This window comes from Isoptericola sp. BMS4 (genome assembly GCF_011634835.1).
Taxonomy (GTDB): Bacteria; Actinomycetota; Actinomycetes; order Actinomycetales; family Cellulomonadaceae; genus Isoptericola.
The window spans coordinates 2,392,786-2,448,515 of record NZ_SIRP01000001.1 but is presented as its reverse complement, the minus strand read 5'-3'; the positions used below and the strand labels follow the sequence as shown (position 1 = coordinate 2,448,515).

Annotated in this window: 55 protein-coding genes (2 of these 55 only partly in view); 23 read left to right on the top strand and 32 right to left on the bottom strand. The window is 75.1% G+C overall.

From position 1 onward, the window contains the following. The 5 genes from EYB28_RS10945 to EYB28_RS10925 all read right to left on the bottom strand — a co-directional run. Positions 1-1,698 carry the 5' portion of an excinuclease ABC subunit UvrA gene (locus EYB28_RS10945; RefSeq protein WP_166847698.1) on the bottom strand. 699 nt of this gene lie to the left of the window's left edge, so only the first 1,698 of its 2,397 coding nucleotides appear in the window; its start codon is at positions 1,696-1,698; its stop codon lies beyond the left edge, outside the window. Between the two features lie 48 nt (positions 1,699-1,746). After that, on the bottom strand, positions 1,747-2,181 hold the full coding sequence (locus tag EYB28_RS10940) for a YdeI/OmpD-associated family protein (protein WP_166847695.1): 435 nt from the start codon (positions 2,179-2,181) through the stop codon (positions 1,747-1,749). A gap of 62 nt (positions 2,182-2,243) precedes the next feature. Beyond that, positions 2,244-2,717, bottom strand: coding sequence for a nitroreductase/quinone reductase family protein (locus EYB28_RS10935; protein WP_166847692.1), 474 nt, complete (start codon positions 2,715-2,717; stop codon positions 2,244-2,246). A 5-nt stretch (positions 2,718-2,722) separates the two neighbouring features. Then, on the bottom strand, positions 2,723-3,133 hold the full coding sequence (locus EYB28_RS10930) for a VOC family protein (RefSeq protein ID WP_166847691.1): 411 nt from the start codon (positions 3,131-3,133) through the stop codon (positions 2,723-2,725). Positions 3,134-3,138: 5 nt separating this feature from the next. Beyond that, the gene (locus tag EYB28_RS10925; protein WP_166847689.1) at positions 3,139-3,594 is read right to left on the bottom strand and encodes a helix-turn-helix transcriptional regulator; all 456 of its coding nucleotides are present in this window, start codon (positions 3,592-3,594) and stop codon (positions 3,139-3,141) included. Between the two features lie 194 nt (positions 3,595-3,788). Between EYB28_RS10925 and EYB28_RS10920 the strand changes: the two genes are divergently transcribed. The 3 genes from EYB28_RS10920 (at position 3,789) to EYB28_RS10910 (ending at position 7,546) form a co-directional block, all read left to right on the top strand. Further along, positions 3,789-5,609, top strand: coding sequence for a glycoside hydrolase family 3 protein (locus EYB28_RS10920; RefSeq protein WP_240930505.1), 1,821 nt, complete (start codon positions 3,789-3,791; stop codon positions 5,607-5,609). Between the two features lie 124 nt (positions 5,610-5,733). Next, complete coding sequence (locus EYB28_RS10915; protein WP_166847687.1) at positions 5,734-6,513, top strand: SRPBCC domain-containing protein; 780 nt, start codon at positions 5,734-5,736, stop codon at positions 6,511-6,513. Between the two features lie 280 nt (positions 6,514-6,793). Then, positions 6,794-7,546 carry a metallophosphoesterase gene (locus EYB28_RS10910; protein WP_166847685.1) on the top strand — a complete coding sequence of 251 codons (753 nt, stop codon included), beginning with the start codon at positions 6,794-6,796 and terminating at the stop codon, positions 7,544-7,546. Positions 7,547-7,557: 11 nt separating this feature from the next. On the opposite strand, the gene EYB28_RS10905 is transcribed toward EYB28_RS10910, so the two are convergent. After that, the gene (locus EYB28_RS10905) at positions 7,558-8,877 is read right to left on the bottom strand and encodes an MFS transporter (RefSeq protein WP_166847683.1); all 1,320 of its coding nucleotides are present in this window, start codon (positions 8,875-8,877) and stop codon (positions 7,558-7,560) included. 91 nt (positions 8,878-8,968) lie between these two features. On the opposite strand from EYB28_RS10905, the gene EYB28_RS10900 reads away from it, so the two are divergent. Together EYB28_RS10900 and EYB28_RS10895 are read left to right on the top strand one after the other, a co-directional pair. Further along, positions 8,969-9,997 carry a GlxA family transcriptional regulator gene (locus EYB28_RS10900; RefSeq protein WP_166847682.1) on the top strand — a complete coding sequence of 343 codons (1,029 nt, stop codon included), beginning with the start codon at positions 8,969-8,971 and terminating at the stop codon, positions 9,995-9,997. A 117-nt stretch (positions 9,998-10,114) separates the two neighbouring features. Beyond that, positions 10,115-10,915: a class I SAM-dependent methyltransferase gene (locus tag EYB28_RS10895; protein WP_166847680.1), complete on the top strand. Its 801-nt coding sequence runs from the start codon at positions 10,115-10,117 to the stop codon at positions 10,913-10,915. 42 nt (positions 10,916-10,957) lie between these two features. On the opposite strand, the gene ppdK is transcribed toward EYB28_RS10895, so the two are convergent. The 3 genes from ppdK to EYB28_RS10880 form a co-directional block, all read right to left on the bottom strand. Continuing rightward, a complete protein-coding gene (gene ppdK, locus EYB28_RS10890) occupies positions 10,958-13,672 on the bottom strand; it encodes a pyruvate, phosphate dikinase (protein ID WP_166847679.1) in 2,715 nt (904 codons plus the stop codon). Between the two features lie 113 nt (positions 13,673-13,785). Beyond that, the gene (locus EYB28_RS10885) at positions 13,786-14,811 is read right to left on the bottom strand and encodes an LLM class flavin-dependent oxidoreductase (protein ID WP_166847677.1); all 1,026 of its coding nucleotides are present in this window, start codon (positions 14,809-14,811) and stop codon (positions 13,786-13,788) included. 38 nt (positions 14,812-14,849) lie between these two features. After that, positions 14,850-15,350 carry a DinB family protein gene (locus EYB28_RS10880; protein WP_166852185.1) on the bottom strand — a complete coding sequence of 167 codons (501 nt, stop codon included), beginning with the start codon at positions 15,348-15,350 and terminating at the stop codon, positions 14,850-14,852. Positions 15,351-15,477: 127 nt separating this feature from the next. Between EYB28_RS10880 and EYB28_RS10875 the strand changes: the two genes are divergently transcribed. The 3 genes from EYB28_RS10875 to EYB28_RS10865 are packed head-to-tail and all read left to right on the top strand — an operon-like array spanning position 15,478 to position 17,782. Next, a complete protein-coding gene (locus EYB28_RS10875; RefSeq protein ID WP_166847674.1) occupies positions 15,478-16,293 on the top strand; it encodes an alpha/beta fold hydrolase in 816 nt (271 codons plus the stop codon). A gap of 51 nt (positions 16,294-16,344) precedes the next feature. Beyond that, on the top strand, positions 16,345-16,833 hold the full coding sequence (locus EYB28_RS10870; RefSeq protein WP_166847671.1) for a GNAT family N-acetyltransferase: 489 nt from the start codon (positions 16,345-16,347) through the stop codon (positions 16,831-16,833). Between the two features lie 58 nt (positions 16,834-16,891). Then, positions 16,892-17,782 (top strand): alpha/beta fold hydrolase, encoded by an 891-nt coding sequence (locus EYB28_RS10865; RefSeq protein WP_166847668.1) that lies wholly within the window; start codon positions 16,892-16,894, stop codon positions 17,780-17,782. 62 nt (positions 17,783-17,844) lie between these two features. Here EYB28_RS10865 and EYB28_RS10860 read toward each other — a convergent pair whose 3' ends face one another. Further along, positions 17,845-18,396, bottom strand: a complete 552-nt coding sequence (locus tag EYB28_RS10860) for an Lrp/AsnC family transcriptional regulator (RefSeq protein ID WP_166847665.1) — start codon at positions 18,394-18,396, stop codon at positions 17,845-17,847. Between the two features lie 155 nt (positions 18,397-18,551). Here EYB28_RS10860 and ald point away from each other — a divergent pair, with 155 nt between their 5' ends. Then, a complete protein-coding gene (gene ald / locus EYB28_RS10855) occupies positions 18,552-19,664 on the top strand; it encodes an alanine dehydrogenase (protein ID WP_166847662.1) in 1,113 nt (370 codons plus the stop codon). Between the two features lie 61 nt (positions 19,665-19,725). On the opposite strand, the gene EYB28_RS10850 is transcribed toward ald, so the two are convergent. The 4 genes from EYB28_RS10850 to EYB28_RS10835 form a co-directional block, all read right to left on the bottom strand. Beyond that, entirely contained in the window at positions 19,726-20,142 is a 417-nt protein-coding gene (locus EYB28_RS10850; protein WP_166847659.1) for a nuclear transport factor 2 family protein, read from the bottom strand. Continuing rightward, positions 20,139-20,621: an Rrf2 family transcriptional regulator gene (locus EYB28_RS10845; protein WP_166847656.1), complete on the bottom strand. Its 483-nt coding sequence runs from the start codon at positions 20,619-20,621 to the stop codon at positions 20,139-20,141. The genes EYB28_RS10850 and EYB28_RS10845 overlap by 4 nt, the downstream gene beginning before the upstream one ends. Positions 20,622-20,772: 151 nt before the next feature. Further along, positions 20,773-21,762 (bottom strand): ribonuclease Z, encoded by a 990-nt coding sequence (locus EYB28_RS10840; protein WP_240930504.1) that lies wholly within the window; start codon positions 21,760-21,762, stop codon positions 20,773-20,775. Next, positions 21,749-22,135 carry a MerR family transcriptional regulator gene (locus tag EYB28_RS10835; protein ID WP_166847653.1) on the bottom strand — a complete coding sequence of 129 codons (387 nt, stop codon included), beginning with the start codon at positions 22,133-22,135 and terminating at the stop codon, positions 21,749-21,751. The genes EYB28_RS10840 and EYB28_RS10835 overlap by 14 nt, the downstream gene beginning before the upstream one ends. A 69-nt stretch (positions 22,136-22,204) precedes the next feature. Here EYB28_RS10835 and EYB28_RS10830 point away from each other — a divergent pair, with 69 nt between their 5' ends. Continuing rightward, entirely contained in the window at positions 22,205-23,143 is a 939-nt protein-coding gene (locus EYB28_RS10830) for a chlorophyllase/cutinase-like alpha/beta fold protein (protein ID WP_166847650.1), read from the top strand. Between the two features lie 6 nt (positions 23,144-23,149). Here EYB28_RS10830 and galE read toward each other — a convergent pair whose 3' ends face one another. The 3 genes from galE to EYB28_RS10815 all read right to left on the bottom strand — a co-directional run bounded on the left by galE (position 23,150) and on the right by EYB28_RS10815 (position 26,086). Next, a complete protein-coding gene (gene galE / locus EYB28_RS10825) occupies positions 23,150-24,172 on the bottom strand; it encodes a UDP-glucose 4-epimerase GalE (RefSeq protein WP_166847647.1) in 1,023 nt (340 codons plus the stop codon). Positions 24,173-24,245: 73 nt separating this feature from the next. Further along, entirely contained in the window at positions 24,246-24,890 is a 645-nt protein-coding gene (locus EYB28_RS10820) for an FMN reductase (RefSeq protein WP_166847644.1), read from the bottom strand. Then, on the bottom strand, positions 24,887-26,086 hold the full coding sequence (locus EYB28_RS10815; RefSeq protein ID WP_166847640.1) for an LLM class flavin-dependent oxidoreductase: 1,200 nt from the start codon (positions 26,084-26,086) through the stop codon (positions 24,887-24,889). Before EYB28_RS10815 ends, EYB28_RS10820 begins: the two co-directional genes overlap by 4 nt. A gap of 361 nt (positions 26,087-26,447) precedes the next feature. Between EYB28_RS10815 and EYB28_RS10810 the strand changes: the two genes are divergently transcribed. Beyond that, positions 26,448-26,792 (top strand): RNA polymerase-binding protein RbpA, encoded by a 345-nt coding sequence (locus EYB28_RS10810; protein WP_166847637.1) that lies wholly within the window; start codon positions 26,448-26,450, stop codon positions 26,790-26,792. 69 nt (positions 26,793-26,861) lie between these two features. Here the strand turns inward: EYB28_RS10810 and EYB28_RS10805 are convergent, their stop codons facing one another. Continuing rightward, positions 26,862-27,476, bottom strand: coding sequence for a TetR/AcrR family transcriptional regulator (locus tag EYB28_RS10805; protein ID WP_205710891.1), 615 nt, complete (start codon positions 27,474-27,476; stop codon positions 26,862-26,864). Between the two features lie 117 nt (positions 27,477-27,593). On the opposite strand from EYB28_RS10805, the gene EYB28_RS10800 reads away from it, so the two are divergent. Continuing rightward, the gene (locus EYB28_RS10800) at positions 27,594-28,544 is read left to right on the top strand and encodes an NADP-dependent oxidoreductase (RefSeq protein ID WP_205710890.1); all 951 of its coding nucleotides are present in this window, start codon (positions 27,594-27,596) and stop codon (positions 28,542-28,544) included. Between the two features lie 152 nt (positions 28,545-28,696). Here EYB28_RS10800 and lnt read toward each other — a convergent pair whose 3' ends face one another. From lnt to EYB28_RS10755, 9 genes are all read right to left on the bottom strand, one after another. After that, positions 28,697-30,508 carry an apolipoprotein N-acyltransferase gene (gene lnt, locus EYB28_RS10795; protein WP_166847632.1) on the bottom strand — a complete coding sequence of 604 codons (1,812 nt, stop codon included), beginning with the start codon at positions 30,506-30,508 and terminating at the stop codon, positions 28,697-28,699. A gap of 29 nt (positions 30,509-30,537) precedes the next feature. Further along, positions 30,538-32,202 (bottom strand): amidohydrolase, encoded by a 1,665-nt coding sequence (locus EYB28_RS10790; protein ID WP_166847630.1) that lies wholly within the window; start codon positions 32,200-32,202, stop codon positions 30,538-30,540. A 194-nt stretch (positions 32,203-32,396) separates the two neighbouring features. Then, entirely contained in the window at positions 32,397-35,324 is a 2,928-nt protein-coding gene (locus tag EYB28_RS10785; protein WP_166847628.1) for an RNA helicase, read from the bottom strand. 76 nt (positions 35,325-35,400) lie between these two features. After that, complete coding sequence (locus tag EYB28_RS10780) at positions 35,401-36,504, bottom strand: diacylglycerol kinase family protein (RefSeq protein WP_166847626.1); 1,104 nt, start codon at positions 36,502-36,504, stop codon at positions 35,401-35,403. Next, positions 36,501-37,241, bottom strand: a complete 741-nt coding sequence (gene tatC / locus EYB28_RS10775; protein ID WP_166852176.1) for a twin-arginine translocase subunit TatC — start codon at positions 37,239-37,241, stop codon at positions 36,501-36,503. The genes EYB28_RS10780 and tatC overlap by 4 nt, the downstream gene beginning before the upstream one ends. Positions 37,242-37,313: 72 nt before the next feature. Continuing rightward, the gene (gene tatA, locus EYB28_RS10770; protein WP_166847622.1) at positions 37,314-37,610 is read right to left on the bottom strand and encodes a Sec-independent protein translocase subunit TatA; all 297 of its coding nucleotides are present in this window, start codon (positions 37,608-37,610) and stop codon (positions 37,314-37,316) included. A 178-nt stretch (positions 37,611-37,788) separates the two neighbouring features. After that, complete coding sequence (locus EYB28_RS10765) at positions 37,789-38,157, bottom strand: hypothetical protein (protein ID WP_166847619.1); 369 nt, start codon at positions 38,155-38,157, stop codon at positions 37,789-37,791. Positions 38,158-38,167: 10 nt separating this feature from the next. Beyond that, positions 38,168-39,217 (bottom strand): YafY family protein, encoded by a 1,050-nt coding sequence (locus EYB28_RS10760; protein ID WP_166847616.1) that lies wholly within the window; start codon positions 39,215-39,217, stop codon positions 38,168-38,170. Then, positions 39,210-40,301: a YafY family protein gene (locus EYB28_RS10755; protein ID WP_166847613.1), complete on the bottom strand. Its 1,092-nt coding sequence runs from the start codon at positions 40,299-40,301 to the stop codon at positions 39,210-39,212. Before EYB28_RS10755 ends, EYB28_RS10760 begins: the two co-directional genes overlap by 8 nt. Positions 40,302-40,425: 124 nt before the next feature. On the opposite strand from EYB28_RS10755, the gene EYB28_RS10750 reads away from it, so the two are divergent. From EYB28_RS10750 to EYB28_RS10715, 8 genes are read left to right on the top strand one after another with little or no spacing between them, the layout of a single operon-like run. Then, a complete protein-coding gene (locus EYB28_RS10750; protein ID WP_240930727.1) occupies positions 40,426-41,604 on the top strand; it encodes a DUF3866 family protein in 1,179 nt (392 codons plus the stop codon). 9 nt (positions 41,605-41,613) lie between these two features. Beyond that, positions 41,614-42,348, top strand: coding sequence for a DUF4129 domain-containing protein (locus EYB28_RS20490; protein WP_166847607.1), 735 nt, complete (start codon positions 41,614-41,616; stop codon positions 42,346-42,348). Beyond that, positions 42,345-42,893, top strand: coding sequence for a hypothetical protein (locus tag EYB28_RS10740; protein ID WP_166847604.1), 549 nt, complete (start codon positions 42,345-42,347; stop codon positions 42,891-42,893). Before EYB28_RS20490 ends, EYB28_RS10740 begins: the two co-directional genes overlap by 4 nt. Further along, complete coding sequence (locus tag EYB28_RS10735; protein WP_166847602.1) at positions 42,890-43,906, top strand: MoxR family ATPase; 1,017 nt, start codon at positions 42,890-42,892, stop codon at positions 43,904-43,906. The genes EYB28_RS10740 and EYB28_RS10735 overlap by 4 nt, the downstream gene beginning before the upstream one ends. Next, a complete protein-coding gene (locus EYB28_RS10730) occupies positions 43,903-45,234 on the top strand; it encodes a DUF58 domain-containing protein (RefSeq protein ID WP_166847599.1) in 1,332 nt (443 codons plus the stop codon). Before EYB28_RS10735 ends, EYB28_RS10730 begins: the two co-directional genes overlap by 4 nt. Then, positions 45,231-45,824, top strand: coding sequence for a hypothetical protein (locus EYB28_RS10725; RefSeq protein ID WP_166847596.1), 594 nt, complete (start codon positions 45,231-45,233; stop codon positions 45,822-45,824). Before EYB28_RS10730 ends, EYB28_RS10725 begins: the two co-directional genes overlap by 4 nt. 30 nt (positions 45,825-45,854) lie before the next feature. Further along, the gene (locus EYB28_RS10720) at positions 45,855-46,424 is read left to right on the top strand and encodes a Dps family protein (protein ID WP_166847595.1); all 570 of its coding nucleotides are present in this window, start codon (positions 45,855-45,857) and stop codon (positions 46,422-46,424) included. A 22-nt stretch (positions 46,425-46,446) separates the two neighbouring features. Then, the gene (locus EYB28_RS10715) at positions 46,447-47,121 is read left to right on the top strand and encodes a GNAT family N-acetyltransferase (protein ID WP_166847592.1); all 675 of its coding nucleotides are present in this window, start codon (positions 46,447-46,449) and stop codon (positions 47,119-47,121) included. A 175-nt stretch (positions 47,122-47,296) separates the two neighbouring features. Here EYB28_RS10715 and EYB28_RS10710 read toward each other — a convergent pair whose 3' ends face one another. Continuing rightward, positions 47,297-47,974: a hypothetical protein gene (locus EYB28_RS10710; RefSeq protein ID WP_166847589.1), complete on the bottom strand. Its 678-nt coding sequence runs from the start codon at positions 47,972-47,974 to the stop codon at positions 47,297-47,299. 67 nt (positions 47,975-48,041) lie between these two features. Here EYB28_RS10710 and EYB28_RS10705 point away from each other — a divergent pair, with 67 nt between their 5' ends. After that, entirely contained in the window at positions 48,042-48,758 is a 717-nt protein-coding gene (locus EYB28_RS10705) for a YigZ family protein (RefSeq protein ID WP_166847586.1), read from the top strand. 82 nt (positions 48,759-48,840) lie between these two features. On the opposite strand, the gene EYB28_RS10700 is transcribed toward EYB28_RS10705, so the two are convergent. The 3 genes from EYB28_RS10700 to EYB28_RS10690 all read right to left on the bottom strand — a co-directional run bounded on the left by EYB28_RS10700 (position 48,841) and on the right by EYB28_RS10690 (position 52,004). Continuing rightward, positions 48,841-50,247, bottom strand: a complete 1,407-nt coding sequence (locus tag EYB28_RS10700; RefSeq protein WP_166847583.1) for a UTP--glucose-1-phosphate uridylyltransferase — start codon at positions 50,245-50,247, stop codon at positions 48,841-48,843. A gap of 95 nt (positions 50,248-50,342) precedes the next feature. Then, the gene (locus EYB28_RS10695) at positions 50,343-50,963 is read right to left on the bottom strand and encodes an L-threonylcarbamoyladenylate synthase (protein ID WP_166847580.1); all 621 of its coding nucleotides are present in this window, start codon (positions 50,961-50,963) and stop codon (positions 50,343-50,345) included. Positions 50,964-50,999: 36 nt separating this feature from the next. Further along, positions 51,000-52,004 (bottom strand): threonine/serine dehydratase, encoded by a 1,005-nt coding sequence (locus tag EYB28_RS10690; protein ID WP_166847577.1) that lies wholly within the window; start codon positions 52,002-52,004, stop codon positions 51,000-51,002. A gap of 94 nt (positions 52,005-52,098) precedes the next feature. On the opposite strand from EYB28_RS10690, the gene EYB28_RS10685 reads away from it, so the two are divergent. Together EYB28_RS10685 and EYB28_RS10680 are read left to right on the top strand one after the other, a co-directional pair. Then, complete coding sequence (locus EYB28_RS10685; protein ID WP_166847574.1) at positions 52,099-53,064, top strand: LysR family transcriptional regulator; 966 nt, start codon at positions 52,099-52,101, stop codon at positions 53,062-53,064. Positions 53,065-53,073: 9 nt separating this feature from the next. Next, positions 53,074-54,543 carry a lipase maturation factor family protein gene (locus EYB28_RS10680; protein ID WP_166847571.1) on the top strand — a complete coding sequence of 490 codons (1,470 nt, stop codon included), beginning with the start codon at positions 53,074-53,076 and terminating at the stop codon, positions 54,541-54,543. 69 nt (positions 54,544-54,612) lie between these two features. Here EYB28_RS10680 and EYB28_RS10675 read toward each other — a convergent pair whose 3' ends face one another. Then, on the bottom strand, positions 54,613-55,730 hold the 3' portion of the coding sequence (locus tag EYB28_RS10675; RefSeq protein ID WP_166847568.1) for an ABC transporter ATP-binding protein. The gene runs 721 nt beyond the window's last position; only the last 1,118 of its 1,839 coding nucleotides appear in the window; the start codon falls outside the window, past its right edge; it ends in the stop codon at positions 54,613-54,615.

The window sequence follows — 55,730 nt, the reverse complement described above, 5'->3', positions numbered from 1 at the left end:
GGTGTAGGTGGCGGGGTTGGAGCGGCGGGATCCCTTGATGGCGCTCTGGTCGACGACGACCACCCCGTCGCGGCCGGCGAGGTTGCCGTGGATCAGGGAGCTCTTGCCGGAGCCCGCCACGCCCGCGACGACCGTGAGGACGCCGGTGGGCACGTCGACGTCGACGGACCGCAGGTTGTTCTGCATGGCGCCGCGGATCTCCAGGGCGCCGTCGGGAGTGCGGACGGTGTCCTTGAGCCGGGCCCGGTCGTCGAGGTGGCGACCGGTGAGCGTGTCGGCGCCGCGCAGGCCGTCGACGGTGCCCTCGAAGCAGATGGTGCCGCCGTCGGAGCCGGCGCCGGGCCCGAGGTCGACGACGTGGTCGGCGACGGCGATCGCCTCGGGCTTGTGCTCGACCACGAGCACGGTGTTGCCCTTGTCGCGCAGGTCGAGCAGGAGCTTGTTCATGCGCTCGATGTCGTGCGGGTGCAGGCCGATGGTGGGCTCGTCGAAGACGTACGTGACGTCGGTGAGCGCGGAGCCGAGGTGGCGGATCATCTTGACGCGCTGGGCCTCTCCCCCGGACAGCGTTCCGGCGGGCCGGTCGAGGGAGAGGTATCCCAGACCGATCTCCACGAACGAGTCGAACAGGTGCAGGAGGCTGCCGATCAGCGGCGCGACGCCCGGGTCGTCGACGCCGCGAGCCCAGGTGGCGGCGTCGGAGATCTGCATGCGGCACACGTCGGCGATGCTCGCTCCGCCCACCTTCGCGGACCGGGCGGACTCGTTCAGGCGCGTGCCGTCGCAGGCGGGGCAGGGCACGAACACGGCGGCGCGCTCGACGAACGCGCGGACGTGGGGCTGGAGCGACTCGGGCGCCTTGGAGAACATGGACTCGCGCAGCTTCGGGATGAGGCCCTGATAGGTCATGTTCATGCCCAGGGCCTTGATCTTGCCCTTCTCCCGGTACAGGAAGTCGTGGCGCTCGGTGTCCGTGTAGTCGCGGACCGGCTTGTCGCCGTCGAGCATGCCGGACTCGGAGAAGCCCTTGACCATCCAGCCGTCGGCCTTGTACCCGGGCACGAGGATGGCGCCCTCGCGCAGAGATCTCGACTCGTCGACGATGACGGACAGGTCGAGGTCGGACACGGTGCCGCGGCCCTCGCACTCGGGGCACATGCCGCCGAGGTACACCTGGTTGCGCACGACCTTCTTCTCCACCTCGCCGCCGGCCCTGCCGGTGCTGAAGACGCCGCTGGCGGTCGACGTGGGGACGTTGAAGGAGAACGCGGTGGGCGGGCCGACGTACGGCTCGCCGACGCGGCTGAACAGGTGGCGCAGCATGGCGTTCGCGTCGGTGACGGTGCCGACGGTCGAGCGCACGTTCGCGCCCAGGCGTTCCTGGTCGACGATGATCGCGGTGGTGATGCCCTCGAGGTGGTCGACGTCGGGGCGCGGCAGAGAGGGCATGAAGCCTTGGACGAACGTGGAGTAGGTCTCGTCGATGAGCCGGCGCGACTCGGCGGCGATCGTCGCGAACACCAGGGAGCTTTTCCCGGAGCCGGAGACCCCGGTGAACGCGGTCAGGCGCCGCTTGGGGATCTCGACGTCGACGTCGCGCAGGTTGTTCTCCCGCGCCCCCCGCACGCGGATGACGTCGTGCGTGTCGGCGGCGTGGGCGGGTCCGGCGGTGGTGCGCGGGGTCTCCGTGGCGGTCACCTGGGTGCTCCTTCGACGGGCGGGCTCGGGCGGGGCGGGGCGGAGGCGTCAGCCGCGCAGCGCGGCGAGGGTCTTCTCGATGCGCCGCGCCCGGGTCGCAGGCTGCTTGGCGCCCTCGACGTCGAGCACGTGCCGGCGCTTCCGTCCCGGTGGGAGTGCATCGTAGGCGGCGCGTGCGACAGGGTCGGCGTCCAGGGCGTGAGCGAGGTCGTCGGGCTCGACGACGATGCGGGGCTCGGTGTCGAGCGCGAGCTCGACCTCGACCTCCGCGCCGACGTCGAGCCCCGCGGCCTCGCGGTTCGCCCGGCTGAGGCCGAGCAGGTGCCGGCCGCGCATGATCGCGACCCGGCTGCGCCACGTGTGCCCGTTGACGGTGATGACCACCGGGGGGCGGGCGCCACCGCCGAGGGCCTCGACGACCTCGGGCGGGACCTCGAGGCCCTTCATCTTCTCGGGCGGCTCCACCGTGGACCGGAATCGCATGGCTGCTCCTTCGTCGGTGCTCCGCCGCGTGATACGGGGCAGGCCGGGGACGCACACGGCGGTCACTCCCCCGCCGGTGCGGGGACGAGCCGGACCACCGGGTAGGTCCGGTCGGCCTTGCGCTGGTGCTTGTCGATGGTCGGCGCGGCGGCGGCGATGCGCGGCCACACCCGGGCGCGTGCGGCGTCGTCGAGCACGTGCGGTGTCACCGGGACGGGCTCCGACCCGTGGTGCTCGACGGCGGCCCGGTCGGGGTGCGCGGCGAGGTTGGCGTACCAGCCGGGGTTGCGGCTGCCGCCGCCGGAGGCGACGACGAGCCAGCCGCCGTCGCCGTCGTCGAACCACGCGAGCGGGTTCTCGCGGGCCTCGCCGGTGCGGCGCCCGACGGTGTGCAGGACCAGCAGGTCCATGCCCATCATGCGGCCGCCCTTGCGGCGGATCTTCGCGGCGGTGGAGGCGTTGGCCCGGCGCTGGAGCCACAGGGACAGGCGCCCGGGGGTGCCCTTGGCGCGCGGGGCGCGCTGGTCGGTGGTCATGGCCGTCACCGGACCTCGTCGATGCGGACCATGTTGCCCGCCGGGTCGCGGAAGGCGCAGTCGCGCACGCCCCACGGCTGCTCGGTGGGCTCGGAGACGACCTCGGCGTCGGCGGCCTGGAGCCGGGCGAAGGCGCCGTCGAGGTCCTTCGTGCCGAGGATGATCGACTGGTAGCTGCCCTTGGCCATGAGCTCGGTGATGGTGCGGCGCTCGTCGTCGGTGACGCCGGGGTCGGCGGCGGGCGGCGTGAGCACCAGGCGGACGTCGGGCTGGGAGGGTGCGACGAACGTGAGCCAGCGCATCGCGCCCTGGCCGACGTCCTGGACGAGCTCGAAGCCGAGCAGGTCGCGGTAGAAGCCGAGGGAGGCCTCCGGGTCGGTGTGCGGGAGGAACGTGGTGTGAATCGTGATGTCCATGTCGTTCACGCTAGGTGGGCGTGCGTGGCCGGCGCTTCTCGATTCCTGACCGGGTTCCGCAGGGGCCGGGTGACCTGCTTCGTGACGCACGACGGGAGCTCGCCCGCGCCGGAGGTGCGAGCCCGGCGCCGGTACTCGCTGGGCGACATCCCCACGAGCTCGGTGAACCGGGTGCTGAACGTGCCCAGCGACGACGACCCCACCTCGAAGCACACCTCGGTCACGGTGCGGTCGCCGCGGCGCAGCAGCGCCATCGCCCGCTCGATGCGGCGCGTCATGAGGTAGGAGTACGGCGACTCGCCGAACGTCGCCTTGAACAGCCGGCTCAGGTGACCCGCCGACATGTGCACCCCGGCCGCGAGCGCCTCGACATCGAGGGGCTGGGCGTACTCGCGGTCGATGCGGTCGCGGACGCGGCGCAGGAGGACGAGGTCGCGCAGGTGGGGGTCGTCGCCGGTCATGTGGACGATGCTGCCACCAGGTGCTGTCGCCGGCTTGTGCAATCACGTTTCGCGGATTGCGTTGCTCGTGGAAACTCTTGACAGGCCCTGGTGGCGCTTCTAGCGTCCAGCACAGGCGCAACCGGGCAACGAGGCCCGTCGGCTGCCGCAGCGACGCGGGGCCGTCGCGCCGCCCCACGAACAGGGAGGGCATCGTGAAGGATCCAGGCACGAAGCGGCTCGCGAGGCAGGTGGCGGTGGGGGCGACGGCCGGCCTGCTGCTCGCGGGTGCGGTACCGGCCCAGGCGGCTCCGGCGGGGTCGGGCTCCGAGGCCACGGCGCAGGCGGGTGTCGCGGCGATGGTGGACGCGATGACGCTGGACGAGAAGATCGGCCAGATGACGTGGACGCACGTGTACGGGTCGTCCGCGCACGACACGTCGATGGCCGCGAGCAACCAGGCCCGGTACGGGGTGGACACTCCGGCGCAGGTGGTGGAGAAGTACGACCTGGGTGGGGTGCTCTACTTCGCGTGGTCGGGCAACACGCAGGACCCGCAGCAGATCGTGGGGCTGTCCAACGGGCTGCAGGACGCGGCGCTGGGGGCGGACGGTCCCGGGATCCCGCTCGCCGTGACGATCGACCAGGAGGGCGGCCTGGTGGCGCGGGTCGGTGCGCCGGCGACGCAGCTGCCGGGCAACATGGCGTTGGGTGCCACGTTCGACGCGGGTCTGGCCCGGGCGCAGGGTGACATCCTCGGCTCCGAGCTCGCAGCGATGGGCGTCAACGTCGACTTCGCCCCCGTCGTCGACGTGAACTCCAACCCGGACAACCCGGTCATCGGGATCCGTTCGATGGGTTCGGACCCGGAGGCCGTCAGCGCGCTGGGGGCCGCGCAGGTGGAGGGCATCCAGCAGCACATCGGCGCCACGGCCAAGCACTTCCCGGGTCACGGCGACACCGAGACCGACTCGCACTACGGGCTGCCCGTCGTCACCTATGACCGGGCGACGCTGGACGAGCACCTGGAGCCGTTCCGGGCGGCGATCGATGCCGGGGTGGACATGATCATGACGGCCCACATCATCGTGGAGGCGATCGACCCGGACCTGCCGGGCACCCTGTCCCCCGCGGTCCTGACGGGGCTGTTGCGTGAGGAGCTGGGCTTCGACGGGATCATCACGACGGATGCCCTGGACATGGGGGCGATGACGGACAACTGGTCGCAGGCGGAGTTGTCGGTGATGGCGATCCAGGCCGGCTCGGACATCCTGCTGAACTCCCCGGATGTGGACGCGTCGATCGCGGCGGTGAAGCAGGCGGTGGCGGACGGGACGATCAGTGAGGATCGGCTCGACGAGTCGGTCACGCGGATCCTGGAGTGGAAGGCGGAGCGGGGTGTGCTGGACGACCCGTTCGCGGACGCTGCCGCCGTGGACGACGTCGTCGGGACCGACGAGCACCTCGCGACGGCCGCCGAGATCGCGGACCGGTCGGTGACGATGCTGCGCAACGAGGACCGGGCGTTGCCCCTGGACGCGGACTCCGACACGGTGCTCGCGGTGGGCTCCGGGTCCGCATGGCCCGAGCGGTTGGGCCCGATCATGGCGGACCGTGGGTTCGACGTGATCGAGGAGTACGAGAACGGCAGGTCGCCGTCGCCGGCGTACCGGGCCCGCGCTGTCGCCGCGGCCGCGGACGCCGACGCGATCGTGTTCACGTCGTACAACGCGAGCGGGAACGCCGCGCAGCAGCAGATGGTCGCCGACCTCGCCGCCACGGGCAAGCCGGTGATCGTCGTCGCGGGCCGCAACCCGTACGACATCAACGTGCTGCCCGGTGCCGACGCGGTGCTGAACAGCTACGGCTACGGCGTCGTGAACTACACGGCGGTGGCGCGGGTCGTCGCGGGTGACGTGGCACCGTCGGGCCGGCTGCCGGTGGCGGTGCCGACGGCAGACGGCAGCGAGACCCTGCTGCCGCTCGGGTACGGGCGCCGTTTCCCGGGGCCGCCGCCGCACGCCGGGCGGGACTGACGGGTTCGTGAGGGGTGCCGCCCTGCCGGTTCGCCGGTGGGGCGGCACCCGTGCGTGCGCGGCCCGGCTCGATACGCTGGCACGGGGACCCGCACCCAGCCCGCACACCCGGGAGGACACCGTCATGCCGCTCGCTCCCGTACGCCGTCAGGTGCTCGTGCCGTGCGACGCCGCGGCAGCGTTCCGGTCGTTCGTCGACGACGTCGGGCTCTGGTGGCCGCTCGCCACGCACGGGGTCCTCGGCGCGGCGGGGACGGTCGCGTTCACCGGCGGGCTGCTCGTGGAGACGGGCGAGTCGGGCGAGACGGCCACCTGGGGCACCGTCACGGAGTCCCGGGCGGGCGAGTCGCTGGCGTTCACGTGGCATCCGGGACGGTCGCCGGAGCAGGCGACCCGGGTGGGCGTGACGTTCGTGGCCGCGGGCGACCCGCGGGCGACGCTGGTGACGCTGCGCCACGACGGGTGGGAGGCGTACCCCGACCCGGCCGGTGCGCGCGCCCGGTACGCCGGGGGCTGGGTGGGGGTGCTGGACCGGTTCGCCGCGCACGCGGAGTCGTCGGTGCCGTCGGGCGCGGGTGGCGACGCGTCGGCGCCGGGTGAGATCTGGCTGGTGCTCGAGCACACGGCCGGCCCGGCAGCACCGAGCGGCGGAGTGTTCTCCTCCCCCGACTTCGCGCAGCACGTCGAGTTCCTGGCGTCCCTGCGCGACGACGGCGTGCTCGTGGCGGCGGGCCCGCTGCCTGACCGGGCCGGGGCCGGCATGACGATGGTGCGGGTGACGGGCGCCGACACCGTGTCCCGCGCCGCATGGGTCGTGGCGGTGGCCCAGCACGAGGACGCCAGCGTCACCGGCGGGCTGCTCGAGGTGCTCGTCCGCCCGTGGCACGTCGTCATGCGCGGCTGACACTCCGTGCCCGGGAGCGGCACGACGCAGGCCTGGCATGATCGTCCGGCGCGCGTGAGACTGCTCGCCGCCCACGGCCTGCCCACGACGATCGTGACGGACCCCCGGGCGGGACACCGCGTCCCGCTGCCCGGGGACCCGCCCGCGAGCGTCGGGGTGGTGACGCGCCCCCGGCTCCGTGGGAGGGAGGTCGGACGTCGCCTCGACGACTGCCGCGCCGCGGTTCTGCTGTGCGCGCACCGCCCTCGCGCGGGTCGGTGGGTGGTGGGAGCGTCGGGGCATGGTCGGTTCGGTCGCGGTGTTGTCGGACGTGCACGGTGTGCTGCCGGTGCTGGAGGCGGTCCTCGAGGAGCCGGACGTGGCCGGCGCGGACCTGGTGGTGGTCACCGGGGATCACGCGGCGGGCCCGCAGCCGGTGGCGGTGCTGGACCGGCTGGCAGGGCTGGGCGAGCGCGCGGTGCTGGTGCGGGGGAACGCGGACCGGGAGCTGGTGGCGCTGGCCCGGGGCGCGGACGTGGAGGTGCCTGACGAGGTGTCGCGGTGGGCGGCGGCGCAGCTGGCCCCGTGGCACGTGGAGCTGCTGGCGGGGCTGCCGCACCCGGTGACGGTGCCGGTGGACGGCTTCGGTGACGTGGTGTTCTGCCACGGCAGCCCGCGGGACGACGACGAGGTGGTGCTGGTGGACACCCGGCCTGCCCGGTGGGCGGAGGCGTTCGCGGGCCTGCCGGCGTCGGTGGGGGCGGTGGTCTGCGGGCACACGCACATGCCGTTCGTGCGGCTGGTGGACCGGCGGCTCGTGGTGAACCCGGGCAGCGTGGGGATGCCGTACGGGCGGGCGGGCGGATCGTGGGCGCTGCTCACGGACGGGCAGGTGAGCCTGCGGCACACGCCGGTCGACGTGGACGCCGCCGTCGCGGCGGTCGTCGCGGGGTCCACGTACCCGGACGCCGCGGCGTGGGCGGGCGACTACGTGCGGTCCGCGGCGAGCGACCTGGACGCCCTGGCGGTGTTCTCGCCCCGTGACGGGCGCTGAGGCAGACCGGTTCACCGCACGCGGTCCGGCGCGACGCGGCCGCGCAGGCGTGCGGCGCACAGCAGACCCGCGAGCACGCACAGCACGGCGGCGCCCCACCACGCCGGGTCGTAGGTCCCGGTCGCCGCACGCACGGTCCCGGCGGCGAGCGCCGCGAGGCCTGCCCCGATCTGGTGGGCTGCGCTGGTCCAGGCGAACACGATGGTGCCGTCGGCGCCGAAGTGCTCCCGGCACAGGGCGATCGTGGGCGGGACGGTGGCGAGGTCGAGCAGCCCGAAGGACACCGTGAAGACCACGAGCCCGGGGGTGACGCCGGGCCCGAGGAGGGCGGGCAGCGCGGCCAGGCTGGTGGCGCGCAGCAGGTAGGTGCCGGCGAGGATGCGGTACGGCTCGACGCGGTCGGTGAGCCACCCGGCGGCGACGGTGCCGAGAACGTTGACGACGCCCATGACGGCCAGCAGAGCCGAGGCTGTCGTGGCGGGCAGGCCGGCGTCGCCGGCGGCGGGCACGAAGTGGGTCATCATGACGCCGCTGGTCGACGCGCCGCACACGGCGAACGTGCCGGCGACGACCCAGAAGGGTCCGGGGCGGGCGGCGGCGCGCAGCACCGTCAGGGTGCGGTGCACGGTCCCCGGCGCGGTGCGCGGCACGACGTCGGTCGGCGTGGTGCGGCGAGCACCGGCGGGCCGGTCGCGCAGCAGCAGGCCGGCGACCAGGGCGACGGCGACGACTCCCCCGGCGACGGTCAGGGTGGCGGTGCGCCAGCCCGTGCGGTCCAGGACGGTGGCGAGCAGCGGCAGCAGGACCATCCCGCCGAACATGGTGGCCGAGCCGAGGAAGCCGGTGACGAGGCCACGGTGGGTGGTGAACCAGCGTTCGGCGACGAGGGCTCCGAACGCGGTGGCGATCGCACCGGTGCCGAGGCCGACGAGCACGCCCCAGGCAAGCACGAGCTGCCACGGGGTGGTCACGACGGTCGTCAGGGCGGCGCCGATCGCGACCGAGCCCAGGGCGGCGACGGCGACGCGGCGCATGCCGGCGCGGTCCATGAGCGCGGCGGCGAAGGGTGCGGTGAGCCCGTACAGGAGGGTCGCGACCGCGACGGCGACGCTGAGGGTGGCGTGCGACCAGCCGAACGTGGCCCGCCACGGGTCGATCAGCAGGTTCGGCATGCCCGTCAGGACGCCGGCGCACGTGATGACGGCGAACGCGGTCGCGGCCACGACCCGGGCGCGGCCGGGGGGACGTGCGTGCGAGGCAGCGCCCCGCGGGTCGTCGTCGTGCGGGGTGCTGTCGTGCGCAGTGCGCGGCGGTGGCGGGGTCGGGTGCATGGTTCTCACCCTGCGGCGGCGGGGTCGACGCGACGAGTGTCCGGATGGACGGGTAGTGCAAGATTCTGGCCACGCGGCGTAGCGTGGAGCCATGGACGAGGTCGACGCGACGCCGGCGTCATCGGCGTCACAGGCGGGGGCCGCGCCGGCGCACCGGGTGGCCGTGCTGGTGCGCCACGGGGTGATGCCGCTCGAGCTGGGGGCGGTGCACCAGATCTTCCGGCAGGCGCGCTCGGCCGACGGCCGGCCGCTGTACGAGGTGATCACGTGTGCGCCCGTGGCGGGGCCGGTGCGCACGGACGCCGACTTCGCCGTCGACGTGGCAGCCGGGCCCGAGGCGCTCGCGGCCGCGGACACCGTCGTGGTGCCGGCCTCGCACGACCCGCACGCGACGGACTTCACCGGAGTGCTGGCGCCGGACCTGGCCGCGGCCCTGGCCCAGGTACCGGCCGGCGCCAGGGTGGCATCCGTGTGCACCGGGGCGTTCGTCCTGGCGGCGGCGGGATGGCTCGACGGGCGGCGCGCGACGACGCACTGGCGCTCGGCCGCCCTGCTGGCGCGGTTGTTCCCCCGGGTGCGGGTGGACCCGGACGTGCTGTTCGTCGACGAGGGCCAGGTGCTCACCTCGGCGGGCGAGGCCGCCGGCATCGACCTGTGCCTGCACCTGGTGCGCCGCGACCACGGGACCGCCGTCGCGAACGAGGTGGCGCGCGCGACCGTCGTCCCCCCGTACCGCGACGGCGGGCAGGTGCAGTACATCCCCCGCCCGGCCGCACCCGCGGGCCCGGCGACCGCCGCGGCGCGACAGTGGGCGCTGGAGCGCCTCGGCGATCAGGTCTCCCTCGAGTCGTGGGCGACGGCGCACGCCATGAGCCCGCGCACCCTGTCGCGCCGCTTCCGCGACGAGACCGGTGTCTCCCCCATGCGCTGGCTCACCATCCAGCGCGTCGAGCGCGCCCGGGAGCTGCTCGAGCTCACCGACCGGCCCGTGGACCGCGTCGCGGCCGACGTCGGCTTCGGCACCGCGGTGTCGTTGCGCCAGCACCTGAACGACCGGCTCGGGGTGACGCCGTCCGCGTACCGGGCGACGTTCCGCGGTCCGGCATCTCCCCCGGCCTGACCTGCCACCTACCCCAAGCGGTCCATAAAGTGGGATGAATTGTCTTTCATCGTAGACAAAAGCGCGGCGGTGCGACAGGCTTCCCGGACCACGACCCACCTCGCCCGGGAGGCACCCATGACCGGCACCTACACCCACGGCCACCACGAGTCGGTGCTGCGCTCGCACCGGTGGCGCACGGCCGAGAACTCGGCGGGCTACCTGCTGCCCCACCTGCACCCCGACCAACGGCTCCCGGACGTCGGCGCCGGGCCCGGCACCATCACCCTCGACCTGGCGGCACGCGTCGCCCGCGTCACGGCCACCGAGATCGGCGAGCCCGAGCTGGACCTGTCCCGGTCCCTCGCCCGCGAGCGCGGCGTGGTGACCGTCGACTTCACCGTCCAGGACGTGCACGCGCTCGGCCTGCCCGACGGCGCCTACGACGTGACGCACGCGCACCAGGTGCTCCAGCACGTGAGCGACCCCGTGCTCGCGCTGCGCGAGATGGCGCGCGTCACCCGTCCGGGCGGCCTCGTGGCGGCTCGTGACAGCGACTACGCCGCCTTCACCTGGTGGCCGCTCCTGCCCGAGCTGGACGAGTGGCTCGCGCTGTACCGGGCGGCGGCGCGGGCCAACGGCGGCGAGCCGGACGCGGGACGCCGCCTGCTGTCCTGGGCGCACGCGGCCGGGCTGCGGCACGTCACCGCCACCTCGAGCACCTGGACGTTCGCCACCGCCGAGGACCGCGCCTGGTGGGCCGGGATGTGGGCCGACCGGGTCACCGGATCGGCGCTCGCCCGCCAGCTCGTCGCGGACGGGCGGGCGAGCACGAGTGATCTGGCGCGGATCGCCGACGGGTGGCGGCGGTGGGCCGCCGACGACGACGCGTGGTTCAGCGTGCTGCACGGCGAGGTGCTGTGCCGCGTGCCCGGCTGACCCGCACCGTCGCGGGCCGAGCGGTGACGCACGCTGGCACGGTCACGCGGTCGCGTCGGCGTCGCCACCCGGTGCCAGCACTGCGGCCCGCCCGGCCTCCAGGCGCGCCACCGGGACGCGGAACGGCGAGCACGACACGTAGTCCAGGCCGACGTCGTGGAAGAACCGGATGGACTCGGGGTCTCCCCCGTGCTCGCCGCACACGCCGCAGGACAGCCCCGGCTTGACCGACCGGCCGCCGTCGACGCCCGCGCGCACGAGCGCGCCCACACCGTCGGCGTCGATCGTCTCGAACGGCGACACCGTGAGGACCCCGTTGTCGAGGTACGTGGCGAAGAACGCGCCCTCGACGTCGTCGCGGGAGAAACCCCACGTGGTCTGGGTGAGGTCGTTGGTGCCGAAGGAGAAGAAGTCGGCCTCGCCGGCGACCCGGGCGGCGGTGAGCGCCGCGCGCGGCAGCTCGATCATGCAGCCCACGGGCACGTCGAGGCGCTCCGGACCGCAGACCTCGGCGAGGACCCGCTCGACCTCCGCGCGCACCAGGTGCAGCTCGCGGGCGGACCCGACGAGCGGCACCATGATCTCCGGGCGCGGGTCGCGGCCCGCGCGGCGCAGCGCGAGCGCCGCCTCGGCGACCGCCCGGACCTGCAGGGCGAACAGGCCGGGCACGGTCAGCCCGAGCCGCACGCCGCGCAGCCCCAGCATCGGGTTGGTCTCGTGCATGCGGCGCACCGCGGCGAGCAGCCGCTCGTCGTGCGGGTCGGGGCGCCCGCGCTCGGCCGCGAGCGCCACCCGCACCGACAGGTCCGTCAGGTCGGGCAGGAACTCGTGCAGCGGCGGGTCGAGCAGCCGGATCGTGGTCGGCTGGCCGTCCGTGGCCTCCAGCAGGGCGGCGAAGTCGGCGCGCTGCAGCGGCAGCAGGGCGTCCAGGGCGGCGGTGCGCTCCGCGTCGTCGGTGGCAAGGACGACGCGTTCGAGGTGGCGGCGGCGCTCGCCGAGGAACTGGTGCTCGGTGCGGCACAGGCCGACGCCCTGCGCGCCGCGGGCGCGGGCCCGGGCGGCGTCGTCGGCGGTGTCGGCGTTGGCGCGCACCCGCAGGCGGCGCCGGGAGTCGGCGTGCGTGAGCAGGCGGTGCACGGCCCGCACGAGCTCGGCGATGGCGGCGTCGTCGCCCGCGGCGTCGAGCCCGGCGTCCAGGCCGTCGGCGACGTACCGGGCGACGGGTGAGTCGACGACCGCCACGGCGCCGTCGAACACCTCGCCGGTGGCGCCGTCCAGGGAGATCACGTCGCCGGGGTGCAGCACGCGGTCGCCGACGCGCACCTGGCCGGCGGCGGTGTCGATCTCGACCTGCTCGGCGCCGACGACGGCGCAGGTGCCCATGCCGCGGGCGACGACGGCGGCGTGGGACGTCTTGCCGCCGCGGGCGGTGAGGATGCCGGTGGCGGCGATCATGCCCGCGAGGTCGTCGGGGGTGGTCTCGCGTCGCACGAGGATCACGTCGGCGCCGGCGTCGGCGCGTGCGACGGCCCGGTCGTCGTCGAGGGCGATCTCGCCGACGGCGGCCCCCGGGGAGGCCCCGACGCCGCGGGTGAGCAGGGCGCGGGCGGCGGCCGGGTCGAACTGCCCGAACAGCAGGGCGGAGAGCTGGTCGCCGCTGACGCGGGCGAGGGCCTCGTCGGTCGTGATGAGGCCCTCGTCGACCAGGGCGACGGCGATGCGGAACGCGGCCGCGGCGGTGCGCTTGCCGACGCGGGTCTGCAGCAGCCACAGCCGGCCGCGCTCGATCGTGAACTCGATGTCGCACAGGTCGCGGTAGTGCGTCTCCAGGCGCCGCATCGCGGTCTCGAGCGCCCGGTGGGAGGCGGGGTCGCGCTCGCGCAGGTCGTCGAGGGTGAGGGTGTTGCGCACCCCGGCGACCACGTCCTCGCCCTGCGCGTCGGGCAGGTAGTCGCCGTAGGCGCCGGGACGGCCCGTGGCCGGGTCGCGGGTGAACGCCACCCCGGTGCCGGAGTCGTCTCCGAGGTTGCCGAACACCATCGCCACGACGTTCACGGCGGTGCCGAGGTCGTGGCCGATGCGCTCGCGGCGCCGGTACAGGCGGGCCCGCTCGGTGTCCCAGGACCCGAACACCGCCGCGATGGCCAGGTCGAGCTGCTCGCGGGGGTCCCGCGGGAAGTCGCGGCCCGTGGCGTCGCGCACGATGTCCCGGAAGGTGGCGACGAGGTCGCGCAGCGCGGCGGTGTCCAGGTCGACGTCGGTGCCTGCCCCGGCGGCGGCCTCGGCCGCCTCCAGCGCGGCGGTGAAGCGGCCGGCGTCGACCCCGAGCACGGTGGTGCCGAACATCTGGATGAGGCGGCGGTAGGAGTCCCAGGCGAACCGCTCGTCGCCGGCGGCGGCCGCCAGGCCCGGCAGGGTGGCGTCGGTGAGGCCGACGTTGAGTACCGTGTCCATCATGCCGGGCATGGAGAACTTCGCCCCGGAGCGCACCGAGACGAGCAGCGGGTCGTCCGGGTCGCCCAGGCGGCGCCCGAGGGCGTCCTCGACGTCCCGCAGCGCGGTGGTCACCTCGACGCGCACCGACGGCGGCACCCGGCCCGTGCGCATGAACTCGCGGCACGCGTCCGTGCTGATCGTGAACCCGGGCGGCACGGGCAAGCCGAGGCGCGTCATCTCCGCGAGGTTGGCGCCCTTGCCGCCGAGCAGGTCCTTCTGGTCCTTGCCGCCCTCGTCGAAGCGGTAGACGTACCTGGGCATGTGACCACCACCGGCGGGTGGCCGCGGGCGGGCACACCCGGTGCTCCCACGCTAGCCGGGCGGCCCGGGCCGGCAACCGCGCACGGTGGCTGCCCCGGTGCGCCGGCGGCGCCTCAGCGCCAGCCGAGCGCGGGCGCCACGTGCGCGACCACGTTCTCCATGACGTGCGCGTTGTACTCCACGCCGAGCTGGTTCGGCACCGTGAGCAGCAGGGTGTCCGCGGCGGCCACCGCCTCGTCGCGGCCCAGGTCGGCGACGACGTCGTCGACCTCGCCCGCGTACGTCTTGCCGAACCGGGCCCGCACGCCCTCCAGCACGCCGACCTGGTCCGTGCTGGCGGCCTCCATGCCGAAGTAGGCGCGGTCGCGCTCGTCCGTGATCGGGAAGACGCTGCGCGAGACCGACACCCGCGGCGTGCGGGCGTCCGGCCCCCACGTGCGGGCCCACGCGTCGCGGTACCGCTGGATCTGCTCGGCCTGCAGCCGGTGGAACGGCACCCCCGTGTCCTCCGTGAGCAGCGTGGAGCTCATGAGGTTCATCCCCTGGGCGGCCGTCCACTCCGCCGTCGCCCGCGTGCCCGCGCCCCACCACACGCGCTCGCGCAGCCCGTCCGAGTGCGGCTCCACCCGCAGCAGCCCGGGCGGGTTGGGGAACATCGGGCGCGGGTTCGGCTCGGCGAACCCCTCGCCGCCCAGCAGCTCCAGGAAGCGGGCCGTGTGCCGGCGCGCCATGTCCGCGTCCGACTCCCCGGTGCGCGGCACGTGCCCGAAGTGGCGGAACCCGTCGATCACCTGCTCGGGTGACCCGCGCGAGATGCCGAGCTGCAACCGCCCGCCCGCGATGAGATCTGCCGCCCCGGCATCCTCCGCCATGTACAGGGGGTTCTCGTACCGCATGTCGATGACGGCGGTGCCGATCTCGATCCGGCTCGTGCGCGCCCCCACCGCGGCCAGCAGCGGGAACGGCGACGCGAGCTGGCGGGCGAAGTGGTGCACCCGGAAGTAGGCGCCGTCCGCACCCAGCTCCTCGGCCGCCTCGGCCAGCTCGATCGACTGCGTCAACGCGTCCGCCGCCGACCGCGTCGCCGACGACGGGTGCGGCGTCCAGTGGCCGAAGGACAGGAATCCGATGTGCTTCACACCGGCGTCAACCACGCGCGCGGCCCGGCATTCCCACCTCAGCGTCCGGCCAGCACCTGCTCGCGCAGGATGTCGGCGTGCCCACCGTGCTGCGCCAGCTCGCGCAGCACGTGCAGGTACACCCAGCGCAGCGGCATCGGGCCCCGCCGGTTGCCGTGCACCAGGTCGTCCAGCTCGATCCCCGCCACCCGCGCCCGGGAGGCCGAGCACACCGACTCGTACGCCCGCCCCACCGACGCCACCGTGTCACCGTCGTCCAGCACGAACGACTCGTCCGGCGTGGCGGGGATCCCGATCTCGGCCCTCGAACGGCAGGTGATCGCCTCGTCGAACCACACCTGCTCGACGAACGTCGCGTGCTTGACCAACCCCAGCAGCGTGGTGCGCGAAGGCACCAACCGGCGGCAGGCCTCCTCCTCGCTCAGCCCGTCCAGGCACGCGGCCAGATGACGACGGTGCTCGTCGAGGAACGCATCGAGCTGCGCGCGGACCGGCGCGGAACGCACCGTCGCGGACAGGGAGCCCGGGTCCGTCGGCACGGCGGGACCGGTGGGCGCGGAGTCGGTCGGCACGGCGGGGTCGGTCGGCACCGTGCAAGCGTACGGCGCGGACCCGTGCCACGTCTCCTGCGCCTGCCGGCGCCTGCCGAACGACTAGCCTGACGCCATGATCCTCGCCCACGACGACGACGGCCACGGCACCGCGGTGCTCCTGCTGCACGCGGGGGTCGCCGACCGCCGCATGTGGGACGACCTCGCGCCGTCCCTCGCCCACGCCTTCCGCGTCGTCCGCCCCGACCTGCGCGGTTTCGGCGACTCCCCGCTGCCGGCCGGCGCCCAGGCCGGGGAGGAGTACACCAACGCCGGCGACCTGGTCGCGCTCCTCGACGCCGCGGGCATCCCCGACGCCGTCGTCGTGGGCGCCTCGTTCGGCGGCAAGGTCGCCCTCGAGCTCGTCACCACGCACCCCGAGCGGGTGCGCGAGCTCGTGCTCCTGTGCCCCGCCGCGCCCGGCGTGCCCGACACCCCCGACTCCGACGCCTTCGACGCCGAGGAGCACCGCCTCCTCGCCGCCGGCGACGTCGACGGAGCCGTCCGGCTCAACGTCGACACCTGGCTCGGCCCCGAGGCCACGCCCGCCGCGGCCGAGGCGCTCGCGGCCATGCAGCGGCGGGCCTTCGACGTCCAGCTCGCCGCCGACGCCGCCGCGACCGACGCCGGGCACCCGGAACCGGGTCCGCGCCCCGTGCCCCTGGACGACGGCGACCTGGCCGCGATCCACGTGCCGACGCACGTCGTGGCGGGCGCGCACGACATGGACATGCTGACCGCGTGCGCCGAGCACGTCGCCGCGACCGTGCCGGGCGCGGAGCTGACCGTGCTGTCGTGGGCCGGGCACCTGCCCGCGCTGGAGCGCCCCGACGCCGTCCAGGCGTTCCTGCTCGACGTGCTGCGCGACGACCCTGCCGTGCACGCCCCCTGACTCGGCGGGCGACGAAACACGCCCGACACCTCGGCGCGGGATGATCCGCGGGTGATCGTCGCCCCCGACTCCCCCGCCCGCGCGGACGTCCGCGCCCTGCTCACCGAGCACCTCGCCGACATGTTCGCGACCTCTCCCCCGGAGTCCGTGCACGCGCTGGACGACACCCGCCTGGCCGCGCCCGGGATCACGTTCGTCACGGCGCGCGAGGACGGGACGCTGCTGGGGGCCGGCGCCCTGGCCGAGGCCGGGCCCGGCCTCGGGGAGCTGAAGTCGATGCGCACGGCGCGGGCGGCCCGCGGCCGCGGGGTCGCCACCGCGGTGCTGGCCCACCTGCTCGACCTCGCGACGGAGCGCGGGTACGCGCGGGTGAGCCTGGAGACCGGGTCGCAGGAATTCTTCGCCCCCGCGCGGCGCCTGTACGCCCGGCACGGGTTCACCGAGTGTGGCCCGTTCGGCGGCTACGTCGCCGACCCGCACAGCGTCTTCATGACGCTCCCGCTGCCCGCGCCGACGATCCTCGTCGGCGCTTCGGCCTGACCCGCGACGCTGTCCGCGCCGCTCGGCGGTGTGGGAGCCCGCCCGTACGCTGCGGGGCATGACGGACTCCCCTCCTGTGCGCGACGACGATGCCACCCCTGTGGGACACGACGACACCGTGGTCCTGGACCGGCGGTTCTCCTGGCGCGGGCGGGACGTCGCGTGGACGGCGTTCGGGTCCGGGCCGCCGCTCGTGTTCTGCCACGGCACGCCGTGGTCGTCCTGGCTGTGGGCGCCGTACGCCCGCGCCCTGGCGGGCGAGTTCACCGTGCACCTGTGGGACATGCCCGGTTACGGCGCGTCCTCGAAGGACCCGGCGCACGACGTGGACCTCGGAGTCCAGGGGGAGCTGTTCGCCGACCTGCTGGCGCACTGGGGCCTCGCGCGCGGCACCGGGCAACCGCACGTGGTGGCGCACGACTACGGCGGGGCGGTGTCGCTGCGCGCGGCGCTGCTGCACGGCGCCGCCTACGCGTCGCTGTGCCTGGTGGACGTGGTGGCGCTGCGCCCCTGGGGGTCGCCGTTCTTCTCGCTGGTGCGGGACAACGCGCCGGTGTTCGCGTCGTCGCCGCCCGCGGTGCACCGCGGTTCCCTGGAGGCGTACGTCGCCACGGCCAGCCACCGCGGGCTGCGGCCCGACGACCTCGCCGCGCTCGTGGCGCCGTGGACCGGCGAGCAGGGGCAGGCGGCGTTCTACCGTCAGATCGCGCAGGCCGACGAGCGGTACACCGCCGAGGTCGAGCCCCTGCTGGGGCGGCTCGACGTGCCGGCGCGCGTGCTGTGGGGCACGCAGGACACCTGGATCCCCGTCGACCGCGCCGCGCGGCTCGCCGCCGCCCTGCCCGACGCCGACGTGCGTCTGGTGCCCGGCGCGGGGCACCTGATCCAGCTGGACGCCCCGGTGCGCCTCGCCACCGAGCTGCACGCCTGGCTCGCGGCGCGCCGCTGACGGTCCTCCGACGACCCGACGACCCGACGACCCGACGACCCGACGGCCCGGCGGGCAGCGCGTCAGTACCAGCCCGCGCGGGCGTGCTGGAAGATGAGGTTCGTCTCGGTCAGGGCCACGTCCGGGTCGGTGGACAGGTGCTCGATGACGAACTCGTTCAGGGCGTCGGAGTCCGGCGCGGCCACGTGCACCTGGAAGTCGTGCACGCCGCCGAGCAGGAACACGTGCAGCACGCCGGGAAGCTCGGCGAGGCGCTGCAGGTAGGCGCTCAGGCGGGTGCGGGCCTCGCCGCGCAGCTGCACGGCGATCATCGCCTGCAGCGGGTGCCCGGAGCGGGCCGGGTCGATGTCGGCGTGGAAGCCGCGGATCACGCCCTCGTCGCGCAGTCGCCGCACCCGCGCCAGGCAGGTCGACGGGGCGATGCCCGCCTTCGCGGCCAGCGCGTTGTTCGGGATGCGTGCGTCCTCCGCGAGCGCTGCCAGCAGGCGGTGGTCGACGTCGTCGAGCCGCACCGTCGCGGCGGTGCGGCGTTCCAGCCCCCAGGCGTCGAAGTGGCGAACATCCTTCGGACGGACCGGCCCCGCGCCCCCGGCCGCTGGTGATCGTCGTGCCATGGGGCGAATCTACCGAAGGATCGTCGGTTTCCTGGCGTCATGGCGAAGAAGTACCTCACACTGGAGGTGAGCGGGGTCACAGACCCGCACCCTCAGACGACGGTCGGCGGTGACCAGCCGCGACCATGAGCCACGAGCCACGAAGGCGGACTCACATGCGCATCGGCGTGCCGAAGGAAGTCAAGGACAACGAGCACCGGGTGGCGATCACCCCGGCCGGGGTGCACGAGCTCACGGTGCGGGGCCACGACGTGCGCGTGCAGGCCGGCGCGGGTGTCGGCTCGTCCCTCACGGACTCCGAGCTCGCGGCGGCGGGAGCCACGATCGTGCCCACCGCCGAGGAGGTGTGGGAGACCGGCGAGATGATCCTGAAGGTCAAGGAGCCGGTCGCGTCCGAGTACGAGCGCATGCGTCCCGGGCAGGTCCTGTTCACGTACCTGCACCTGGCCGCCGACAAGGCGCTCACCGAGGAGCTGCTCGGCCGCCGGGTCACCGCCGTCGCCTACGAGACCGTGCAGCTGCCCGACGGCCGGCTGCCGCTGCTGGCCCCGATGTCGGAGGTGGCGGGGCGCCTGGCCCCGCAGGTCGGCGCGGAGACGCTGCTGCGCGCCCAGGGCGGGCGCGGGCTGCTGCTGGGCGGGGTGCCCGGCGTCGCCCCGGGACACGTGGTGATCATCGGCGCCGGCGTGTCCGGCATGAACGCCGCCCGCGTCGCCGTCGGCCTCGGCGCCCGGGTCACGCTGCTGGACAAGAACATCGACGTGCTGCGCGCCGCCGACCAGGAGCTCGGGCCGCGCGTGGAGACCCTCGCGTCGAACACCCTGACCCTGGAGCGGGCCGTGCTCGACGCCGACCTGGTGATCGGCGCCGTCCTCGTGCCCGGCGCCAAGGCGCCCGTGCTCGTGTCCAACGAGCTGGTCTCCCGCATGCGGCCCGGCTCCGTCCTCGTGGACGTCGCGATCGACCAGGGCGGCTGCTTCGAGGACTCGCGCCCGACCACGCACACGGACCCCACGTTCGGCGTGCACTCCTCGGTGTTCTACTGCGTGGCGAACATGCCCGGCGCGGTGCCGCACACGTCCACCCACGCGCTGACGAACGTCACCCTGCCGTACACGCTGCAGCTCGCCGACGCCGGCTGGCGCGAGGCGCTGCGCCGCGACACCGGCCTGGCGCGCGGCCTCAACACCCACGACGGGCAGGTCACCAACCGCGGCGTCGCCGAGGCGCACTCCCTCGATCACGTGGACGTCGTCGACCTCCTCTGACCCGAGTCCGACCAGGCCTGTCCCGTCGTGGTGGCGGGGCGGCGTGCCACGTGGAGCACCCTCAGGCGCCGGTGAACGCCCGGGCTACGGCCAGCGTGTCCTCGTAGAGGTGCATGCGGACGATCTCGCCGTCCTCGACCACCAGGTGCATCGCCGACGGGGTGGTGAACGCCCTGCCGGTGCTGGCGGCGGTGTGCGTGAAGACCCCCAGCAGCATCACGTCACCTCCGTCGACGACGACCCGCTCCAGGACGATCTCGCTCTCGCCGGGGACGAAGTGCGGCCACATCGCCGTGAAGTAGGGCGCGACGTCCTCGCGGCGGGTGCGGCGACCGGTCCAGGGCAGCGAGTCGTCGCCGGGCACGTACCAGTCGACGTCGGCTGCGAACAGCTCCTGGATACCGTCCTGGTCCTGCCTGCCGAGCCGCTCGACGAACTGCTCGGCCACCGCTCGTGAGGTCTGCGTGTCCGTGGTCATGAGGCGTGTCCTTGTCTCTCGGATACGGGTGGGTGCGAGCGTGGCGCGATCTGGGCGGCGAGGACGTCCCGCAGGACGTCCTCCAGAGTGGTTCTCGCCAAGGTTCCGCGGACAGCGGCCTCGGCTTCCGCGTAGACGGAGGCCAGCGCCGGCCCGATACCGTGGCCCACGACGCAGTCCTGGTCGGGCGTCGAGCGGTGCAGGGCGAAGACCGGTCCGGTGGTGATCGCGTCATGGACGTCGAGCAGCGTGATCTCCGTCAGGTCCCGGGAGAGCAGCCAGCCCGCCCCCGTGCCTCGCCGTGAGTCGGCGAGGCCGGCCTTGCGCAGATCGGCCAGGAGGCGGCGGATCACCACCGGGTTCGTGTTGACGCTGGTGGCGATCTGCTCCGAGGTCGCGACCCCATGACCGCGACGCTGATACAGCCCGATCCACGTGAGGGCGTGCGCGGCGACGGTCAGTCTGCTGTTGGCGCTCACGTCGGACCTCGCTCCCCTCGAACGCCCATCGTTGTAACCGTAACAGTGACGACGCAGGCCGGTGGCGACGGTAGCGACGGCGACGACGCGGGCGCGATGCGCTCGTCGCGACCGGACGAGCACGGGCCGAGACGTCCCGGGGCAGCGCTCGTCAGCGACGGCGGGGCGGCAGAGGCACGCGGTCGAGGTCGGACGCCACCGTCACGTCGCCGTCGAACACCTCGCGCGCCTCGGCCTCGAACGCGTCGGGCAGCTCGGCCGGTACGCGGTAGCGCTGCGAGAAGTGCGTGAGCACCAGGTGACGCACCCCGCACGCGCGGGCCACCAGGGCCGCCTGGCGGCAGGTCAGGTGCGCCCACCGGGCGGCGAGGTCGACGTCGCGGTGCAAGAAGGTGGACTCCACGACGAGCAGGTCCACCCCGTCGGCCAGGGCGTACACGGCGTCGCACAGGCGGGTGTCCATGACGAACGCGACGGACTGGCCGGGCCGGCGCACGCTGAGGTCGTGGGCGCGCACGGTGCGCCCGTCCGGCAGCACCAGGCTGCCCTCGCGTGCCAGGCGGCCCACCTGGGGGCCCGGGGCGACCCCGGCCTGCGCGAGGGCGCGCGGGTCGAACGACCGGCCGTCCGGCTCGTCGAGCCGGTACCCGACCGTGGGGACCCGGTGGTCCAGGGCCCGGGCCGAGAGTCGTGGCGCACCGACGGCGGCGCCCCGCTCCCCCGCCACCCGCTCCACGGGCACCGCGGGGCCCGCTGCCTCGCCGTCTCCGGGATCCGCGTGCACCGGCTGCAGCACCACCCGCTCGGCGTGGTCGTACGCGCTCGCCTCCAGCAGGTGCCGCACGAACGGCTCTCCCTCCGCCGGGAACGAGATCGGCACCGTGTGCCGCACCCGGTCCCCCGACAGGCGCTGCACCACCCCCGCCAGCCCCAGCGAGTGGTCGCCGTGCAGGTGCGTGATCGCGACCCGCGTCAGGTCGGTCGCCGAGACGCCCGCCAGCGTCATCTGCCGCTGCGTACCCTCGCCCGGGTCGAACAGCACCGCCGTGTCGTCGAAGAAGAGCACGTACCCGTTGTGGTTGCGCGCCCGGGTCGGCACCATGCTCGCCGTGCCGAGCACGACGAGCTCACGGCGAGACACGGGTGCTGCGCTCGCACGGCGCACCGGTGCGTTCGTTGGCCGCCGCGGCGCCGATGACGCCGTCCAGGCTGTCGCGCACCTCGAGGAGGTCGCGGATGCGGCCCTCGAGGCGGTCGCGCTCGGTCTGCAGCCGCCGCAGCAGGTCAGGGGTGGCGCGCCCGTCGACCACGCACGGCAGGAGCTCCGCGATCGTCCGGCTCGACAGGCCGGCGGCGTAGAGGCGTTGAATCAGCACGACCCGGTCCACCGCGCCACGGGCGTAGTGGCGCTGGCCGCCCGGGCTGCGCCCGGCCGTCAGCAGGCCCTGCTCCTCGTAGTAGCGCAGCGCCCGCACGCTGACTCCTGTCCGGGCGGCGAGCTCACCGACGCGCACGACACCTCCGGGTGACCCTCATCACGACTCCTTGCACCTGACGTCAACGTCAGGTTCTAGCGTACCGGCATGACCTCTCCACGGACCACCGACTTCTCCCGCACCCCCGCGACCCCGACCGTGTCCGTCAAGCCGATCGTGCTGCGCGCGCCCGGACGGGACACCGACCTGCCGGTCCGCGTCACCGCCCCGGTCACCGGCACCCGACTGCCCTTCGTGCTCTTCGCCCACGGGTTCGGCTCGCACCTGGACGGCTACGCGCCGCTGGTCGACCACTGGGCCTCCCACGGGTTCGTCGTCGTCCAGGCCACCCACCTCGACTCCGCCCGCCACGACGTCTTCGCGGACACGCGCCGCCGGCCCCGCCTGTGGCGGGATCGCGTGCACGACATGACGCGGATCCTCGACCAGCTCGACACCCTGGAGGCGGCCGTCCCCGGGCTGGCGGGGCGGGCGGACCACGACCGGATCGTGGCCGCGGGGCACTCGTTCGGCGGCCAGACCGCCGGCGTCCTCGTGGGGCTCCTCGTCACCGACCCCCTCACCGGCGTCGCCGAGGACCTGTCCGACCCGCGGGTCATGGCGAGCGTCCAGCTCGCCACCGCCGGAAGCGGCGACGAGCTGACCCCGTTCGCCCTCGAGCACGCGCCCTGGCTGCGCGGCCAGGACTTCTCCGCCGTCACCAGGCCGGGGCTGGTCGTCGCCGGCGACGCCGACGAGCTCCCCCTGTCCACCCGCGGGACCGCCTGGACCCGCGACCCGTACACCCTCGCCGGTGGCGGCAAGAGCCTCCTGACCGTCCACGGGGGCCAGCACTCGCTCGGCGGCATCGCCGGATACGGGGCCGCCGAGACGACCGACGAGGACCCCGACCGCCTCGCACTGGTCCAGCAGGTCACCCTGACCTACCTGCAGCACGTCACCGGCGAGGACCAGCGCGGGTGGGAGACGGCGAAGGCTGCGCTAACCGGCGGGACCCACCCGCTCGGCCGGCTCGAGTCGAAGTGACGTCCCTCAGGCGTCGGGGAACCCCTGCGGGTTCGCGGACTGCCACCGCCACGTGTCCGCGCACATGTCGTCGATCGTCTTGACGGCACGCCACCCGAGCTCGTCGTTCGCCCGCGACGGGTCGGCCCAGAACGCCGCCAGGTCACCCGCGCGGCGCGGGCCCACCTCGTACGGCAGCTCGCGCCCCACCGCGCGCTCGAACGCCTTGAGCATCGCCAGCACCGAGGTCCCGGTCCCCGTGCCCAGGTTGAACGCCCGCACCGGCGTCACCATGTCGTCCAGGTGCTCCAGCGCCGCGACGTGCCCGGCCGCCAGGTCCTCCACGTGCAGGTAGTCGCGCTCGCACGTGCCGTCCGCCGTCGGGTAGTCGTCGCCGAACACCGTCAGCTTCTCCCGGCGGCCCACCGCCACCTGCGCGATGAACGGCATGAGGTTGTTCGGGATGCCCTGCGGGTCCTCCCCGATCTGCCCCGACGGGTGCGCCCCCACCGGGTTGAAGTACCGCAGCAGCGCCACCCGCAACCCGTCGCTCGCCGCGGCGACGTCCGTCATGATCCGCTCGATCATGACCTTCGTCTGCCCGTACGGCGAGGAGGACGACAGGTGCTCGTAGTCCTCGGAGTACGGCACCGGCGCGTTCTCCCCGTACACCGTCGCCGAGGAGGAGAACACCAGCCGGTGCACACCGTGCCGCTGCATCGCCGCGAGCAGAGACAGCGTCGAGTCGATGTTGTTGCGGTAGTACTCGATCGGCTTCGTCACCGACTCCCCGACCGCCTTGAGGCCGGCGAAGTGCACGACCGCGTCGATCTGCTCGTGCGCGAACAGCCGCTCGGTCTTGTCGACGTCCGTCAGGTCGAACGAGTGCACCGGCACGTGCGTCCCGGACAGCGACTCCAGACGGCCCACGACCGTCGGCTTGCTGTTCGAGAAGTCGTCGACCACGACGACGTCGTGCCCGGAGGCGATGAGCTTGAGGACGGTGTGGGACCCGATGTACCCGGCACCGCCGGAGACCAGAACGCGCATGGCCCCAGCCTATGGGAGGCCGGCGGCGGCGCGGACCGGCCGTGCACCGGCCCCGCGCCGCCGCGACCGGGCGTCAGCTGCCGCCGAGCAGCTCGGTGAAGCTCGGCGTCGCGGCGAACGGGTCCGCCGGCCCCTCGCCGGGTCGCTCCGCCACCCGGGCGGCGAGCTCACGGCCCGCACGGGAGATGCGCCGCGGCAGCCCCGCGCCCGGGTCGTCGGCGCTCGCCGCCCAGTCGTCGGTGGCGGCGAACACGGACGTGGGCACGACGTCGGCGCGCAGGTAGGTGAACAGCGGCCGCATGGCGTACTCCAGCGCCAGGGAGTGGCGGGCGGTGCCGCCCGTCGCGCCCAGCAGCACGGGCATGCCCGTGAGCGCGTCGGGGTCCACCACGTCCCAGAACGACTTGAACAGCCCGGAGTAGCTCGTGGTGAACACGGGCGTCACGGCGATCACGCCGTCCGCGCCGGTCACGGCCTCCAGCGCGCCCGCCAGGTCGCCGGCCGGGAACCGCGTCAGCATCGCGTCGACGACGGCGTGGGCGAGGTCGCGCAGCTCGACGGTCTCCACGCGCACGGTGTGCCCGCGGTCCTCGAGGTCGCGCACCGTGGCGTCGGCGAGCCGGTCGGCGAGCAGCCGGGTCGACGACGGCTGGGACAGGCCGGCCGAGACGACGGCGAGCGTGCGGCCCGGGTCGGTGCCGTTGCTGGTGGTGGTCATGCGCGTGCCTCCTGCGCTGCCGTGCGCGACGACGTGACGGGCTGGGTGCCTTCGGCAACAGTACCGGTGTACGGGTCGACCGAGTCGCCGACGTGGGTGACGCCCATCTCTCCCGACGCGCGGGCCGCGGCGACGCGCTCGGCGTGCGACGGCGGATTCAGCGGGACGTCGTCCGCAGGCCGCTTGGCCTCGACGATGCGGCGCAGCTCGGGCACCACGTCCTCGGCCAGGATGTCGATCTGCTCCAGGACGGTCTTGAGCGGCAGGCCCGCGTGGTCGACGAGGAACATCTGGCGCTGGTAGTACCCGACCTCGTCGACGAAGGAGGCGTACCGGTCGATCACCTGCTGCGGGGAGCCGACCGTGAGCGGCGTCTGCTGCGTGAAGTCCTCCATCGAGGGGCCGTGCCCGTAGACCGGCGCCTCGTCGAAGTAGGGACGGAACTCGTTCCAGGCGTCCTGGGAGCTCTTGCGCATGAAGACCTGCCCGCCCAGGCCGACGATCGCCTGGTCGGCGCGCCCGTGGCCGTAGTGCTCGAAGCGCTGGCGGTAGAACCGCACCATCTGCCGCGTGTGGTGCATGGGCCAGAAGATGTTGTTGTGCAGGAACCCGTCGCCGTAATACGCGGCCTGCTCGGCGATCTCGGGGCTGCGGATCGAGCCGTGCCACACGAAGGGCGGCACGCCGTCCAGCGGGCGGGGCGTGGAGGTGAAGCCCTGCAGCGGGGTGCGGAACTTGCCCTCCCAGTCGACGACGTCCTCGGTCCACAGGCGGCGCAGCAGCGCGTAGTTCTCGACGGCCAGCGGGATGCCGTTGCGGATGTCCTGGCCGAACCACGGGTAGACCGGGCCGGTGTTGCCGCGGCCCATCATGAGGTCCATGCGCCCGTCGGCGATCACCTGGAGCATCGCGTACTCCTCGGCCAGGCGCACCGGGTCGTTCGTGGTGATCAGCGTCGTCGCGGTCGACAGGGTGATGTGCTGAGTCACCCCGGCCAGGTAGCCGAGCATCGTCGTGGGGCTGGACGCCACGAACGGCGGGTTGTGGTGCTCGCCGGTGGCGAAGACGTCGAGCCCCGCCTCGTCGGCGTGCCGGGCGATGGTGAGCATGTTGCGCACGCGCTCGGTGTCGTCGGGGGTGCGGCCCGTCGTGGGGTCGGTGGTGACGTCGCTGACGGAGAAGATTCCGAACTGCACGGCGGTGCTCCCTGCTGGTCGTCGCTGCCTCGTCGGCCCGCTCTCGCGGGACGAACTCCATGCGTTTGCATGTAGGTGGCTCAACCGGGTCGACGCGCCCATTGTTCCCGACCGGCGCCCCGCACGGCGTGACGTCCCGCACAATCCCCGCCCCGGGCAGCGGTTCGAGTTGCGTACGTCGCGCGGACTGGCCAGCCTGGTACAGCACCGCTGCGCCCGGCAGGGAGACGACCACGAGTCCCGCACCCGCCGGGCCGCCCCGGACCTCGCTTCACCGGACCTTCACGTGCCCGCGGAACAACGGCACCGCGGCCCGCGTTGGATCCCCAGGCCCCATCTCGAACGACCTCAGGAGGACGACATGCCCGACCGGTCCCTGCGCGGCATGAGCATCGGCAGCAAGAGCATGGAGTCCGACGAGGGCGTCGACTTCGCCCCGCGGTTCCAGGCGCACTACGACTGCCCCAACGGCCACACCATCATCCTGCCCTTCTCCACCGAGGCGGAGGTCCCGCCCGTGTGGGAGTGCCGCTGCGGCGAGGAGGCGCTCCTGCGCGACGCCGAGAAGCCCGAGCCCAAGGCCGGCAAGCCCCAGCGCACCCACTGGGACATGCTGCTCGAGCGTCGCACCGTCTCCGAGCTCGAGGAGCTCCTCGACGAGCGGCTCCAGCTCCTGCGCGCCGGCAAGCTGCGCCGCAGCGCCTGACGTCGACCACGCGCCGCCACAGGGCGGGCACCCGTGGAGGGTGCCCGCCCTGTGGCGTGTCCAGCGCCGTCATCGCGCGCGAGGGCCACGGAACGACCGCATGAAGTGCGTCACCGTGCGCTGCGCCGCCTGACCGGCACGCCCGGCCTCCGCTTCGGCCTCCGCGGCCGCGGCGACGGCCGTGGTGGCCAGACGCAGGTCCTGGCGGGTGAGCGCCGCCACGACCCGCCCCTCGTCCTGCGCCCCGGCCAGGAGCCGGTACAGCTCGCGGTGCAGCACCTCGTCGAGGGCCCGCGCCTCCTGCGGGAAACGTTCTCGGTGGTCGGGTGCGCACGCACGCGTGGCCACCTGCTCGGCGGCGACGATCCGCAGGGCGCGCTCGAGGGCGTCGTCGGCCGGAGCCGTCTCGGCCAGGTCCGCGAAGGCGGTCGACAGCTCGTCCACCGTCTGCTCGGCCACGTCCGTGACGAGCGCGTCACGGCCATCGAAGCGGCGGTGGAAGGTCGCCACCGAGACGCCGGCGCGGAGGGCCACGTGCCGCACGGTCGCGTCCAGTCCGCGCTCGCGGAACGCCTCCCGAGCGGCACCGAGAAGACGGCGCCGGTTGCGCCCTGCGTCCTGCCGCAGCGCCCGAGGCACGGCCGTCGTTCCGTTCTGCGCGTCGTCGACCACGTCGTGTCTCACTTCCTCGTCGCGGGGATCAGGGACCGGCGGGCCCAGGTTGTGCTCCTCGTGCACCGGTATCCACCGGTGCGAACCCCCACGCCCGGCGGGGTCTTCCCCGCCCGAGGAGGAGGCATCATGCGCGCAGCCCGCTACGACCGGTACGGAGGGCCCGACGTGCTGACCGTCGTCGACGGCGTCCCGCTCCCGCCGGTGGGTCCCACCGACGTGCGGGTCCGGGTGTCCGCGGCCGCCGTCGGCGGCGGAGAGGTTCCCATCCGCGCCGGCCGGCTGCGCCACGTGCTGCGTCAACGTCTGCCGGCGGGGACAGGCGTCGACTTCGTCGGGACCGTCGCCCAGGTCGGAGCGTCCGTGACCCGCACGGGCGTCGGCGATCCCGTGTGGGGCGTGATGCCGCACGGCACCTTCGGGGCCGTGGCGGAGGAGGTCGTCGTGCCCCAGGAACGCCTCTCCCCGGCCCCCCGGTCCGTCCCGGCCCAGGAGGCCGCCGCGCTGCCGGCCTCCGGCACCACCGCGCTCCACGCACTGACCCGACGGGTGCGCCTGCGCCCGGGACGCCGCCTGCTGGTCCGCGGCGCCGGCGGCGGCGTGGGCGTGATCGCCGTGCAGCTCGGCGCCGCCCTCGGCGCGCACGTCACCGCGCTCGCCGGGGGCGAGCACCTCCCACGGCTGCGCGAGCTGGGCGCGGCCGAGGCCGTCGACCACCGCGCGACCCAGGTGCAGGACCTGGGGCGGTTCGACGTCGTCCTCGACCTGGTCGGCACCCGTCTGGCGAGCGTGCGCGAACGGCTCGAGCGAGGAGGAACCCTCGTCCCGCTCGCCCTGGACCCCACCCGACCGGTCCGGTCCGCCCTGTGGGTGGCGACGGGCAGCCTCGATCGGCGCACCCGAGTCAGCGCGTTCAGCAACGACCCCTCCCGCAAGGAGCTGGAGGAGCTCTCCGCGATGGTCGACGACGGCACGATCACACCGGTGGTCAGCGCTCGGCTCGCGATGGACGACATCGCGAAGGCGCACCGCATGCTCGAACGCGGCGGGGTACGAGGCAAGATCGTCGTGACACCGTGAGCGGCGCGCCATGCGGCCGGGTGCCGAGGGGACTGACGATCGGGCAGTGACGATCGGGCAGTGACGATCGGGCAGTGACGACCGGGCAGTGACGACCGGGCAGTGACGACCGGGCAGTGACGACCAGGCAGTGACGACCAGGCGGGGGGACGTCAGTCCCGGCGCCGCAGGCCCGCCACGAGCCCGCCGACCACCAGCACCACCGCCGCGGCCCCCACGCCCCACCCGGGCCAGTAGCCCGCCCGCACCGCCGGGGTCAGCTCCGTGCGCAGGGGCAGGTCCGCCACCAGGTGGTCCGGCGTGAACAGCCGGGTCCGCGCCACGAGCGTGCCGTCCGGCGCCACGACACCGCTGACCCCCACCGTCGAGATCTGCACCGCCGCACGACCCGTCGTGATCGCCTGCAGCCGCGTCATCGCGAGCTGCTGCGTCGACTCCGCGGTGAACCCGAAGGAGGCGTTGTTGGTCGGCACCACCAGCACCTGGGCGCCACGCCGCACCGCGTCACGCACGATCTCGTCGTAGGCCACCTCGAAGCAGATCACCGTCGCCAGCGGCACCGTCGTGCGCCCCGCCGCCCGCCCGACGTCCGTCCCGTCGACCGGCAGGTCGACGACCGCCGGCTCGGTGCCGGCGATCATGTCGGTGGACACCCGGTCCACCTGGGCACTGAAGATCCGCACGAAGTCCCGCAGCGGGATGTACTCGCCGAACGGCGCCGGGTGCTGCTTCGCGTACCGGTCCGTCACGCCCTGGCCCGGCTCCCACAGCAGCGCCACGTTGTACCGGCCCCCGGACTCGGGGTACTCCTGGGCCCCCACGAGGATCGGCGCGCCCACGTCCCGGGCGGCGGCGTCGATCGCTGCCCCGACGGCCGGCGACTCCTGCGGGTCCAGGTCGGAACCGTTCTCCGGCCACAGGACGACGTCCACCGCGTCGTCCGGCGACCCGCCGTACTCCCCCGCCTCCTGCTCCCGCGCGATGTCCTCGGTCCCCGCCAGGTGGTTGTTCAGCACCTCCGCACGGTTCGCGAACGCCCCGTCGCCCGGCTCGGACACGTTGCCCTGCACGGCCCCGACCCGCAGCACGCCGTCCTCCGCGGTCCCGGTGCCCGCGTCGACCACGGTGCCGACGTGCCCCGGGTCCGCGGCGTCGGTGACCTCGCGCGTCCCCGGCGCCGTCGCCAGGGGCAGCAGCCACGGGCCCAGCACGAGGGCGGCCGCCGCCGCGACGGACGCCACGGCGCTCGCGACCGCGCGTCGTGCCGCCGTGCCGCCGCGCCGGGCGCGCAGCAGGCGCCCGACGGCCAGCGCGAGGAGCACCCCCGCCGCGGCGACCAGCAGGGACACCAGCGTGGTGGACCCGAGCCAGGCGGCGCGGCCGGTGGGCGCGCCGGCGACCGTCCACGCGAGCCGCCCCCAGGGGAAGCCGCCGAAGGGGATCTCCGAGCGCCACTGCTCCACGGCGACGAACAGGACGGTGAACGCGACGGTCTGCGTCGCGACGCCGCGCCGCACCCACCGCCAGCGGCGCGCCCAGGTCCACAGGGCGCCGAACGCGGCGAGGAACGCCGCCTCGAGCACGGACAGCGCGACCCACGGCACCGTGTCGGTGGCGAAGTTCGCCCACCAGATGTGCGGCAGCCAGAACGTCAGGCCGGCGACCAGGCCCACGAGCGTGTTCCAGCCGGCGGCCCGCCGGCCGTCACGGCGCAGCGCCGCGAACAGCAGGCCCACACCGACGAACGCCAGCGGCCAGGCCCCGACGTCGGGGAACGCGGCCCACAGCGCCGCGCCCGAGGCGACGGCGAGGAGCAGCGTGGCGGGTCGCGAGGCCCACCGGTCGGAACGGGAGGCAGCGGACGACGCGGACGGCGCCGACGGTGCGGTCCCCCCGGTGCGGCGCGGGCCGCCGGGGCCGGGTTCGGTGTCCGGCGCGGGGGTCGGGAGGGTGGACGACGTCACTCCCGCAGATTACGTGACGGCAGCGGCACTCAGGCGAAGGTGTCGTGCAGCACGACGCCGTCGCGCATCGTGTGCAGGCACTCCGGCTCGGCGGCGTCGGCGGACAGGTCGGGCAGCAGCGGCTGCCCGGCCCGCGCCTCGGGGTTCCACTGCGACAGGCGCCCCTGCGCGGACTGCACGGCGAGCTGTTCGGCGCGCCACACGGCCAGGTGGGCGGGCGCGCCGACGCGCAGCTCCCCGGCGCCGGTGTGGTCGAGGCCCGCGAGCCGCCACCCGCCACGGGTGTGGGCGCGGAACGCGGAGCGGGCCGAGATGCGCTGCGTGGTGTCCTCGTGGGTGAGGGTGGCGCGCACGCCCTGCCACGGGTCGAGCGGGGTCACGGGGCTGTCGGAGCCGAACGCGAGCGGCACGCCCGCGCCGGCGAGGTCGGCGAAGGGCGACAGGTTGGCGGCCCGCGCGACCCCGAGCCGTGCGGCGTACATGCCGTGGCTGCCGCCGAACGTCGAGTCGAACGCGGGCTGCACCGACAGCGCCACCCCGTACTGCAGGAGCGCCGCCAGCGCGGACGCGTCGACGAACAGGGCGTGCTCGAGGCGGTGGTGCCCGCCGCGCAGCGCCGCGGGGCCGTGCTCGGCCGCGGCGAGCTCCAGGCCGCGCACCACCTCGTCCATCGCACGGTCGCCGATGACGTGGAACCCGCCCTGGGTGCCGGCGGCGGAGCAGGCGGCCAGGTGGGCGGCGATCTCCTCGCCGGACAGGAACAGGTTCCCCGTGGACACGGCCCCGCCGGGCCCGGGCAGCACGTCGGCGTAGGGCAGGCGCAGCGCGGCGGTGCGCGAGCCGAGGGACCCGTCGACGCACACGTCCCCGGCGATCCCCGTGAGGAACGGGAGCTCGGCGAGGAGCTGGCGGGCCTCGTCCTCGGTGGCGCACAGCTCGCCTCGGTAGGCGGCCACGTGGGGCAGCCCGCCGGCGGGGTCGGCGGTGAGGGACACGAGCTCGCGCAGCCCGTCCCGGGTGTCGTTGGCGGGCTCGCTCATCTCGTGCAGGGAGACGATGCCGAGGCGGGCGGCCCGCTCCAGGGCGGCCCGGTAGGCGCGGGTGCGCCGCGCGGGGGTGACCTCACGCACGGCGCGCGCCACGGCGCGCAGCGCCTCGCCCGTCACGACGCCGCCGGGGTCGGTGCCCGGCCCGGTGGGCAGGCCGACGCGGCGCGCCAGCTCGCTCGAGACGACCGCCGAGTGCCCGTCGACGCGCGCCGCGTACACGGCCCGCCCGCCGGCGGCGGCGTCGAGCTCCTCGCGGCGGGGTGCTCGGCGCTCGGGCCACGCCTGCTCGTCCCAGCCGAAGGCGAGGAGCACCTCCTCGCCCGCGGGGTCGGTGGCCGCGAGGTCGCGGGCGCCAGCGGCGAGGGTGTCGAGCGCGGCCGCGAGCGACGTCACTCCCCCGGCGGCGGTGAGGTCGACGGACTCCATCGCCAGGCCCGTCTCGAGGACGTGGGCGTGGGAGTCGACGAACCCGGGGGCGACGAGCGCGCCGTCGAGGTCCACGACGCGGTCGGCGCGGGCCGCGAGCCCGGCGGCGGTGTCCTCCGCCCCGAGCCACGCCACGACCCCGTCGTCGACGAGGATCGCCTCGGCGAAGGGGTCGGCGGCCGAGTGCACGACACCGTTGCGGTACAGGATGGAGGTCACGACCAGCACTGTAGGGCACACGATCGCCACCGAACGCACCGATCGCCCCCGCACCCTTCACACGCCGGCGAGCGCACCCCCGGGCCTGCCGGGGACGTCGTGGTCGGTCAGAGGCTGGAGCCTGCCGGGGACGTCGTGGTCGGTCACGTCGTGGTCGGTCAGAGGCTGGAGCCTGCCGGGGACGTCGTGGTCGGTCAGAGGCTGGAGTAGGCGACCACCCCGCGCAGCACGGCCTGCTGCGCCTTGCGCGCGGTGGACCGCAGGGCGGGGCGCGGCGCCGCGGACGCGAGCTGGTCGAGCACGTCGACGATCTGCTTGCACCAGCGCACGAAGTCGCCGGGGGCGACGTCGGTGCCACGCAGCACGGCGTCGAGGCCGCGCCCGGAGGCCCACCGGTGCACCGGTGCCACCAGGCCGAGGTCGAGCGGCCCGGTCACCTCCAGCCCGTGCTCGGCCTCCAGGCCGGTGACGTCCGACCACACGCGGGCGGTGTCGTCCAGGGCGGCCACGAGGCGACCCTGCGGTCCGCTCGGCACGGCGGGCTCGGACGCCTCCTCGCGCCGTCCCGAGAAGACGACGGTCGAGACCGCCGCGGCCAGGCCGGCCGGGTCGAGGGCGTCCCAGGTGCCGCGGCGCAGGCACTCGGCCATCAGCAGGTCGTCCTCGGCGTAGAGGCGGCGCAGCCAGCGCCCGTCGTCGGTCACCCGCAGCCCGTCGTCGGGGCGGTCGTCGTCCTGGGCGAGGTACCCCAGCCGGGCGAGGACCTCGCAGGTGCGGTCGAACGTGCGCGCGATCGTGCCGGTGCGGCCCTCGACGCGACGCACGAGCTGGTCGTGCTCGCGCCGCAGCCGCTCCCAGCGCTCCGCCCAGCGGGCGTGGTCGTCCCGCTCGGGGCACGAGTGGCACGGGTGGGCCCGCAGCGCCTTGCGCAGCCGCGCCAGCTCCGCGTCGGACGCGGCGTCGCCGGCGTTCCTCGTCGTGTCGCGTCGGCCCCGGTGGTCGCGCCCGGTGCCGGCGTCGTCGCGGAACGCGCCGAGCGCGTTGCGCATCGAGGAGGCGAGGTCGCGGCGCTGGTCGGGCCGTCGGGGGTTGAACGACTTGGGGATGCGCACCGTCGTCACGGTCCGCACCCCGCCGGGCGCGTCGGCGAGCGTGAGCTTCTTGACCTGCTTCTCCTGCGTCAGGACGGTGGGTCGTGGTCCGTCGAAGCCGCCCTCGCCGCGGCCCGGGTCGAGGATCACGACGTACCCGCGCCGCCGGCCGCTGGGCACCTCGACGACGTCGCCGCGGCGCAGCGCCTCGAACGACGCGACGGCCTCCGCGCGGCGCGCCCCGGACGCGGCCCGCGACAGCTCTTTCTCCCGGTCGGAGATCGCGCGGCGCAGCCCCATGTAGTCGGCGAAGTCGCCGCGGTCGCACTCCATCGCGCCCGCGTAGCCCTCCATGGCCTCGGCGTGCGCCTGCGCCTGCTTGGCCAGACCCACCACCCCGCGGTCGGCCTGGAACTGCGCGAAGCTCGTCTCCAGGACGTCGCGCGCCCGCTCCCGGCCCACCTGCGCCACGAGGTTGACCGCCATGTTGTACGTGGGGCGAAAGCTCGAGCGCAGCGGGTACAGGCGCTTGGACGCCAGTCCGGCGAGGGCCACCGGGTCCAGGCCGTTGTGGTCGACGACGACGGCGTGCCCCTCGACGTCGATGCCGCGCCGGCCCGCGCGGCCCGTGAGCTGGGTGTACTCCCCCGGCGTGATCGCCTGGTGCGCCGTGCCGTCCCACTTGACGAGCTTCTCCAGCACCACGGACCGGGCGGGCATGTTGATGCCGAGCGCGAGCGTCTCCGTCGCGAACACGACCTTGACGAGCCCGCGCGCGAACAGCTCCTCGACCGTCTCCTTGAACACGGGCAGCAGGCCGGCGTGGTGGGCGGCGATCCCGCGGGCCAGCGACTCGGCCCACGTCCAGTAGCCGAGCACCTCGAGGTCCTCCGGCGGGATGGCCGCGGTGCGCTCCTCCACCACCCGCCGGATCGTCGCCTCCTCCTCGGCGTCCGTCAGCCGCAGCCCCGCCTGCAGGCACTGCTGCACGGCACCGTCGCAGCCCGCGCGGGAGAAGATGAAGTAGATCGCCGGCAGGAGCGCGTCGGCGTCCAGGGCGTCGACGACGGCGAACCGGCGCGGTGTGCGCCGCGTCGGCACCAGCGAGGCACCGCGCGCCGGGCGGCGCCCGCCACGGCCCCGGTACCCGCGGTCGCCGCGCCCCCGGTGCCCGTGCCGCTCGTGCCCGCCGCCCTGGTTCCCGGCCCGGCCCGAGACGCGGAACACCTGCTGCAGGTCCGGGTTGATCGGCGGGTTGGTGCCCGGGGAGGTCGGGTCGACGTGCCCGGCGTACAGGTCCATGAGGCGCGGCACGGCCCGCGGCTCGCTGGGCGAGACGATGACGTGCTGCCACAGCGGCACCGGCCGGTGCTCCGAGACGACGACGGCGGTGTCGCCGCGCACCGTCGCGAGCCAGTCGCCGAACTCCTCGGCGTTCGACACGGTCGCGGACAGCGACACGAGCTGCACGTGGTCGGGCAGGTGGATGATGACCTCCTCCCACACCGGCCCGCGGAACCGGTCCGCGAGGTAGTGCACCTCGTCCATGACGACGTACGCCAGACCGTCGAGCGCGCTCGAGCCCGCGTACAGCATGTTGCGCAGCACCTCGGTGGTCATGACCACCACCGGGGCGCCGGCGTTGATCGACGTGTCCCCGGTGAGCAGTCCGACGTTCTCGGCGCCGTGCCGCGCGACGAGGTCGGTGAACTTCTGGTTGCTCAGCGCCTTGATCGGCGTGGTGTAGAACGCCTTGCCACCCCGGGCCAGCGCCAGGTGGACGGCGAACTCGCCCACGACCGTCTTCCCGGCGCCGGTGGGCGCGGCGACCAGCACGCCGCGGCCGTCCTCGAGGGCGGCGCAGGCGTCGGCCTGGAACGGGTCGAGCTCGAAGTCCAGCACGCGGCGGAAGCGGCCCAGCTCGCCGGTGGCGGCGGCGCGGTCGCGGGCGGAGCGCGCGCGGGAGGCCGCGTACCGTTCGGCGGGGCTGCCCTCCTGGGAGTGGTGCTCGGGGCGTGCTGCGGAGGTCATGCCGTCAGCCTACGGGCCGTCGGCCACGGCGCCGTGCCGGTGTGGTCCTGCGTGGTCCTGTGTGGCCCCGCTGCCGTCAGAGGCGGCGAGCGGGCGCGTCGAGCACGTGCAGGGCTCCGGCCCGTGCGGTCACCCGCAAGGGCAGCGCGCCCAGGTGCTCGCCGTCGCCGTAGGCGTCGGGCAGGGGATGCTCGAGGCCCGAGGGCGTGGGGCGCTCGCGGCCCGGGCGCCCGGTGGGCACGGCCGGGCCCGGCTCGACGTGGACGCCGCGGGCGCGGACCACGTGGACCCGGGGGTGGTGCAGGTGGGCGCCGACGAACATCGAGGGGAACGCCGCGGCCGCGGCGGGGCGGGACAGGTCGGTGGCGACGACGACGTCCAAGAGGCCGTCGTCGACACGCGCGCCGGGCGCGACCCGGATGCCGCCGCCGATGCGGGGGGCGTTCGCGACGGTGACGAGCGCGGCGCGGCCCGCCCACCGGCCGTCGGCTCCGAGCCACCGGCGCACGTCAGCCGACCGCCCCAACCTCTCGGGCCACTCGGGCCGCTCGGGCGTCGTGGCGTGGTCGGGGTCGTGGACGCCGTCGAACGTCAGCCGGTACGACCACGGGCGGTACCGGGCGATCTCGCGCAGCGCGGCGAGCGCGTACCGGGCCGGCCCGCGCGGCCGCGGCGTCGCGTTCGCGCGGGCGTTGACGGCGGCGTCCAGGCCGGCGGACACCGCCCCGGCGACCCACCGGTCGGGGCCCGCGCCGCGCACGTGCAGGGCGTCGACGACCCGCACCGCGGGGACGTCCGTGTCGAGGGCGGCGCACAGGCGCGCGCAGGCGGCGACCGGGTCGCGCGCGGGCAGGCCGAGGGTGCGGGCGAAGTCGTTGCCGGAGCCCGCCGCCACGATCCCGAGGGGGACGCCGGTGCCGGCGACGGCCTGGACCCCCAGGTGCACCATCCCGTCGCCGCCGACGACCACGAGGGCGTCGACGGTGCCGGTGGCGACGGCCTGCCCGGCGTCGTCGCCGGCCCGCCGCGCGTCGGGAGCGGACAGGTCGTGCACCCGGTGGCCCGCGGACCGCAGGGCGTCGTGGACCAGGCGGCCCGTGCGGACCGCGCGCCCGCCGCCGGCGGTCGGGTTGACGACCAGGCCGAGGCGGCGCGCAGGCCGCCCGGCCGGCCGGCTCACGCCGGGTCCGCCATGCGCCGGCGGTCGACCCGCCGGTCGTGCAGGACGCAGATTCCCAGGGCACCGAAGTACAGCAGGCAGATCGGCAGGGCGACGAGGATCATCGTCAGCGCGTCCGGCGTCGGCGTCATGATCGCGGCGAACAGGAACGCGATCAGCACGGCCCACCGCCACCCCTTGGCGAGCGCCTCGTGGCGCAGCATCCCGACCATGTTCAGGCCCACCAGGACCACCGGCGAGACGAACGCCAGCCCGAAGGCCAGCACCAGACGCATCACGAAGCTCAGGTAGCCCTGGGCGTCCGTGTAGTTCACCGCACCCTCGGGCACGAACCCGGCCAGGATGCTCACCGCGTGCGGCAGCACCCACCAGGCCAGGGCCAGCCCGCCGAGGAACAGCGGCACCGACGCCCCGAGGAAGGCGTACGCGTACCCCTTCTCACGCTTGGTCAGCCCCGGGGTCACGAACGCCCACAGCTGGTACAGCCACCAGGGGCACGACACGATCACGCCGAGGAACAGCGAGACCTTGACCTTCATGTCCAGGGCGGTGGCCATGCCGGTGTAGTTCAGGGCGATCGTCTTGCTCTGCTCGTCGGCTGCCTCGAGGAGCGGAGCCTGCAACGCGTCCAGCAGCGGCTGATACACGAACCACCCGGCGATCGCGCCGACCACCAGCCCGCACGCGGACAGGAACAGGCGCTTGCGCAGCTCGAGCAGGTGCTCGCGCAGGGGCATGCGCCCCTCGGAATCCTTCGTCATACCAGTCCGCCCGCCGGACGGCTGCTTCGCTGTGGTGCCGGACAACGCCTACGCCTTGGGCCCGTCCTTGCCGGGCGTGGTGTACGGCGGTGGGGGCGACGTGTCGGACGTGCTCGCCGTCGAGGACGTCGTCGTCCCGTTCACCGTGGCCGCACCCGAGCCGTCGTCGGTCTTCCCGTCGGCCTTCTCGTCGTCGTCGTCCTTCGTGAGGTCCTTGACCTCGCTCTTGAAGATCTTCAGCGACTGTCCCACGCTGCGCGCCAGGTCGGGGAGCTTGCGCGCCCCGAACAGCAGCAGGATGACGACCACCAGCACGATGATGTGCCAGGGCTTGAGCATGCCCATGAATCGGCTCCTCGTTCTCGTTCGTCCCACGTGCGCGGGCCCTGATGAGGCTTACCCTACGCGGTCCGCGGTGACCGGGGAATGGCCGTGCGGCGACACGGGAATGACGAGGCCGCAGCCGGCCAGGTCACGGCCAGGCCGCCGAGCGCCTCCGCGCGCCGGTCGAACCGTGGCCGGATCATGACCCGCCCTTGTCCCGCCGCCGTCGGTCGAGCCACTGCTGCGACGCCGACGGACCCTGCGCCCAGCGGCGCCACACGGCCTCGCGCCGGGCACGCCGACGGTCGGCGAGTTCACCGCCGCGGCGACGCACCGCGGCGACCCGTTCCCTGAGCACCACGGGGTCGTCGAAGATCGTCGGCGACGTGTCCACGGGGGTCGCGGCGGCCGCCGCCGTCGCCGCCCGGTCGGCCACCGAACCCCACGTCTCCCCCGCGTCCCCGACCGCGCGCAGCACCTTCACGCCGCGGCGCCACAGCGACCACGCCAGGAGCGCGGCGCCCACCAGGGTCCCGAGGACGAGCAGCACCCACACCCACCACCACATGGCCGCCAGCCTAGGCGAGTCCGCCGCCCGACCCGTTCCCAGGGTCGGCGCCAGGGGCAGGCTCGACGGCGGCGTCGTCGAGCGCGTACGCGTCCAGCGCCCGCCGCGCCGCCTCCGCCGCGTCCCGGGCGACCTCCGGCGGCGACACCGCCACCACGTCCGGCCCGTTCGCGAGCAGCAGCCTGCGCAACCAGGCCGGGTTCGTCACCCGCAACCGCACCTCGATCGACCCGTCCGGCAGGTCCCGCACCGACTCCGCGGGCACCTCCTCCGCCACCCAGCGGGCCGCGGACGCCAGCACCAGCGTCGCGGCCGGCGCCGAGCGCGACGCGACCTGGCCCCACACGTCCGCACCGAGGTCGTCCGACGACCCCGGCCCCGGCAGCCCGTGGTCCTCGACCGGCACGTCCAGCGCCCGCGCGGCCAGGATCCGGTCCACACGGAACGTGCGCCGTCCGCCGGCGCGCAGGCACCACCCCACCAGGTACGTCGACCCGTCCTGCGTCACCAGCCGCGCCGGGTCCACGTCTCGCTCGCTCACCACGTCCGCCGCGTTCACGTACCGCAGGTGCAGGCGCCGCCCCCGCGTCAGCGCCCCCGACACCGTCGCCATGACCTGCGGGTCGTCGTCGCCCGCGAGGCGCACGTCCACGGCGCTCGCGGCCTCCCCGGTGGCGGCGGTGAGCTTGTCCAGGGCGGAGGCGACCACGGCCGCGCGCCCCCGGTCCGCCTGCACCGCCGGGGACGCGTGCATGGCCCGCAGCGCCGCGACCAGCGCGACCGCCTCGCGGGTGCCGAGCCGCAGCGGGCGCGTCATGCCCCGCGCCTGGGTGAGGGCGACCACGCCGTCCTCCAGGGAGAAGGCGTCGAAGTCGATGAGGTCGTCCGGCATGTAGCCCGGCGTCCCCGACACCCACAGCGCGTCCACGTCCTCGCGCACCTGGCGCGGGCTCACGCCGAACCGCTGCGCCAGCTCCTCCACCTCGACCGGGCCGGCGTCGTCGAGGTAGGCGACGAGCCCCAGCAGCCGCACCAGCCGGTCGTCCGCCCGTTCAGCCACGGTTCCCCTCCCCGTCCACGGACGCGTCGAGCGCGGCCGCCGCGGACAACCGCCGCACGACGTCGGCGCGCAGGTCCGCCGGCTCCAGCACCACCACCGCGGCCCCGTACGCCGCGACCTCGTCCGCGAACGCCGACAGGCTGCGGAACTCCACCTCGACCACGTCGCGGCCCCGCGCCGCACGCCGGGCACCGCCCGCACCCTCGCCCTGAGCGCCTTCGTCCGCAGCCCCGTCCGGCCGGCGCAGCACCCGCGCCCGCAGCGCCTGCGCCCGCTCCGGCACGACCGCGAGGACCGCCCGCCGCGTCACTCCGACCCGCTCGCCGAGCATCGCATCCACGTCCACCTCGGCCGGCACGTCGAACGCCCCCGAGCGCGCCCCGACGCGCACCCGCCCCGCGATCCGCGACAGGCGGAACACGCGCGCCGCGCCCCGCGCACGGTCGAAGCCCACCAGGTACCAGCCGCTGCCCCGGGCCGCGATCCGCCACGGCTCCACGTGCCGCGTCAGCACCTGCCCCGTGCTCGCGGCCCGGTACCGGAACGACACGTCCCGACGCTCCGAGACCGCCTCCAGCAGCGGCACGTACGCGTCACCCGCCGCACGCACCCGCGGCGCCAGCCCCGCCACCGCGTCCGTCGCCGCCTCGCCCGCCCCGGCCGCCCGCAGCTTCGTCATCGCCCGCGACATGTCCGTGCGCAACGTCTTGTCCGACCACAGCTGCGCGGCCAGCGCCACCACACCCAGCTCCGCCGGCGTCAGGTCCACCGGCCCCAGCGCGTACGCGTCGTTGTCGATCCGGTAGCCGACCTCGTCGCTGTGCCCGCCAGCGTCCACCGTGACGATCGGGATGCCCAGGGCCCGCAACGTGTCCTTGTCTCGCTCGAACATCCGCTCGAACGCCTCCGTGGACGGCGCGTCCCCGTACCCGTTCACGCCCGAACGCACCTGCTGCTTCGTCATCGCGGCGCTCGTGTTCACCAGCGCGATGACGAGGTTCAGCAAGCGCTCGGCAGGAGGCGTCCCACGGGCGGGCGTCCCGTCACCGGAACCCACGGCAGGACCGTCAGATCTCTCAGGCATCGGCCCCACGCTAGTCGCCGGTACCCTCGCGTGCGTGACGACAGGGCCGAACCACCCAGACCGCACGGCGCCCGGCGCCGCCCCGACCGACACCACGCACACCACCGGGCACGTGACCGGACACATCACGTGGCGCACCGGCACCGTCACCGCCCGCGGCCGCACCTGGCGCGGCGCCCGCGAGGTCGAGCTCCACCTGGACACCCCCCTGCCGGGTCCCGACGCCCGCACCGACGTCCGCGGCCTCGCCTACACCACCCTCGTCGGCGACCCCCGCGACGGCGACCGCCTGCTCCTGAACGTCTCCGCCCTCGCCCGCGGCCTCGGCACCGGCGGGTACGCCCTCGTCGTCGGCCCCGCCGCCACCAGCCCCACCCCCCTGCCCCCCGACCCCCGGCCAGGACCCGGCCACCTCGTCAAGGCCCGCTACACCCCCCTGCAGGCCATGGTCCTCGGCGTCGACGAGCAAGAGTCCCCCCACTACGACACCCTCCGCGACGCCGACGACCTCGCTGGCCTGCCCGTCGTCGTCGCCGACCTGCACTCCGCCCTGCCCGCCGTCGTCGCCGGCGCCCGCCACGCCGCCACCATCGCCGGCCGCCCCGCCCCCCGCGTCGCCTACGTCATGACCGACGGCGGCGCCCTGCCCGCCACCTTCTCCCGCACCGTCGCCACCCTCCGCGACACCGGCTGGCTCCACACCTGCATCACCGTCGGGCAGGCCTTCGGCGGCGACCTCGAAGCCGTCACCGTGCACACCGGCCTCCTCGCCGCCCACCACGTCGCCCACGCCGACCTCGTCGTCGTCACCCAAGGCCCCGGCAACCTCGGCACCGGCACCCGCTGGGGCTTCTCCGGCGTCGCCGCCGGCGAAGCCCTCAACGCCGCCGCCACCCTCGGCGGCCGACCCGTCGCCAGCCTCCGCGTCTCCGGCGCCGACGCCCGCGACCGCCACCTCGGCATCTCCCACCACAGCCTCACCGCCTACGGACGCGTCGCCCTCACCCCCGCCGACGTCGTCGTCCCCGCCCCCACCCCCGACGTCGAAGCACTGCCCGGCTGGGGCCCCGACCTCACCACCCGCATCCGCGCCCAGGCACCCGCACTCGCCCGCACCCCCGCCCAGCACAGACTCGTCGACGTCACCGCGGACACCAGCCTCCTCGACGCCCTGCGCCACACCCCCACCCGCCTGTCCACCATGGGCCGCGACCTCGACGCCGACCCCGCCGCCTTCGCCGCCGCCGCCGTCGCCGGGACGCACGCCGCACACACCCTGCACACCGCCCACCCCACCCGATAGCGTTCCGCCATGTCAGCGCGGCAGCCCCCACCCCGCCGCACACCCCCGCGCGCCCCCGCGCTCACCGCGCTCGTCACCCTCGTCGTCCTCGGCGCCGCCACCGCCACCCCCTGGCGCTTCGCCCTGCCCGACGCACCACCACCCACCCCCGCCACCCCCGACGCACCCCGGCCCGCACCGTCCACCGCACCCCTCACCGACGCCGACCCCACCGACACCACCGCCCTCACCGTCCTGGCCGTCGTCCTGTCCGTCCTCGGCGCCGCCCTCCTCCTCGTCCTGCTCACCCTCCTCGCCCGCCGCGTCCTCACCGCGACCTCCGGACCCGAGCCCGACGACGACCCCGACGCCCCCCGCACCGCAGACACCCTCGCCGGCACCCCCACCCCCACCATCCCCACCACCGAGCTCGCCGACGCCGTCCAGCTCGCCCTCGCCCACGTCGACGCCGCCACGACCCCGCACGACGCCGTCGTCGCCGCCTGGGTCGCCCTCGAGGACGCCGCCGCCACCCACGGCACCACCCGCGACCCCGCCGACACCCCCACCGAGTTCACCACCCACCTCCTCGCCGGCACCCCCGCCCCCCGCACCCACGTGGCCACCCTGCGCACCCTCTACGCCGAGGCCCGCTTCACCGACCACCCCGTCCCACCCACCCACGTCGACCGCGCCCGCGACGCCCTGCGCCACATCGCACGCGCCCTCGACGACGCACCCACCGACGCCCGGGACACCCCATGACCCGCACCCCACGACGCCGCGCCGCCCTCACCGTCGGCCTCCCGGCGCTCGCGGCCGGGGGCCTGCTGGCCGGGTTCGGCGTGCTCGACCCCGTCCACGCCGCGGTGCTGCCCGTCACCGTGGCGGCCGTGGCGTTCGTGTGGCGCGCCGTCGACGCCGGGCGGGTGGCGCAGTGGCCGCAGGTGCCCGAGCACCGCCGGGAGGGCGCACGCAAGGACGTGAGCGACCTCGGCTGGGCGACGTTCACCAGCAGCGGCGCGGTCGGGGACAGGATGCGCCGACGCGTGCTCGCCCTCGCGTCCGCGCGGCTCCGCGACCGCGGGATCGACCTCGCCGCCGGGCCGGGCTCGCGCGACCGGGCCGCGGCCGACCGCCTGCTCGGGGCGGACGTGGTCGACGGACTCACCGGTCCGCGTGCGGCGAGCCGGGCCGAGGTCCACCGCTGGCTCGACGCCCTGGACGCCCTCGACGAGCCGCCCGACGCGAGACCCCGGGCGAGAGACCGACGACCTGAGCACCCCTCCCACGGAAGGTCACCCGCATGACACCCGACAGCACGTCCCCCGCTCCCACCGGCCCCGCCGCGGAGGGCCTCCCGGTGGCCCGCGTCGCGGAGCTCGGGCGACGCGTCCTCGACGAGGTCGCCACCGCCGTGGTCGGCATGCGTGACCCTCTGGAGCTCGCGCTCGCCACCGTGCTCGCGGGCGGCCACGTGCTGTTCGAGGACGTCCCCGGGCTGGGCAAGACGCTCGCCGCCCGCTCCCTCGCCGGCGCGCTCGGCCTCGACTTCGCCCGCCTGCAGTGCACCCCGGACCTGCTGCCGAGCGACATCACCGGGTCGGCCGTGTTCGACCCGGCCGGCCGGGAGTTCGTCTTCCGGCCCGGCCCGGTGTTCACCGGCCTCTTCCTCGCGGACGAGATCAACCGCACGCCGCCCAAGACGCAGTCCGCGCTGCTCGAGGCGATGGCGGAGGGGCAGGTCTCGGTCGACGGCGTCAGCCGCCCGCTGCCCGCGCCGTTCCACGTCATGGCCACCTCGAACCCGGTCGAGTACGAGGGCACCTACCCGCTGCCGGAGGCGCAGCTCGACCGGTTCATGGTGCGCCTGTCCGTCGGGTACCCCACACGCGAGCACGAGCGCTCCGTGCTGCTGCGCCGTGTCGCCCGGCGCCGGGACGCCGCACCCGTGACCCCGGTCGTGGACCCGGCGACGGTCCTGGCGATGCAGGCGGGAGTCGAGGCGACCACGGTCGACCCCGACGTGGCGGGCTACTGCGTCGACCTCGCGGCGGCGACCCGCTCCCACGACGCGCTCGAGGTGGGAGCGAGCCCCCGCGGGTCGCAGAACCTGCTCCTGCTGTCGCGGGCCGTCGCCGTCCTCGCCGGGCGCGACTTCGTGCTGCCGGAGGACGTCAAGCGCGTCGCCGTGCCCGTGCTCGCCCACCGGCTCACCCTCACCCCGACCGCGTGGGCCTCCGGCGTGAGCGCGCAGGACGTGGTGCGCGAGCTGCTCACCCGCGTGCCCGGCCCCGCGACCGTGGCCGGCGGGGCCGGATGACCGCGACACCGCCACCACCCGGGTGGCGTCGCACGCCGCAGGCACCCTCCGGCATCGTCGCCGGAGTGCTGGTGCTCGCCCTGGGCCTCCTCGCCGGCCGCGCGGACGTCGCGCTGCTCGGCGTCCCGCTGCTCCTGGGCGTCGTGTGGTCGGCCCGCCCGGGACGTCGCGGCGCCGCACCGGCGCAGCCCGGGTCGCCCGCCCGGTTCTCCGACCTCGCCGACCCGGGCGAGCAGGCGCCGGAGAACATCCGGGCGCGGCTCCATCTCGACCCGCCTCCGGCCGCCGAGGTGGTGCAGGCCCGCGTCTCCGCCCCCGGGCACCGGACCACGACCGTCGTGGTCGAGGGCGCCCCGCGCGAGCTCGACCTCGGCCTGCGCACGGTGCGCACCGGGCCCCAGCCCACCTTCCGGGTGGACGTGCGAGCCTTCGGCGCCGGCGGGGCCACGGCCTGCGAGCCGGTGAGCGTCGACGCGGGCGAGCGCGTCGTGCTCCCCACCGTCATGCGCCTGGGACGCGTCCCGCTACCCCGGCGGCTGCGCGGGCTCACCGGCCCGCACACGGCGCGCCGCCTCGGCGACGGCGACGAGCTGCGGGACGTCCACCCGTTCACCCCCGGCGACCGCCTGCACCGGGTGGACTGGCGGACCACCGCGCGCCGCTCGCCCGACCTCGAGACCCTCTACGTGCGCCGCACGTACGCCACCGCCGAGGCCACCGCCGTGCTCGTGCTGGACTCCCGCGACGACGTCGGCCCCGACCTGCGCACGTGGCGCGGCACCGGGCCGCAGCGCGTCGACGAGGCGACCTCGCTGGACCTCGCGCGGCACGCGGCCGCGTCGGTGGCGTCCGCCCTCGTCACCGCAGGCGACCGGGTCGGGCTCGACGACCTCGGCCGCCGTCGTCGGCCGTTGCCGCCCGCCGCGGGGCAGCGTCACCTGCGAAGGGTGCTCCACGGGCTCGCGCTGAGCCACGCGGTCGGCACGCCGGCGCACCGGCTGCGCGCGCCGCGGCTGCCCGCGGACGCCATCGTGTACCTGTTCTCCACCGTGCTCGACGACGAGCCCGTGCACCTCGTGCGTGCGTGGCGGGCGCACGGACACCCGGTGGTGCTCGTCGACACCCTGCCCGACGTCCGGCCCACCCACGAGGAGCACATGCGCATGGCGTGGCGCGTCACCCGCATGGAGCGCGAGGACCGACTGCGCCGGACGGTCGCCGAGGGTGTCCCGGTGGTCCGCTGGGCGGGATCCGCTCGGGACCGGGCGCCGGTCGTCCTGGAGACCCTCGTGCGCGCCTCCCGCCGGCACGGGGCCGGCGCCCGATGAGCGGCGTCGCCCGGGCCGTCGTCCCACCCCGCGTGCGCGCCCTCGCGCGCCGGTGGTGGCGCCGCGACCGGCCGCTCCCCCGGGTGCGGGTCGGCGTCGGCGCGCGCGTCCCCGGCTGGACGCTCCGTGCGGCCGCGACCGTCGCCACGCCCCTGCTCGTGGTGCTCGCGGGCGCCCGCACCCCCGTGGACACCGGCATCCTCGTGACGGTCGCTCTCGCCCTCGCGGCGTGGACGGCTCTCCGGCCCGGCCCGGGACCCACGCACGTGGCGGTGGTGGTCGCGGCCGTCGTCCTCGTCCTCTCGCCGGGCGCGCCGTTCGACCCCGCCGCGCTCTGGCTCGCCCCGCTCGGGTACGCGACGGTGCGCCTCGGCTGGTGGGCGCAGCAGGTCGGCCCGGGCGACCTCGTCGGGGTCACGGCACTGCGCCGCACGGCACGCCGGGACCTCGCCGTGGCCCTCGCCACCCTCGCCGTCGGGGCGCTCTCCTGGGCGGTCGCGGGCCACCCGGTCGACGGGCTCGTCGCCCTCGCGGCGGTGGCCCTGGTTGCGGTCGCGTGGCTCGTGGTGGGCGGGCACGATGGCGAGTGACCAGACCCCGCACGAGGGACGGAGCACCCGATGGCCGACCAGACGAACACCGCCCGCTACACCGTGCCGTCGCTGTCCCGCGAGGACGGCGACACGGTCGCCCGGATCCTGCAGGAACGCCTCAACTCCCTGACGGACCTGCACCTCACGCTCAAGCACGTGCACTGGAACGTCGTGGGGCCGCACTTCATCGCCGTGCACGAGATGCTCGACCCGCAGGTCGACGCCGTGCGAGGAATGACCGACGCCGTCGCCGAGCGCATCGCGACCCTCGGCGTCTCGCCCGTCGGCACGCCGGGCGCCCTCGTCGCGGCACGGACCTGGGAGGACTACCACCTGCGGCGCGCCACGGCGATCGAGCACCTCGGTGCGCTCGACGAGGTCTACCAGGGCGTGATCTCCGCGCACCGCAAGGCGGCGGCGGACACCGCCGAGCTCGACGACGTCACCAACGACCTCCTCATCGGGCACCTGCACGACCTGGAGCTCTTCCACTGGTTCGTGCGCGCGCACCTGGAGAGCGCGGGCGGCGAGATCTCGACCTCCGGCGCGACGTCGGAGCTCGACGCCGCGCGCCGGGCCCGGGAGTCGGCCGGCTGAGCGCGTCCGGCATGATGGCGGCGTGATCCGAACCTCTCGCCCCACCGACCGCGCCGCCGTCGCCGAGGTCTGCACCCGCACCGCCGCCGGCGGCGCGGACGCGCGTGGCCTCTACTCGGACGACCTGCTCATGCCCGAGGTCTTCGCGCTGCCGTACCTCGAGTACGCCCCGGACCTGGCGTTCGTGGTCGTCGACCCGGACGCTCCCCCCGCCCGGGACCAGGATGCCGACGCCGTGCTGCACGTCCCCGACGGCAAGCTGCTCGGCTACGTGATCGGCGTCGCCGACACCCGCGACTTCGTGGCGTGGTGGCAGCGCGCGTGGGGCCCGGGGTTCGTGGCGCGGCACCCCGAGCCGGGGCCGCCCACGGGCCACGAGCCCCGCTTCACCGAGCCCGCCCTCCTCGCCGCCGGCGCCGACCCGACGCGCATGGTGCGCGGCCTCACCGACGACGAGCTCGACCGCTACCCGGCGCACCTGCACATCGACCTGCTCCCCGAGGCCCAGGGACGGGGCCTCGGCCGCACCCTCATGGACACGCTCCGCGCCGCGCTCGCCGAGCGGGGCGTCCCCGGCGTGCACCTCGGCATGGACCCGGGGAACACCGGGGCCCGCGCGTTCTACGACCGGTACGGCTTCAGCGAGCTGCCCTCGCACTCCCCCACGGCCCCGCTCCTCGGCATCCCGACGGACTGAGGGCCGGCCGGCGGCGGTTCCCGGCACCAGGGGTGCCCACCGGCGTGGTGGGCACCCCTGGCTCGTCCTTGCTCCCGGGCCGGTGCAACTGGCCTGGTGGGTTTCATGATGCTTGGCACACTATTTTCCTGAGAGAAGAGCCGAGGAGGCTGTCGACGCACGCCCCCTGGGGCCCTCAGCCCTCGCCCTGGACGACCTCGCGCCCCGGGTCCGTCACTCCTGCCTCCACCCAGGCCCGCCGCACCTGCTCGAAGCGTGTGGGCAGCGGCGCCCGCACCGCCCCGAACCGGGCGTTCGTCCGGTGCACGAAGCGGCGCCACGACAGGACCAGCCCCTGCCGCGTGATCGGCAGGCCGCTCGAGACCGTGGTGCCGTTGTCGTGCGTGTGGTGCACCGTGAGCAGCAGGGCGCGCGGCACCGACCCCTCGAGCTCGGCCGCCAGCTCGGTGCGCACCACCATCCAGTGCCGCAGCAGGAGCACCACCTCCCCCGGCACCCGGTGCACGCGCACCGTGCGGTGCTTGCCGTGCCGCACGACCACGCTCCCCTCCCCCGGGTCCCGCCTGCCGCCCACGCGCCCCCGGCGCGCGAAGGCCGCCGGGTCGGGGCCGAGGTCCAGGTCCTCGGCCCGCACGCGCAGCAGGTCCCCGTACCGGGCGCCCGTGGCGCGCGTCAGGCCGGCGATCACCGCCAGCCGCACCGTCTCCGGCTTCGCCCCCGGCCGCATCGCCTCCACCGACAGCTCGCGCCACACCCACTCGGCCTCGTCGAACGACACCGGAGGCCGCGGGTAGCGTCCGGCGGCCGTGGCGTCGGCGGGTGTCTCGGCCGGCTGCTCGTGCGCGCTGGTCATGGCACGATCTTCCCGCGCTTGGCACACTTTTTCCAGACCGGCCTCCGGCGTGTCGTACCCTCGCCGGATGAGCCGACCGCCCGCCGCCCCGCCGACCGGTGGCACGTCGGGCGCCGGCCCGGCGGCCCCTGGGCCCCTGCACGGCACGCTCGCGGGGCCCGTGGACCACGAGCTCGTCATCAAGAAGTCCCGCTTCCTCGCCCACCTGGCCCGCGCCACGACCGTCGCGGAGGCCGACGCCGTGGTCGCCCGCGTGCGCAAGGAGCTCTGGGACGCCCGCCACCACTGCGTCGCGCTCGTCGTCGGGACCGACGCCGACACCCAGCGATCCACGGACGACGGTGAGCCGTCGGGCACCGCGGGCGTCCCCATGCTCGAGGTGCTGCGCCGGCGGCGCGTGACGGACGTCGTCGCCGTCGTCAGCCGATACTTCGGCGGGGTCAAGCTCGGCGCGGGCGGCCTGGTACGGGCCTACTCCGGTGCCGTCGCGGCCGCGCTCGACGCCGCGGCCGAGAGCAGGAGCCTCCTGCGCCGCGCCCTGCTCACCGAGGTCGGCGTGGGCGTCCCCCACGCCGACGCCGGGCGCATCGAGCACCTGCTGCGCGACTGGGCCGTCACGCACGGCGCCGTCCTGGATGACGTGGCCTACGCCCAGAACGCTCGCTTCACCCTGCTTGTCCCGCCCGACGCCGTCCCGCGGCTGGGAGACGACCTCGCGGCGGCCTCTGCCGGCGGCCTGCGCCCGGAGACCCTCGGCAGCCGCGTCGTCGACCTCCCCGCCTGACCGCCCCCGCCCGTTGTGGGTACGAAGGTGGTGTGGGTTCGCGCGCGAACCCACACCACCTTCGTACCCACAACAGAGGACGTCAGGGCGTGACGCCGTCCGGGCCGACGACCGCCCCGTCGGGCACGGTGGCCGGCCGTCCCGCGTCGGGCAGTGCGGCGTCGCCCGTCACCCGCACGCCGGCGCCGAAGGTCCAGTCGCCGTCGACGGTGAGCGACGACGCGTCCCGCAGCGACGGGGCGCCCGCGGCGAACCGCTCGTCGAAGTCGCCGATCGCCTTGTACGCCTTCGACAGGGAGACCAGCGGGGCGTCTGCCGCCGCCTCGAGCCGGTAGTCGTCGGTGAGCCGGTACACGTCCGAGCGCAGGACGAGCAGGTCGCTGGTCTTCTTCACCGGCAGGAAGCGCTCGCGACCGACCTCGATCGCCGTCGCCCCCGGGAAGACAGCGACGGCCGCGCCCATCGCGGACTCGATCTGGATCACCGGGGTGGAGGACGGGTCGGTGGGGTCCACCGTCTTCTCGTTGCGGATGAGCGGAAGCTCCAGCACACCGCCCGTGCGGTCGAGCTCGGCGGCCAGGGCCTCGAGGTCGAACCAGAGGTTGTTCGTGTGGAAGTAGGGGTGGCGCGACGCGTCCAGCGCGGCGTCCATGTCGTCCGGGTGGGTCTGCGCGGTCTCGCGCTGCATGATCCGCCCGTCGGACCGGCGCACCACGAGCTGCCCACCCTTGACGTCCGCCGGCGTCTTGCGGCACATCTCGGCCGCGTACGGGGCGCCGGAGGACGCGAACCAGGCCGCGATCTCCGCGTCGGGCACCGCCCCGAGGTTGTCGGAGTTGGAGACGCTCGCGTAGCGGAAGCCCGCGTCGAGGAGCGCGCGGACCACCCCGGAGGCGTGCAGCGCCGGGTAGAGGTCCCCGTGCCCGGGCGGGCACCACTCGAGCGACGGGTCGGCGGGCCACTCGACGGGCTCCAGCGTGTCGGCGGCGAGCTTCGGCTCGCGGTTCTGCAGGAAGTCCAGCGGCAGGCCGTCGACAGCCAGGTCGTCGTAGCGGCCCAGCGCCGCCAGGGTGTCGTCCTGGGTGCGGAAGGAGCTCATCAGCACCAGCGGCAGCCGGGCTCCGGTGGCGGCGCGCGCGGCGCGCACCTGCCGCACGATGACGTCGAGGAAGCTCAGGTCCTCCCCCGCCGCGGTGCGCCGCACCGTGAGCAGGGACTTCGCCCGGTCCATGCCCATCGACGTGCCCAGGCCGCCGTTCAGCTTGATGACGGCCGTGCGGGACAGGGCCGCCGCGGCATCGTCGTCGGAGACGTCCAGGTCGGCGTGCCGCGGGAGGCCCGTCAGCGGCTCGACGTCGGCCTCCCGTACCAGCCCCGTCTCCCCGGAGGCCAGCAGCCCGTAGAAGCGGGTGAACGTCTCGATCGCCGCGGGAGCGACCCCCGCCGCGGTCATCTTGTCGTGTGCCTGCGCCAGTCCGGTCTCGCTCATGGCCAGCACCCTAGCGGCGCGCGGGCACCGGCGGCGTCGTCGTCTCGCGCCCGCCACGGGCCCTGCGCGGTGGTGGCCTCAGGCCGGCGGACCGGTCACTCGAAGCGCGACGTGTCCCCCGCGCCGGCCCGCACCACCTCGGGGTACCCGGCGGAGAAGTCGACGACCGTGGTCGGCTCGGCGACGACGTCCCCGGAGTCGACGACGACGTCGACGACGCGGTCCAGCTCGTCCTTGACCATCCAGCCCTCCGTCATGGGCTGGGACTCCCCCGGCAGGATCAGCGTCGAGGACAGCAGCGGCTCGCCGAGCTCGCGCAGGAGCGCCTGCACCAGGCGCGAGTCCGGGATGCGCACCCCGACGGTCTTCTTCTTGGGGTGGGCCAGCCGGCGCGGGACCTCGCCGGTCGCGGGGAGGATGAACGTGTACGGGCCCGGGGTGGCGGCCTTGATCGCGCGGAACGCGCTGTTGTCGAGGTGCACCAGCTGGCCGAGCTGCGCGAAGCTCGAGCACACCAGCGTGAAGTGGTGGCCGGAGTCGAGCTGCCGGATCTGCCGGATCCGCTCCGTGCCGTCGTGCTGCCCCACGCGGCAGCCCAGCGCGTACCCGGAGTCCGTGGGGTAGGCGATGAGCCCGCCGTCGGTGAGCGCGGTGGCGACCTGCGCCACGAGCCGCGGCTGCGGGTCGACCGGGTGGATGTCGAGGTAGCGCGCCATTGAAGCAGCCTAGTCCCGCCCCGGCCGGGCGGCGGGTCACCCGGCGAGGGCGCGCCGCAGCTCCGCCTCGCTGGCGTTGCCGCCGGAGCACATCACGCCGACGCGCCGCCCGGCGAAGCGGGCGGGGTGGCTCAGGACGGCGGCCAGGGCGGCGGCTCCCGCACCCTCCGCGACGGTGCGCGCCCCAGTGAGGTAGGCGGCCTGGGCGGCGGTGATCGCGTCGTCGGTGACCAGGAGGAAGTCGGCGAGCCGGTCGCGCAGCACCGCCTGGGTGAGGGCGAAGCCGCAGCCGACCGCCAGTCCCTCGGCGCGCGTGGTGTTGGCGGCGCTGCGCAGCTCCCCGGCCCGCCACGAGTCGTGCGCGGCCGGGGAGGCGGCGGACTGGACGGCGACGACCTCGAGCCCGGGCGCGAGGGCCTCGGCGACCAGGCAGGCGGCGGCCGCCCCGGAGCCCCCGCCGACCGGCACGACGAGCACGTCGAGGTCCGGCGCCTGCGCGAGGAGCTCGAGCACGGCGGTCGCGACGCCCGCGACGAGCACGGGCTCGTTCGCCGCGCCGACCAGCCGCGCGCCACCGGCGCCGGCGGCCTCCGCCGCCCGGTCCCGCGCGTCGTCGAAGGTGCTGCCGTGCAGCACGACGTCGGCGCCGAGGCGCCGCACGGCGCGCTCCTTGACGGGGTTGGGGTCCGTGGGCATGACGATGGTGCACGGCGTCGCGGTGCGGGCCGCCGCGTACGCGAGGGCCTGGGCGTGGTTGCCCGTCGAGTAGGCGACGATCCCCCGGGCCCGCTCCACGTCGTCGAGCCCGAGCAGCAGGTTGAGCGCCCCGCGCACCTTGAACGCCCCCGTGTGCTGGAGGTTCTCGTGCTTGACGACGAGCCGGGCGTCCCGCGCTCCGGCGTCCGCGACGGCGCCGTCCAGCTCGGGGTGCGCGACGGCGGGGGTCCGGACGACGCGGCCCTCCAGGCGGCGCGCCGCGGCGAGGACGTCGCGCACGGTCGGCGGGGCGATCACGGGGGCCTCGGGCATCGTCGTCGTCATGCCTCCAGGATCGGGGCGCGCGACACATAGGTCCAATGCCATGTTTCGCTCGAAACCATCGACTTCATCGATGCATCGGTCGTAGACTGCGAGGATGTCCGTCACTCCCGCCGCCCAGCGTGCCGACCTCGACCTCACCCGGCTGCGGGTCCTCGACGCCGTCGCCCGCACCGGGTCCGTGACGGCGGCCGCCCGCGAGCTGCACTACGCCCAGCCGTCCGTGAGCCACCACCTGTCCCGGCTGGAGGCCGAGGCCGGGATCGCGCTGCTGGTCCGCTCCGGGCGCGGCGTGCGACTCACGGACGCGGGCCGGCTGCTGGCCGCGCGCGCCGAGGAGATCCTCGGGCGGCTCGACGGCGCGCGCCGCGAGCTCGACGCGCTCGCCGGGCTCCGGGCGGGGCGGGCCCGCCTCGCCGCGTTCCCGTCGGCGCTCGCCACGCTCGTGCCGGACGCCGTGGCACGGCTCCGCGACTCCCACCCCGGTCTGAGCGTCGGCCTCGTCGAGGCCGAGCCGCCCGAGGCCGTCGCCGCGCTCACCACGGGCGAGGTCGACGTCGCCCTCGTCTTCGAGCACTCCGACGTACGGCACGCCCGCTCCGTGACCGACCTGTCCCGGTTCGAGGTCACGATCGTGCACGACGAGCCCGTCACCCTGGTGACCCCGAGCACGCCGCACGGGGCCGGCGCCGCCTCCGCCACGACCCTCGGTGACCTGCAGGACGCCGACTGGATCGCGGGCTGCGAGCGCTGCCGCGCCGACCTCGTCGCCCGGTGCGCCGGCGTCGGCTTCGTCCCGCGCATCGCGTTCGAGACCGACGACTACGTGGCGGTGCAGGCCCTCGTGGCATCCGGCGCGGGCGTGAGCGTGCTGCCCGGGCTGGCGCTGCGGGCCCACCGGCACCCCGGGGTCCGCACCGTCCCGCTGCCGGGGGCCTCGCGCCGCGTGCTGGCCCTCACCGTCGGCGCCCCGGCCCCGCCCACGGCGGCGCTCGTCGAGCGCCTCGCCGCGGCGGGCCGGGCGATGGACGGCCCGCTGTCGAGCGACGACGTCCCCGGATAGGTTCGCCTCATGCCGGCGGAGCTCGTAGCGGTTCTCGACGGGTGGTGGGCCACCGGCGACTACGACGTGGCCCGCGAGGTGCTGCAGCGCGGGGTCGCGGCGCTGCTGTGCCTCGCGTTCGTCCAGGCGCTCGGGCAGTTCCGCCCGCTGCTCGGCGAGCGGGGGCTGCAGCCGGTGCCGGAGTTCGTGACGCGGACCAGGTTCCGGGACGCCCCGTCGCTGTTCCACCTGCGCTACTCCGACCGGCTCCTGGTGGTCGTGGCCGGGGTGGGCGCCGCGCTCTCGGCGGCGGTGGTCGTGGGCCTCGTGCAGCTCGGCCCGTGGTGGGTGACGACGGCGGCGCTGCTGGTGTGCTGGGCGGCCTACCTGTCGATCGTCGACGTCGGGCAGCGGTTCTACTCGTTCGGCTGGGAGATGCTGCTGTGCGAGGCGGCGTTCCTCGTGGCGTGGTTCGGCTCGCTCGCCGTGCCCGTGCCGTTCCTGCTGGTGCTGGCGTCCCGCTGGCTGCTCTTCCGCCTGGAGCTGGGCGCGGGCCTCATCAAGTGGCGGGGCGACCGGGCCTGGCGCGACCTCACGGCGATGGACCACCACCACGAGACGCAGCCCATGCCGGGGCCGTTCAGCTGGCACGCGCACCACCTGCCGCGGTGGTGGCACCGCACGGAGGTGGTCGGCAACCACGTCACCCAGCTCGCGGTGCCCTGGCTGCTGTGGCTCCCGCAGCCGGGGCCGAGCATCGCCGGGGCGGCCGTGGTGGTGACGCAGGGCTGGCTCGTGCTCACCGGGAACTTCGCGTGGCTGAACTGGGCCGCGATCGTGCTCGGCGCCGCGATGGTGTCCGACGGCGTCTGGGCGGCGCTTCTCGGAGGGCCGGGCGCCGGCTCGGCAGGCGCAGCGGCCCAGGCCCCGGGGCCCGACGGGTACGTGCTCGTCGTCGCGGCCGTCGTCGTGCTGCTGGCGGTGCTCTCGGTGCGCCCGGCGCTGAACCTGACCTCGCCGCACCAGCGGATGAACGCCAGCTTCGACCCCCTGCGGCTCGTCAACGCGTACGGGGCGTTCGGCTCCGTGACACGCCGCCGCGAGGAGGTCGTGATCGAGGGGTCGCTGCCCGCCGAGCCTGGCCCGGCCGACTGGCGCGAGTACGCCTTCCGCGGCAAGCCGGGCGAGGTGGGGCGGCGCCCGCCGCAGGTCGCGCCGTACCACCTGCGCCTCGACTGGGTGCTGTGGTTCGTCCCCCTGGGCGTGCGCGGCCCGTGGATCGCCCGGCTCCTGCTGCGCCTGCTGCAGGCGGACCGGGCGACCCTGCGCCTGCTGCGGCACGACCCCTTCGACGGGACGGCACCCACGTGGGTCCGGGTGCGGCTCTTCCGCTACCGGTACACGACGCCGGCCGAGCGGCGGGCGACCGGCGACTGGTGGGTGCGCCACGAGCTCGGGACGCTGGTGGACCCGGTGCGGCGGGCGGACCTGGAGGCCTGACCACCGCACCGGGTCGTTCGTCGAGGTCGTGGGTCGAGGTCGCCCGTCGTCGCCCCACGTCCCGGCCGCTCAGGCCATGGAGTCCTGCCACGCCGCGTGCAGGGCCGCGTACCGGCCGGTGCCGGCTGCCAGCTCGGCCGGCGGGCCGTCCTCCACGACCCGGCCGTGCTCCATCACCAGCACCCGGTCCGCGATGGCGACCGTCGAGAGCCGGTGGGCGATGATGATCGCGGTCCGGTCGGCGAGCAGGGTCTGCAGGCCGCGCTGGACCTGCCGCTCCCCCGGGATGTCGAGCGAGCTCGTCGCCTCGTCCAGCACGAGGACGGCAGGGTCGGCGAGGAACGCCCGGGCGAAGCTCAGCAGCTGGCGCTGGCCCGCGGACACGCGCCCGCCGCGCTTGTTCACCTCCGTGTCGTACCCGTCCGGCATGGCGGTGATGAACTCGTGCGCGCCCACCGCCCGGGCCGCGGCCTCGATGTCGGCCTGCGGGGCGTCGGGCCGGCCGAGCGCGATGTTCTCGCGCACGGACCCGCTGAACAGGTACGCCTCCTGCGTGACCATGACGACGGCACGCCGCAGGTCGGGGGTCGACAGGTCGCGCAGGTCGACGCCGTCGAGCGTCACCCGCCCGGACGTCGCGTCGTAGAACCGCGTGACGAGCTTGGCGACCGTCGACTTGCCCGCGCCCGTGGTCCCGACCAGCGCGACCGTCTGGCCCGCCGGGATCGTCAGGTCGAGGTCCGGGAGCACGAGGGGCCCCTCGCCGTACCGGAACTGCACGTCGTCGAGCCGCAGTGCGCCCCGCGCCCGCGGCAGCGCCGTCGGGTGCTTCGGCTCGACCACGGTCGGCACCTCGGCCAGCAACCCGGAGACCTTCTCGAGGGCCGCGGTGGCGGACTGGAACGAGTTGTAGAAGTTCCCGAGCTGCTGGATCGGCTGGAAGAACCGCTTGACGTACAGCAGCGACGCCACGAGCACGCCCACGTCGAGGTCGCCGGCGTACACGCGCCACCCGCCGACGGCGAGCGCGGCCGCCACCGCCACGTTGCCGATGAGCACCAGGCCGGGCTGGTAGCGACCGTTGACGCCGAAGATGCGCAGGTTCGCGTCGCGGTACTCCTCGCCGAGCCGCCCGTAGTCGGCCTCGGTGGTGCCCTCGCGGCGGAACGCCTGCACGGCGCGCATGC

Bases quoted from the DNA above. Each gene is read 5' to 3' on its own strand.
- EYB28_RS10700 (WP_166847583.1), bottom strand. From the start codon at position 50,247: ATGAGCGAGACCGGACTGGCGCAGGCACACGACAAGATGACCGCGGCG.
- EYB28_RS10925 (WP_166847689.1), bottom strand. From the start codon at position 3,594: ATGACCGGCGACGACCCCCACCTGCGCGACCTCGTCCTCCTGCGCCGC.
- ppdK (WP_166847679.1), bottom strand. From the start codon at position 13,672: ATGCCCAGGTACGTCTACCGCTTCGACGAGGGCGGCAAGGACCAGAAG.
- EYB28_RS10910 (WP_166847685.1), top strand. From the start codon at position 6,794: ATGGTCGGTTCGGTCGCGGTGTTGTCGGACGTGCACGGTGTGCTGCCG.
- EYB28_RS10755 (WP_166847613.1), bottom strand. From the start codon at position 40,301: ATGCCTGAGAGATCTGACGGTCCTGCCGTGGGTTCCGGTGACGGGACG.
- EYB28_RS10735 (WP_166847602.1), top strand. From the start codon at position 42,890: ATGACACCCGACAGCACGTCCCCCGCTCCCACCGGCCCCGCCGCGGAG.
- EYB28_RS10895 (WP_166847680.1), top strand. From the start codon at position 10,115: ATGACCGGCACCTACACCCACGGCCACCACGAGTCGGTGCTGCGCTCG.
- ald (WP_166847662.1), top strand. From the start codon at position 18,552: ATGCGCATCGGCGTGCCGAAGGAAGTCAAGGACAACGAGCACCGGGTG.
- galE (WP_166847647.1), bottom strand. From the start codon at position 24,172: ATGCGCGTTCTGGTCTCCGGCGGTGCCGGGTACATCGGGTCCCACACC.
- EYB28_RS20490 (WP_166847607.1), top strand. From the start codon at position 41,614: ATGTCAGCGCGGCAGCCCCCACCCCGCCGCACACCCCCGCGCGCCCCC.
- EYB28_RS10710 (WP_166847589.1), bottom strand. From the start codon at position 47,974: ATGACCAGCGCGCACGAGCAGCCGGCCGAGACACCCGCCGACGCCACG.
- EYB28_RS10820 (WP_166847644.1), bottom strand. From the start codon at position 24,890: ATGACCACCACCAGCAACGGCACCGACCCGGGCCGCACGCTCGCCGTC.
- EYB28_RS10720 (WP_166847595.1), top strand. From the start codon at position 45,855: ATGGCCGACCAGACGAACACCGCCCGCTACACCGTGCCGTCGCTGTCC.
- EYB28_RS10865 (WP_166847668.1), top strand. From the start codon at position 16,892: ATGACGGACTCCCCTCCTGTGCGCGACGACGATGCCACCCCTGTGGGA.
- EYB28_RS10680 (WP_166847571.1), top strand. From the start codon at position 53,074: ATGCCGGCGGAGCTCGTAGCGGTTCTCGACGGGTGGTGGGCCACCGGC.
- EYB28_RS10685 (WP_166847574.1), top strand. From the start codon at position 52,099: ATGTCCGTCACTCCCGCCGCCCAGCGTGCCGACCTCGACCTCACCCGG.
- EYB28_RS10830 (WP_166847650.1), top strand. From the start codon at position 22,205: ATGACCTCTCCACGGACCACCGACTTCTCCCGCACCCCCGCGACCCCG.
- EYB28_RS10690 (WP_166847577.1), bottom strand. From the start codon at position 52,004: ATGACGACGACGATGCCCGAGGCCCCCGTGATCGCCCCGCCGACCGTG.
- EYB28_RS10730 (WP_166847599.1), top strand. From the start codon at position 43,903: ATGACCGCGACACCGCCACCACCCGGGTGGCGTCGCACGCCGCAGGCA.
- EYB28_RS10725 (WP_166847596.1), top strand. From the start codon at position 45,231: ATGAGCGGCGTCGCCCGGGCCGTCGTCCCACCCCGCGTGCGCGCCCTC.
- tatC (WP_166852176.1), bottom strand. From the start codon at position 37,241: ATGCCCCTGCGCGAGCACCTGCTCGAGCTGCGCAAGCGCCTGTTCCTG.
- tatA (WP_166847622.1), bottom strand. From the start codon at position 37,610: ATGGGCATGCTCAAGCCCTGGCACATCATCGTGCTGGTGGTCGTCATC.
- EYB28_RS10940 (WP_166847695.1), bottom strand. From the start codon at position 2,181: ATGCGATTCCGGTCCACGGTGGAGCCGCCCGAGAAGATGAAGGGCCTC.
- EYB28_RS10705 (WP_166847586.1), top strand. From the start codon at position 48,042: ATGAGCCGACCGCCCGCCGCCCCGCCGACCGGTGGCACGTCGGGCGCC.
- EYB28_RS10860 (WP_166847665.1), bottom strand. From the start codon at position 18,396: ATGGCACGACGATCACCAGCGGCCGGGGGCGCGGGGCCGGTCCGTCCG.
- EYB28_RS10800 (WP_205710890.1), top strand. From the start codon at position 27,594: ATGCGCGCAGCCCGCTACGACCGGTACGGAGGGCCCGACGTGCTGACC.
- EYB28_RS10930 (WP_166847691.1), bottom strand. From the start codon at position 3,133: ATGGACATCACGATTCACACCACGTTCCTCCCGCACACCGACCCGGAG.
- EYB28_RS10900 (WP_166847682.1), top strand. From the start codon at position 8,969: ATGGACGAGGTCGACGCGACGCCGGCGTCATCGGCGTCACAGGCGGGG.
- EYB28_RS10875 (WP_166847674.1), top strand. From the start codon at position 15,478: ATGATCCTCGCCCACGACGACGACGGCCACGGCACCGCGGTGCTCCTG.
- EYB28_RS10935 (WP_166847692.1), bottom strand. From the start codon at position 2,717: ATGACCACCGACCAGCGCGCCCCGCGCGCCAAGGGCACCCCCGGGCGC.
- EYB28_RS10905 (WP_166847683.1), bottom strand. From the start codon at position 8,877: ATGCACCCGACCCCGCCACCGCCGCGCACTGCGCACGACAGCACCCCG.
- EYB28_RS10850 (WP_166847659.1), bottom strand. From the start codon at position 20,142: ATGACCACGGACACGCAGACCTCACGAGCGGTGGCCGAGCAGTTCGTC.
- EYB28_RS10765 (WP_166847619.1), bottom strand. From the start codon at position 38,157: ATGTGGTGGTGGGTGTGGGTGCTGCTCGTCCTCGGGACCCTGGTGGGC.
- EYB28_RS10785 (WP_166847628.1), bottom strand. From the start codon at position 35,324: ATGACCTCCGCAGCACGCCCCGAGCACCACTCCCAGGAGGGCAGCCCC.
- EYB28_RS10810 (WP_166847637.1), top strand. From the start codon at position 26,448: ATGCCCGACCGGTCCCTGCGCGGCATGAGCATCGGCAGCAAGAGCATG.
- EYB28_RS10740 (WP_166847604.1), top strand. From the start codon at position 42,345: ATGACCCGCACCCCACGACGCCGCGCCGCCCTCACCGTCGGCCTCCCG.
- EYB28_RS10915 (WP_166847687.1), top strand. From the start codon at position 5,734: ATGCCGCTCGCTCCCGTACGCCGTCAGGTGCTCGTGCCGTGCGACGCC.
- EYB28_RS10695 (WP_166847580.1), bottom strand. From the start codon at position 50,963: ATGGCGCGCTACCTCGACATCCACCCGGTCGACCCGCAGCCGCGGCTC.